This window comes from Robertkochia flava (assembly GCF_020166515.1).
In the GTDB taxonomy this organism is placed as follows: domain Bacteria; phylum Bacteroidota; class Bacteroidia; order Flavobacteriales; family Flavobacteriaceae; genus Robertkochia; species Robertkochia flava.
This window is the reverse complement of sequence record NZ_JAINZT010000002.1, coordinates 1-57,671: the sequence shown is the minus strand read 5'-3', so window position 1 is coordinate 57,671 and position 57,671 is coordinate 1. Positions and strand designations below refer to the sequence as shown.

The following is a 57,671-nucleotide window of genomic DNA, read 5'->3' as shown; positions in this document are numbered from 1 at the left end:
GCAAAAGCAGCTGCCAGGCCGCCTATCGTGGCCGTAACCAGGATAAGCAGGGTGGTGTTTCCATCCAGGGAAAATAAGTCGGCAATCTTACCGGCAAGGATAAAGTCATTGGCACTTCCCGCCATATAGGCCTGTATTCCCCAAAGTGAGAATATGGCCAGGTAGGGAACAAAAAAGGTGCTTCCTCCCTTTAGGGGTACCAGAAAAGAGACGATCAGTGCAGCCAGCATTACGCCCCACCATGGAGTGAAAAGTGTGATCACCCAGGCCAGGACAATGGTTAGTATAAGATTGAAAATGTTTTTCATGGTATTAGTTTGCTTTTAGGGTTTGGGTGGTAAAGGTATTTCCGGGCTCGTCACCGTAGGGCAGGAAATTCAGTTCAAGGTATTCTCCGGCCGCCCATTTGTCAATAAAATCATCGTAGTGTTTGCTTCCCGGGTTTCCGGACTGCCCGCCGGGATAAATGCCCAGAGCCTTCGGGTGTTCACCCATCTCCACGATCATCCGCCACGACGGGCCATGATCTTCAGAGGTGGCATTCACAATTCCGGAATTTCCTCCGATAGGAATATTAAACCTGGAGAAAGCCGGAAGGTCCTGCAGAAGGTGCCCTACGTACGTGGCCTTATAATCGCCCCAGTTATAATCTCCGTGTTCCTCCCTCCATTTTCCAAGCTTTTCTGCCGCCTTTTTAAAGGAGATCAGGAAGAGGTCTCCAGCAGATTCTTTCTCTTCGGTAGACAGGATATCCATAAAGGGATCTTCGGGATAATTCGTAACCATGTAAACCGTCTGGTAATTGAACGGTTTGTCTAATGCAAGGTCTTTCCTTTCGAACTCGTCCCAAAGCAGGTCGTAAAGTTCATCGTACCAGGCTTCAAAAACAGAGGGGCCTGCCTTGTCTATGTCATTGTAGAAATCCCAGGTACTCACCGCTTCAAAAAAGGATAATTCCTGCTGGCTGAGCGCCCCGGTTTCCATGTTTTTTGTCATTACAGGCAGTAATTCTGCAGCCATCAGGTTGTAATTGTTTCCGTGAAGGGCTTTAAAGTCTTCGATATCAAATTTCTCCTTGCTTCGGAAGAAGTTATTGATCACCCGGCTTCTGTAGGTGTCGTACCCATCGTTAAATACATAATAAGGGTAACTCTGGTCTACAGGATGCTGGTTGGCAGAACTGACGAAGCCGCGCTCCGGGTTTTTCACATGTGCATTGTGCTCCTGAGGAATAAATCCCTGCCATTCGTGCTCGGGTTTGCTTCCGTCCATAAGGAATTTGCCCTGCCCTTTCCATTTGTTGGGAAACCTGCCCTGTATCCAAAGGGCGATATCCCCCTCTCTGGAGGCAAAGATGAAATTCTGCGCCGGAGCCAGGAAGTGTTTCAGGGCAGCCTTGTAGTCGTCATAGTTCCTGGCGGCATTCAGCTCTAAGAGGGTGCGCTGGTTGTTTCCGCCTAAATGTCCTGTCCACTTCATGGCAAATCCTGCTTCTCCGCGGTTGCCCAGGAAGGTTTCATCATAGGTTACAGGGCCGTGGTGGGTGTAGTACACCGAATCGATAAAGGGTTCTTTATTTCTGATCCGGATCTCCTCCAGCCTTAGATCGGTCTTCTTCCAGGAGCCGTCATATTGATATTCCTGTTTGGTATGGTCCTTAAAGGTGATCTTATACCAGTCGCGAACGTCCCTGGTGGCATTAGTGACGCCCCAGGAAACATCTTCGTTAAACCCGATCACAATACCCAGCGCCCCGGGAAGGGTGGCGCCAAAAGTATTCTGTTCCGGCGTGGCCAGCTGCATCACATACCAGATGGAAGGCAGGTTGAGCCCTAAATGAGGGTCATTGGCAAGGATAGGGTTGCCGGAGTATGATTTTTCAGGACCCACGGCCCAGTTGTTACTTCCGTTATCGGGATGAGGCCTTTCCATGGTGTTGGCAAGTTGCTCAAGAACCAGGCTGTCTGCCGGAGCTTCCGGAATGGAAGCTGCCCAGGAACTCCAGTCTCTTTCCTTGGGAATTACGGGGTCTGTCTTGTCAAAATAATCAGGGAATAAAAGGTTAAACCGCGCACTCCCAAACAATTTCAGGGCATTCGAGTATTCAAAATCAGAATCCCTTCCGGCGAGCATATCGGTCATATACATGAGCAGAAGAGCGGTCTTTTTCTTTGTCCAGGGTTCTGGCTTATAGTCCAGCATTTTGTATTCTACTGGCAGTTCTGAAGCATCCAGTTGGGCGATATAGGCATTTACCCCATCCTTGTATGCCTCCAGGTACTCCTGGATCTCTGTATCTCCTGACATGGTTTCAAGGGCTTTTTCGGCTCCGTACACCATACCTTTTCTTCGTTGCCGTCGGTCATAGGTCAGTGCAGCTTCTCCAACGATCTCAGAAAGTCGCCCGGCAGAAGCCATGGTTTGAAATTCCATTTGCCAAAGTCGGTGTTGGGCAGTTACATACCCCTGGGCGAGGTACAGGTCTTTTTTGTTTTCCGCAAAAATATGCGGGATGAGATGCTCGTCATAGTGTACTTTCACGGGAGCCGAGAGGCCCTCCAGGGATAAGGTCTTTTGTGCTACCTCTGACCGTTCGTTTTGCCAGATACCCTGTGTTGGGCTCAGGAATTTTCCCAGTGGCGGGATCTGCCCGAATTTGGTGTTGAGGCCATAGAACACCCCGGCATTAATAGCCAGAAGCAGTAGTAATTTAAAGTATTTCATGAGTTAATGATATGATTCTGAAATTGATGTTCCATTCAATAGATTCGAAGGACAAATAATCTGCGCAAAAGATACTAATAAAGACCATGATCAGGAAAGGGAACCTGTGTATTTTGTTGGGGAGTCGGATATACAGGCAGTGCAGGAGGAAGTGTCTGAATGCCTGCTGTAGTCAGAGATATGATGGTACGGAGTAAAAAAAAAGAGGAATGCCCAGGCCAGGTGAAGCGTTCGCTCCTTCACATCTTTCAAAAGGTTTTCCGGGTTAACTGTTTAGGTGCAAGCCCGGGGTCAATGGTAATGTCAAATTTGGCAAAGCCAAGGATGTGGTCTTCGCTGGTGATCACCTCCACCTTCCAGTGGCCTTCCCAGACATTGGTTTTGAAGGTATATCCCCGGTAGCCGGCATCCCGTCCGCCGGTGATCTCAAAACTGATGTTCTCTACGATCTCCCATTTTTCCTTTTCCTCACTGTACCGGCTCCATTGGTGTATGATCGATTTCTTCAGGGCAGTTGGGGCGAAGACAGAGGAAAAAAAATACACCGGTTCTCCCGGCCTGATGATGATCTCTGACCGGTATTCCCTCCAGAAAATATTGGGAGCCGCTTGTTCATAGGTAACCACATAGGAGTTGTTTTCCTTGTGTACTTCATGTGCTACAATACCCTTTTCCAGGGCAAGTGGTACGGGGGGAATAAGTTTTAAAAAATAGAAAACGCAGATGGTGCCATAGATACACAGGATGAGGGGGATGAGTTTGCGCAGCTGCATTTCTGCCCTTGTACTGGGACTGATGTTGTATATGGAAATCGCGAGAATAAGGGTACACGTAAGGCTTACCCCACCGGAGATCAGAAATACTGTGGGATTCATTTCCTTTATAAAAACGGGGATCATAAAGGCGAAAAAGGTAAAACTGATAAAGGAGTAGATGGCAAATTGCAGGTATTTGTTGGAGATCCTTTTTTTCAGGAATTCATTGGCAAGGAAAAGTATAACCAGGATTATAAAGAAAGAAGCTGTTTTGCTCACGGAAACGCTTCGGGAAAAATAGATCACATAGGCGCTGGAAAGTCCTCCGAAGAAGAACTGTATAACCAGGGGGAGGTAATTTTCATATTTTTGAAAATGAGTGCCTTTCCACCGCCCGTCATCGACCAGGTTATACAGGTAGAGGGATAAGGTTAGCAGGGTCATATAGAGGCATAATACCACTACATCATATAACCGGTCTATCCTGCCCAGGGTGAGGGTGTCAAAAATAAATCCGCCGATAAAGAAGATGATGGGCGCGAATTTTTCATATCGCTTGTACCAACGGTGAAAACTGCTGCCTTTTAGCCCTGCCAGTAAATGATTCATTTCTGCACGTATTGCTTACAAGTTAGGATATTAATGGAAGGGAGCAGCTGAGAGGTCGGCTAATGGTTTAATTTTTCCCATGAATTTTTCATTTTCGGGAGTCGAAGTTGGCTCTACATCGCTTTTGCCTCCCGGAACCATGGCAAGTGGACGAAATGCAAAAACCCTCCCATGGGAAGCATAGGAGGGTTCTGGATAAATAAGGCAGCGGTTATGCTGCCTGTGTACTTCGCAGGAGCTTTTCCTTAAACCGATACGGCCTCTGTTGACACTGATCTTTTTGCCGGGGTCCTGACCTCGATGGGTTTTTCCTCAGGATGCCAGTTTAGGTTTCCTGTATACCTGAAGGCAGTGTATTCCCTGGTAGGGTCAGTTACCAGGAGATAGATCCATTCGTTATCCAGAAGGTTCTTCAGCTGTTCATTTCTCTGGAGGATGGAGGCCACCCGCTCTTTCGGAGCTTCGATGATAACCGAGAGTCTCAGCGGCTGATGGTACATTTCCTGATCAGACAGGCGCACCGATTGCAGGGGAAGTCCGCTTTTAAGGTCGCCCCCGTTACCTTGAACAACGCCAAACATTCCGGTGATGTTTTGTGTGATCTTGGATCCGCTTCCAAATTGTTCCGGGTCTACGGTAGAGAAGTAATAGTGGTTGTTGATCCATTGGGTAACCACCATTGGGCCCTGCATGATGCCCTCCAGGGCTTTCCCTTCCGTATCTGTCTCCCACTGGTAGGAGTGCAGGAAGCATCGTCCGTCCAGGTCGATATCTTTGGTTCGTGCCCGGGGTGCGATAATGAATCCTGCATTTTTTGCCAACCCCCATTCCGGACGGGTTTCTGCCCAGTTCCCGGCTTTGTCTTCTGCCGCCCTGGTACTTCTACTTTCCATTTCAAGTCGCTGAGCGGTGGCGGTATGCCTGGCTTTTTCCAGGTCTGTTCTAACCTGATCCAGTAAGTGCTTATGGGTGGCCGGCAGATCCTTGTCAAAAAGTTCAATGCGATCTGTGGTGGTATTGTGCTCGGCTCCCATGAACCAGGTGTTTTCCGGGATATGGATGCCGTGATTTTCCTCCAGGGCCTTTCTCACCTCTTTCATATTGGCAAGTTTGGCGAGCATCCGGGCATTATGCCTTCCCGGGCTGGCTGCACAAGCCCCACAGTCGAGACTCGATCCAAAAGGGTTGTTTGAGGTATGGCTGCCGTGTCCGGTGAAGATCACCAGGGGGGCAAACCTTTTCCATCCCATCAGGTCAAAGGCCGATTTAACGATGGCAACCCGTTCAGCCAGGGGAATGCCCTCCTTCAGGTTGTGTTCGTGACCTGTCTTGCTGATCTCAGGTTCGCAAAAGCGCTCATGCCCGTTCTCCTGTTTTTTCAGGGTGCGGTAGGAAGTTCCCGGGAAGAGGGTTCTGCCCAGTAAGGCCAGTCCGTAACTTACTCCTGATCCTTCTACGTAACCGAAGGTGGAAGGCAGCATATTTTTCATGCGCTTCTGGAAGTAGGTGAAGAAGCTGCTGATCTCATTCTGTTTCCGGAACCGCTCGTATTCATGCGCATGATCTTCAGCGTGGTTCTCTTTAACCTCGTATGCCGATCCTACGATAGGGGGGCAGGATTTTCGGCTTAACCCCGTTTTAGGATCGGCGTAATCCATAGCGATGCCAAAGAATCCGGCATACCCGAAGGTTTCATATTTCCCCGAAGCCTCGACATGTCTTCTTATCGCCTCAGATCGGGTGTCGATACAAAATACCAGCTGTGCATCAGGAATTTCCTGTGTGCTGTTTTTCCTGCCATCGGTATTCCCGGAAAGCGACCTCACCATTTCAGTCTGCCAGGTGCGTTCCCAGGCTTTCAGAAAGACATACCTTACTTTATCCAGGCCGGAAGGGGTGTCTTCCTCCGGATCGGCGGGAATTACCTGGGTTTTCAGGGCATGGGCGATGCAAAATCGCACTGCGAGGTAATCTTCCAGGGTAACCGGAGCATAGCGTTGCCATGAGGCGCCTGCTTCCATGCGGTACTTGATGTAACCTGTCCACCCTGGAAGTGCTGCCAGGTGTGCTATGATCAATTTCATCTGCGCTTCTTCCTCCAGGTCACCCAGGAATTGGATCAATGCCTCCGAAGCCGTTTTTGGCAATCCGTTTTTGCGAAGTTCCGAAAGTTCGTCGTCGTATATTGCCAGCGCGCGCCAGGCTTCATAAAACCCTTTTTCCTTTCCCGGCATGCTCCATTCGGCAAGTCCCTCATCCATAAAGGCAGAGAGCCATTTTACCGTGAGTCGGTCCAGTTGATGGGAGGTGTTTTCCACCACCCGGGCTTCCGATCTTTCCAGGAGCTCCAGGTAGTGCTTCGGCGTGGCGTCGAGAGCGTTTTCCAGAAGCATTTGTTGCAGTGTACTGCTGTTGATCTCTCCGTTTTGCAAAGCCTCCCTGTAGAAAGAAGCCTCGGGATATACCCGTGCATTCAGGATCTTTTTGGCTTGTCCGGCGGCCTTAAAGAAAGGCTGCTGTTCATACCCCGAAAGCGGATTGGAAGTAACAAAGCTATAAAGTGGCCATGTTTTTTGAACATAGGCCGAAGCCTTTTCGATGGTGGTCTTCAAACCCGGATGTATCATAAGGCAGTGTTTTTAAATTTTAGAACAGAATTTTTGAGCGGCTGGGTCAGGTTTAGGAGCTTTACGTACAGCCATGGATGATTTTGGTAGATCCCGAGTTTCATGATAAAGAAACCGATCAGGAATACCAGGCCGAAACCGATTTGTACAGGGGTGAGCTTTTGTGGAGCTACAGCCAAAGGCATGTCTGCCATAAATGCGGTGACTCCGTTATACACCAGGGCATACAAACCGATCCCACCAAAGAAAAGTACTACCGGAACGATCGTGCGGTATGCCAGAGGCAGGCTTTTCTGTTTTATAAAATTGTACGTTACCTGTCCCACCGCTATGGCTACGATCAGGGTAAGGAAGATCCCGCTGTTCACCTCCGAACCTTTTCCGGTAAAGAGAATAAAGAGCAGGGCTCCTGCGATACCGCTCAATAGGACGAATCCCGTTTGATGAGGCTTTATACGTATTTGTGGCGGCGTCTTCGGGTGGGTTTGCTCAATGCCCTCCCCGGCAGATAAGAACAGGTAGGCCTTGTAAAACCCATGCAGGATGAGGTGGGCCACCGCAGCGTTAAAGAAACCCAGCCCGCATTGCATGATCATAAATCCCATCTGGGCGATGGTAGAACAGGCCAGTCGCTGCTTTACAGTTACCTGAAGGAGTTTGGCAAATTGGGCAATAACAGCGGTAAGACCGCCCAGGATGAAGAGCAGGGTGAATACCTTGCCTTCCAGGACAAACGGTGCCAGAATCGCCAGTAATATACCCGCTCCGTTTACAAAACCTGCGTGCATGAGTCCGGAGGCCGGGGTGGGTGCGGTCATGCTGGAAAGTAGCCACCGGTGAAAAGGGAATATGGCCGATTGAATGATGGCTGCTGTTAGAATGAACAGGGCAGAGATCATCGCAATACCTGTGGGTAGGGCGGGCACGGCTTTCAGAAGGGTTTCCAGGGTGTATGCCTTCGCCTGAAATGCAGGGATGGCAAGACCAGCCGCTAAAAGGATGGAGCTGGCCATAAAATAACGTTGACTGGACCTTCCTGCAGCCCGGGCTTCTCCCCAGTGTGCATTGATGCCAATAAGTTTTGACATGTTAAGCCCCATTAGAAACCAGGATGCAACCAGTAACAGCAGGTGATTAGACACCAGTAGCAGCATTACCGTAGCTGTGAATCCAAGGGTTAGAACCATAAAACGTTTCTCGTAAAGAAATCCGTTGAGGTATCTCTTGGCATAGGTGCTTATCAGTGCTCCGAAAAAGGTAACGGTCATCCAGATCAACATGGTGAATCCGTTAACCCGGACCAGGTTATTCCAGGACCACTCCGGGAAATCAGGATAGAAATAGATAGAACATGCTGCAGTTAATGCGAACAGGCTCCATAATAGAATGGGAGTGAGGTTACTGATCAGCGGTGTCTGGCCCTGTGACCGTTTGGCGTGCATAGTACTCCGTGAATTCGCTTCGGAATTTTTAAACATGCTTTAAATTTTAGTGTTTTCGTATCGGTGTCAGCGTTTGTGGTGACTTTGCCGACTTTGGAAGGATAGGTGGCTGGGGATTATCGATTTATTTCGGTTACCGTGATCTCCAGAACCCCGTTGATCTTGATGGAATATTCAGCGTCTTCCAGGCCATTTATAAAGCTTTTCGCTTTTGCCTTTTCCGCCTTAAGTTCATCGATTCGGGTGTTCAGGTCTTCCGTTCCGCAGTCGTGGTTACTCTCCCAGCGTTGAAATTTCCTTACCTCGTGGAAGTTGATCTTCTGATCGATAAGAGCTCCGATGATCTCGCTGGCCTCCGAAGGGGTGAACTCTCCTTTGATAAGTTGAACCTCTTTCTGGGTTTCCATTACAGAACTTAAAACGTTTGTTTTCATAGCGCTTTGCTTTTAAGGGTTATTATTTACCGGTGCAAATATTGGAGATATTAATCATAAGTTTTTATTTAATTAAATTATAAAAAGCATAAAAAAAATTAATACAATGATTTTAGGTTTGCAATCTCACTTTTAACTGGTTGAAAATCAAAACCTCTAGAAACAGGGTGTTAATTCTGAGGGCAGTGCATTGTCTTTAAAAGTTTCATTGAGGTATTTTCAGGAAAATGGGAAAAATTGATCCATATCATGCATAGATGAAACAGGTAGAGGGGGAGGAATGTGTAAAAGGGGCTGGAAATCTCAGGAAGCCATGAATTTTCAGTGCCTGCTGCATGGAGATCCCGGAGAATAATGTGGCAGATGATGTTATCAGGGATGGAAATATAAGTCTGTTCAGGAAGATATGATGTGGTTTATTCATACGCCGGGATCTGGCGTAAATGGCGGGACGGCATGGTGTCGTAACTTCCTGATTATTTGAGGTTAGGGTGTATTTCGTCGAAAAATTGTTAGGAATTGGACTACAAAACATATATTTGTTCTTCATACTTAAACCCAAATACTCATGAAAACTCTAATAACCGTGCTAGGCTTGAGCCTGCTTTTATGTTCCTGCCAGGGCGATTCTGATCTTCAGGAGACGGAAGCGCTGACTTCAGCCGATGCCCGCTATATAGCAGAAGAAGATACTACTCCGGCCCAGACGGAGACTTCAGAAGAATCCGGAGATCAGGAAGGGGAAGAGGTAAGTTGTGAAACGCTTTTTGCAAGGGGAACCGACGAGGAATCCAGATGTTTTTCTCAGGATGGTTTTAGCCGATGGGGATGGACCCTTGGGCCCTTATCTGAAGGAGAATATACTTTTGAACTTTATGCCGGTGCAGGGCAATGTGACATTGAAAAGGGAACTCTTGTAGGGCATTTAACCCTGAATTACAGTGATGGAAGTGCTTCTGTTACCTATGAAATGCTGGAAGGCTTTACCCTGAGTGAAACCCACCTTTATATTGGTAGTGTCCCCTATCCGGAGGATAACAAAGGAGAGCCTACAGTGGCTCCGGGGGAGTATCCCGACCAGCACGAGCTTGATAATGCTTCCGGCGACAGTTTTCAAATAGACGGACTTTCCGGGGAGATCTATGTGATTGCACATGGGGTGTCCTGTTCCGGAGAGGGAAATGGCAGCGGAGATGGAAATACAACTGATGGAGAAGAAGAAACGAATCCGGTGGAATCAGATCCGAATTATACCCCGAGTTAATTTTAAAAAAAATAAGTTCTCATAGTTAAAAGCGACCGGATCTTTCCGGTCGCTTTTTTTATTGCAGTTACAGGTTGTTCCGATAGGGTGGTGATCTTCTGGTATTGTGAATGATACCTTGTCTTCGTTCAATCCTTTGAATTATGAAGTTCCGGTCTCTATTCAGGATGATCCGCAAAAAAAACCGGGCCAAAGAAGACCCGGTTTTCCTCGTTTGAATGCATTGACGATCTATGACACTGCGGTCTTTAGTTCTGTTGAAATGATCTCCTGCAGGGAATGTTTGGGCAATGCACCTGCATGCATCATAGGTGATTTGTCCATAGGAATGAACAACAGGCTGGGAATGCTTCGGATTCCAAAGGCGGCGGCAAGTTCCTGCTCTGCTTCGGTATCCAGCTTGTAGATTGTGATGTCCGGATTCTCGTTACTCAATTCCTCAAGTAGGGGAGCTACCATTTTACACGGCCCGCACCAATCGGCGTAAAAGTCGATGATGGCGGGTTTATCTCCCTTGTATTTCCATTCTTTTTCTATGGTGTAGTCAAAGATCTCCTCTTTGAATTTCTGAGTCGTAAGTTTAACTGTCGGCATAATATTTCAGTTTTATGCCACAAAAATACTTCAGACCCGGGACCCTGGCTGTAACACTTGTTACGGATCGGGAAAGCATCGTTGTGATAAGGAGCGCTTTCGACAAGAAAACAAGCTGTAGTTGCTTCCTTCTCTCTTTTTAGGATAAGCATGTGTTTGATCCCCGATCTATGGAAATATGTCTTTATTCCGGGGGGGTTAATTCTTCTTAAGTTCCCCGGCCACCTTATCGTAGTATTCCCGGGTAAGTTTCTCTGTCCAGACGGTGGGTTCGCTCCCGTAAACAGCGATATAGGATACCATGCTGTCGGCGCTTGAGGTATGCCAGTGCTCTGTGTTCTCCTCGCAACGGATCACATCTCCCTTTTTCATGATTATGGCTTCCTTACCTCTTTCCTGGTAATAGCCCTTACCCTCTACAACGATGATGATCTGCGGACTGCTGTGTTTATGCCAGTCCAGGGTTGCATTTGCAGCGAAGGTGGCCTGGGTGATGTTGTTCGGGAAAGCATTGTCGGCCTCAATCAGGAAGTTCAGCCAGGCATCTCCCTCATGATGGGTGTTGGGCGCCTTGACCCCTTCATCTGAATAGGATTTTATAGTATAGGCGGTATTTTGTGCAGTTAAAAATAAGGGTAGTATCAGGGACAGAAAACAGATCAGTCTTTTCATGTTACACGTTTTGTGATGCGTTGATAAACTTTGATATTAAATATAAGCAATCTACGGTCAACACCTATTTTCACTAACCACCTACCGTGCTGCGCACAGGCAGGTAAACTAACCACTAATTCCCTTTAACTCCTGGTTGGCGGATCTGGAAATCTTCTGTTTCCTTGGCTTTAGTTACCATTTCCTTTACATCTTCAAGTAGTTGTTTGGCGTCGTATACCACGCCATCCTTAATGGTGTATGTTACGCCGCCTACCCTAACGACCTCATTGTTCTCCGTGAGTTTGATCGCGCCCGTTCCGTAGAGCACTTTCAGGTTCACCAGCGGATTTTCCTCCACGATCACCAGGTCGGCTAATTTCCCGATGCTAACGGTCCCGATCTTATCGTCCATCTTCAGGGCTTCGGCTCCGCTCAGGGTAGCAGCCTTGATGATCTCCAGCGGATGAAATCCGGCCTCCCGCAGCAACTCCATTTCCCGGATATAGGCAAATCCGTAGAGTTGAAAAATAAATCCGGAATCGGAACCTACGGTCACCCTTCCGCCCCTATTCTTGTATTCATTGACGAAGGTCATCCACAGGTCGTAGTTCTTTTTCCAGGCCACCTCCTGCTCCGTGCCCCAGTAATGCCAGTAGGATCCGTGTGATACTTTGCTTGGCTGGTAGAATTTCCAGAGGGAAGGCAGGGTATAATCTTCATGCCACTCTGCCCTTCTCGCCCTTTGCAGGTCGCGACTGGCTTCGTAGATATTAAAGGTTGGGTCGAGGGTGAAATCGAGCGCGAGCAGTTCATTCATGACTTTATTCCAGTGGTCTGAATAGGGCGGAGCGGCCTGCTGCCAAAGTTTTCCCGCTTCTTCAAACCGGTGTTGCTCGTTCTGGTAGTTATAGTCTAAAGGGTAATCCTGTACCGTCCTGTCAGTAAACAAAGCTTCCGGCAGTCCATACCAGTGTTCCATACTGGTGAGGCCGGCACGGGCAGAGTGTAATACATTCCATCCGGCAACATTGAGCTGGGCATGATGGCAGGCTGATCCGAGTCCGAGGGCTTTGTTCTCCTCCAGGGCCGCTTGCATGATCTCAGGGGCAGCCCCGAAGAACTTTACTCCGTCGGCTCCCTTCTTTGCATTGTCGCGCACCCATGTCCTGGCCATCTCCGGCGTACTTATAGGGTCTTTACTGCCTTGTCCGAAAACCGTATAGGCGAATACCCTGGGGGCAATAATACTGTTCTTTTCGCTCTTCCTCTTCAGGTCCAGGGTCCAGTCGAGTCCCCTTCCTCCGGGTTCCCGTACCGTGGTAACCCCGTGGGCCATCCATAATTTAAAGACGTAGTCCCAATCGGCTCCCTGGGCTTCCCCACCGATATGCCCGTGCATATCCACAAAACCGGGTAACAGGTACATGCCTTCGCAGTCCAGCTCCTTGCCTCCCGGTTTAAGCTTCGGACGATTTTCAGGATCGATGGCGACCCCCGGATACCCCACATTGTGAATTCCGGTAATGGTGTTCTTTTCAATAACAATGTCGACAGGCCCCATGGGTGGAGCCCCATTGCCGTTGATCAGGGTGACACCACGGATGATGAGTTGGCTGAAGGGTCCCTGGTCGTGCAGGGATTCAGCAGATTGAGCATAAACGGCACAACAGAGCATAAGGCTCAGGAGAAAGGACAGGTATTTCTTCATATGAAAACTATTACATTCATCTTAAAATAGCACTCAATATACAGAAATATGAAGTAATAATTTTAACTGTCGAGGGTGAGATAAAAATGATCTTGATTTAAAGGGTTATTGAAGTCGTACCTCATCATGGAGTTGGCAGAAGGCATTCAGAAGATTGGCGGTCTTGAAGATTGGAAAAGACAGATCTCTTTCTCAAAAGTACCAAAACCAAAAAAGGCCAACTTTTTCAAGTCGGATTTTTGTTGAATAGCTGTGATAATATAATAGGCTAATTTGCCCGCGCGCCGTCTCGCCACCCTGTCTGCCGCAAGTCAGGTTCGCGAAAAACATCCACAGGATGTTTTTTTTTAACGCTCGGGGGTCCCTCTTGGGCTCTTCTCGCCCTTCTAGGGGTCGCAAATAAAAAAAGCCACACGATTGTGTGGCTTTTTCTTTGCTCCCCCTCTTGGGCTCGACTCCAGTCCCAGGAAGGTAATGTTTACAAGCTGTTTGACAACTTGCCAACTTTTAGGTGTCCGAATTGTATACCTTTTGATATAAAATTAAGAATTACTTTAAATGAAATTGTACAATTATATAATAATTTAAAAGAAATTTTAGTGTCATTGAATAGACTCTTACATTAGTTGTTTTTTAAATTTTCAGTTAATTCTACACGAGTAATCAACCAATCTAAACTTATAGTATCGATATTATAATCTCTATTAAGACTTAGGAAGATTGAATTGAATCTGTCCTGATTTAGCTTAAAACTTAAATTAACTACTTCTGAATTGGTTTCACTTTCAAAAGTGATCATACTCTTTGCACTTGACGGTTCTCTATAATTGCAATAGCTATAAACAAATCTGGCAACAGCAAATGTGATAGCATTTAACTCTTCGTCATCAATATTGTGCTTAAAAATTTGGTCAAATTTTTCTAACAATTCCTGCGCTGTAAAGACTTTACTAAGAATATCCTGATACAAGTGCTTTTGAAACGTTTTCAGGAAAAGGAGCAATATTAAAATCTCTGGAAAGGAATATTGATCTTCATGATAAGATTTAATTATGACTCTGAGTCTAGCAAATATTTTTTCATGAATTCTTAAAGAGCTTTTTAAACCAGAAAATAATGCTAAGTAAACGAGTTTAAAGTTCGTTATTTCATTTCTAAAGTTAGAATTACCAATTCTTTGATCATTGTAAAATTCATGAAAGGCATAGTAATCAAATAAGTAATCTGTGAAATCCTTTAGACTGGGTTTTGGTATTGAATATTCCAGATCAATAAAACGCCTTAGATATTCTTCAGAATTTATATTATTACTACCATATACACCACATATTGCATGTCCTAATTGGATTTTATCTAGAGATAAAACAAAAACAATCCCAGGAACGGAAAATAAATGCTTTATCTGTTCTAATACTTCAACTGAATAGGAAGGTCGACATCTATCCAATTCATCAATTATAAAGACTAATGGTTTTTCAGGGTCTACTTGGCAAATGAATTCTGCCAGATTATCCTTGAAATCTTGGATGCTTTTTTTTCTTGAGGTATATAGATCTATTTGATCCTTTAGTTCCTCAGTTCCGTATTCAGCCACTGCTTCTATTATTGCCTCTGCAGCTTCATCTCCAATAGCTCTTTTAGCAAGGTGTTTGGCAATTGCAGGAACAACTTTGGTTGAGAGAGTAACAGCCTTATTAAGGACTTTTTTGTAGGCTTCGACAGGTTTGTTTTTAATTTCTCCTAACTCAGATATTAAGGCAACTAAAACATCTTGTTCAAAATCGTTCTCCCAAGCGTTAAAATATAAAGTTTTAAAATCTTTATTTTTCAAATCTTGCTGCCACATTTTTACGAATGTAGTCTTTCCTTCTCCCCAAGGATTATTTATTGCAAAAACAAAGCCATCAGCAAAACTTGTAATGATTTCGGTTAAAACGTTTGCATATTGCTTTCTATTTAGTTTACAATTTGCGAATGGGTCAGCTCCTTCGGCCTGAGGTATTTCAATTTCATGATGTTTTAGCTTCATTCTAATATTCTTTGTTCTTTTTTACACATTTAAGTAAAAATAGAAAATGAGTTGAAAATTGTAGAGTTATCTATAATTAAAAAGGGCAACATTTCTGCTGCCCCTGTCCTCATTAAACGTACTGAAACTTATAACCATGTGTTTGCTTTCGCTCTCCTCTGCAACATCGTGCAATACAGGTTTTAGATATTCCTGTTAGATTACTGGCACTCGAAACAGAATCAAAAGTTGCCAATTTCTTACCATTAAGACTGAATTGAATAACCTCTTTCTTTCTCTTGTCTCCTTCTGGTATTCTGTATGTGTCATTCTTAATATAGCTCCAGTAATATCCTTTACAGGTTTTATTTTGCCCCCTACAGCAATTACTAATGCATTGCCTACTTGCGTTTAAGGCTTTTCCAGCCTTTTCCAGACTATCATACTCAGCCAGGAGCTTTCCATTTTTAATACTATACTGATATACCTCTTTCTGGATGCCTCCACCCGAATCTTGATTATAACCGACTAAAAAGCTGTCAAACTTGTCAACATATTTTTGCTCTTTTCGAGCCAGCTCATTCGAAGTATTTGCGGTGTCTATCAGCTCCCATGTGAAAGCCTCGGGACCATAGGTCCCGATGGCTTCCTGAAAGTAACTGCCAACTTTATTGTTGGCCTTTTGAATATGGTCAGCTTTTCTTTCCTCCAGTGACTTTGTTGTAGCCCCGATATAAGTTTTCCCGGACTCCTTGTGAGTCACCTTGTAAATAATCTTCTTAGGCTGCATTATTCACCTCCTTTCGCGTTTTGTCAGTTTTCAGAATGAAGGAATATTTTCCGCCAGATGATCTATCATCATATACATAACCTTTTGCCGTTGCATAAGCTTTAAGCCATTTGGTGAACTTATGTGAAGAAGTATCAGACATGTTAGGAAATTCCTCATGAAATAGCTTTTGACATTCTCTTTTATCCAACCACGTATCTGTTTCTTCTATTACTTCCATGAATGAATAGAATTCTGGAGATGTATTATTTACAATTGTATTATTTGTTAAGTTTATCGGCTCTGCAATGATCAATCCATGGGTTAAGTATTCCTTAACACAAGTCATCATGAAGTGGAAGAACTTGTTCCACTCCAGCTTATCCCAGCCAGTAAAAAAGATGCATCCAAACTCTGACTCAGGGGTGTTTTCGAGATTGTAATAATTATGAACTTCGAATTCACATCTTCTTCGGGCATCGGTGTTACCGCCTGTTCCTCTTACCACATAGTTGCTGGATATTGCAATTTTGGGTGCATCCTCTGGTTTAATGAATTCTTCCGCTTTTTGTTTCCTTTCAATTGGAATCCCAGTAGTGATCATTGAGTAAAGAGACTCCATATTAAATTCCGTAGTTACATCATCATAAAACACAACATCTGTGGTCCTAGTGATTCGTTGATTTTTAAACCAACTTTTGGTTTTGATATTCTTCCCATCCATGGTGACCACCTCTCTCATTTTCTCAACCCCTTTAAGCAATAAACTCTTTCCTGTTCCACCATTTGCAGTACCGTCAAAGTTGATAACTTCATCCATTAAAATTATGGCGCGTGGGTTAGCTGGGTCATGATAACGATGCATCAGGTATCCCAAATTCGTTTTTAAAGCTAGAAGTCTTTTACCATTATTATTTGCAATATTGGCACAGAAAACTTCAAACATTGACCCTCTAGACAGGTGATGGGGAGGGGTATACTCATGCTCGTTTATCCTTGACGCCCATATTTTTCCTTTGAATTTAGCGTATGGAATGTTTTTTATTTCGTCCTTATCCACCTTGCATAATTGATTTTGGAAAAAGAAGTAACTTGAAGTTCTCCCATCCCTGTCTTTGACGGGCTCCACACGTTTCAGGAATTGTAATTTAGCCTTAGAAAGATAAGAGGGACTCCCTTTTGTGAAAGTTTCTAACACCTCAAATTCCTTTAGCTTTTTAAGGTAATCTTCTACATATTCCGCGATAATGAAAATTGGGATTTCTATTACAACGTTGTTTTTTTCTTGCACAAGGATGTAATCAGAGTCATTGACCATAACCTTGGCAAATCCTGACTTCGATAAAAATTCAATGAATTTAGATTCAATAATTCGGCACCTAGTTGGTTTTTCACTCTCTTCAGTTTTAGTCCAGAATTGAATGGATTGGTTTTGATCTTTTACCTTCTTTCTGGATTCTTTTTTGGTGTTTTTAGTTACCATCGCTTTAAAGTTTAATAATTAATAAATTGTTCTTGAGAGTTGTTGGCGCCTTAACTTCTCATGGACAAATCTATTTGGTTAATCCAGCAAAAAGAAGAATTTCAAAGAGTTGCGTGGGGTATAAAAAAACCCCAACAATGTGGGGTAATGATTTTTTCAATTTAGGTTATTAAGTTATTTAAATAAGTTGTTCAGTTTTTCTGATTCGGTTTGATGCCTGGGATCTTGCCTGTTCTTTTGAATAGTTTTGTATGCCTGGGTGATGGGTCTGTAAGACTTTGATTTGGAATCATTGAATAAAAAGTGAGTTTCAATAAGAGCTCCGAGTTCTTTTTCCCCTGATTGTTCAATTGAGATAATACCATCATTAGCAAGTCTTGTAAAAAGCAGACAAACCTCCTTTTTACTTAGATTAAACTTGATCTTATTGTCTTCGGGATTAAGAAAACTTTTAGGTAGAAACTCATCGTGCAACTTTTGAATGCAATATTCTATAGTTTTTCTAATAAGAGGTTTGTAGCTATACAAATGATCGGAATAGTTGATTTTCGGCAATAAAGATTGAAAATACTCTATGTTTAATTCGATTAGACGAAATAGCGCTTCACTTTCCAGTATGTATTTAGTTCTTATTTGATGTTCTAAAATTTCAAAGTGAGATGTAGGTATTCCATTAATAACTTTCTTAAGGTTTTTGTCAAGTAAATGGAGAAAGTAATCTTCGTTCTCCAGATCTTGAGATTCTATACTAGAAAGACAAAATCTTTTTAAAAAGAAATCTTTATTGCGCTCTTGCTTGGATTTAATTTCCTCCAGGTCATTTTGATAATTCGCTGGTAGATCTCTATTCCCTAAATCCAGGTATGCAAAAAGCCACAATAAGTTTTTGAATTTATCGATCTCTAAAAAGTCTTCAAAAGTTGCTGTCGGGGCTCCATCTAATCCTTCTCTCATAGGTTTGCTATAGACTATTAAATTAACTTGTCAAGTTGGCGGACATTCATAAATTATATTGCCAACTTTTATACAATTATATCAAAGTGGTTGTAAAAATAAGCCTGATTATTAATTATAAAAACGGTTTTCAAATTAGTCGATAATTTTACTGCAGTCACCTGATAGGTGCGATTCCTTTTCAAACCTCCTACATCTTCCCTTGCCAAAACCTTAAAAGGGCAATATAAGGTAGCCAGTTTATTGAAATAGGTGCAAACCAGGATAGAATTAGGTGAGCAGTACTGCAATAATTCTGCAATTTCTTTCTTGTTCATAGTAAAGGAAAAGCCCAGATCTTTGCCTGGGCTTTTTAGCCATGTTTAATTAATTCAGGAACCAATTAGGTGTGTTAGATTCTATAGATTTTGCCAGCGATTTCGTTATCTCGTACGCATTGACACTTCGTTTTATAAAGGAGTCAATATAGCTGCTTTTATTTGCCCCCGTCATAAGGTTGTAAAATTGCCAAAGGTCTATTGTTCCGTCTTGATTCCTTTGGAAATTAGGATCTTCATAGTATGCTCTTGTCATGCTGTTGAGTTGGCTATCACTGTACTTGAATGACATAACATCTTCCTTTTCTTTACTGGAGAGGTGTCCAAACATTTTAGCCTTACCTAGAAAGTGTGCAAATTGAGGTTCTGTCAAATGGAAGTCTCTTAATTGGGTTAAGGTTAAGAGATGTTCTTTCATCTCATAGTTTCCAATGACATCCATGATACTCCGCTTTAGCTCTGATTTACTAGAGGCCCTAATAGTTTCTACACTACCATCACTGGAAACACACAGGTTGGTACACACTAAATTCTTAAAGCCTACGAAGAATTTAAATTTCTCAAAGGTCTTTCGACTGTATAAGTTCTCCTGGTTTAAGGCTCTTACTCCGCCTAGTGTCAACTTTAATTCATTCCCATTTACATTAGCCGTAATAGAAGGGATTTCAATGGTAAACATCATTCGTTCATAATAAATAGTTTTTTCGTGGTCTAATAATGACTTAACAGGTTTGCCTATTGCATCAGGAGTTCTGCCTTTTACGACATGGCTAACCCTGATATCAGGCACTCCAATTTGCTGTCCAGAAAAAATGGCTTGAGCACATTCATGTGCTGTTTCTACAAATTCCTGATGGGCAATGATACTCTCATTATCCTTAGAGAAAACGGGAATAATACAATCTTCTTTGAGGTGAGTAAGTTCAACCATTTTGGTATTCGCCTCAATGAAGTTTGGGTTTCTACTACGCACAATTTCCCTTTCAGGAACCATAAGGGTGTTTTCAGTTGTTGTCATGTGTTGGTCTTTTATTATTATCAATGATTTTATGATCAGAAACGATGATGCGCTCTGTTTTTTCTAGTGCCTCCTTTCTGGAAAGGATAAGCGGCATTAATTCATTTTTCAAGGATTGATATTTCTGATAAAGATGTCTGAGTCCCTCAATAGTCTCGCATGCTAGTATTTCCTTTTTGACAAGAGCAATATCCTCGCTTTGGGTGCACCATTTTTTGAGCTGTTTACCAATAGCCTCATTAATGATGAATTCAGGCTTGTTCATAAATAGTCCTGTTCTGTCCTTTGAAGCCTTGGCTAAATGATTCTCATTAATGAGCTCCAGGTTCACGGTTAATTCGTATTCAAATCCATCACGGGTGATTTCCTTTGTACCGTGCTTAACGACCCTGCTTTTCCCGTTCTGGGATACATCAAGAGAGTAATCAGTCTTTCTTCTGGTGGTGCAAATCACATGACAGGAAGAAGAGAGAATGGTGTCCAACAGGGCTTGATGCCTGGGAGTGACTTTTGCCCAATCTTGAAATCTCCCGCCCAGTTTCTCATGAATATCTAAACATCCGCCAGGTCCATTCCATTCATGACTTAGACTATCAATAATAATCACTTCGAGACCTGCATTTTCACAAAGATGTAGAGCTTCAATATACTTTTCAGGGGAATAAGGAGGAGCTAGATTTATGACGTTAAACTCACCCAATTGTGAGTACAGGCATGCTGAATTACTCTCGGAGTCAATAATGGCTATTTTACTATAGTCTTCCGTGAGCCCATGAGCCATTAGGAGGGATGAATAAGTCTTGCCGAATCCCGAGGCTCCTGAGATTCCAATTCTCAACTTGGTGTTGCCTCGTTTTGCTTTAATCAGTTTCATATGCATACAATTAATTATATATAGGTGTATAAAAAACAAAAGAGCCATTACTGGCTCTTCTGGTTTGTGGTTAATAAATCTCTGACTCCTCAACGACCTGGTTCTCTATGACCTCCTGAGTGTTGTCTTGATACTCCCATCGATGCTCCAGGGTAACTATTTCACCCGTTTCTGGAATAGCATACTGATAAGGTGCAGTTTCAACTTTGACAATCTTGCCTGGGAATTGCATTCCGATTAGGTCTTTACAGGTGTCTTCGTCAAATGTAGTACTCACAGTACAGGTCTTTGCGGTGAAATACAACTTGTCAGTGCTTTTGCTTCTAACGGGGGTTACGCTTCCTTGAAGGACCAATACGTAGAAGGCGTCCCCGGTTTTCGATTCCCTTTTTTTGTAATCTTTTACTGTTACCATTTTGAAGATATTTTAATTGGAAACAGCGGGGGACCCTCCCCCACTTAAGTTTTGGGAGGGGTGTCATGTTATTTATGAAGCATTCTTGATAAAAATCAAAAAAAAATTTCGGATGGAGAAGGTAGAAAGTTTTCTGAAAAACTTGGCATTTTGTTACTATGCCAACATGCCAAGTTATTTTATCATACTATTGATCTCGCATTTTATCTAAGAGATTCTTTATAGTTGTGTAAGATTCGTCTTTAGCATGAATCCACTTCTGAATAAATTCAGCTTGAAGGAATTTGAGACCTTCGTTCAAATCATATAAATAATTGGATAGATTATGAAGATGTTCTTTGGAATTACGGCCCTTTAACTCCTCAAGTTTTTGTTGAGCCTCTTCCCGATCTAATCCCTTGATAAATATGATTTTCTCGATGGCAATTTCATCATTCCAAATAATATCTTCTGGAATTGACTCAGGTAGATAATGAACTTTATCCAAATAATATTGTAAAAACTCCCTTTGCTTTTGTAGTTTTTGATTGATATTTCCACCACCTTCTGGAGCTCCGTCTATGGCGAATGAAATTTTACAACCGGTTTGTTCTTTGATTTTTTCGTCTAGAAAATCAGGATCGGAGTACTGAACTTGGGTAAGACCAAGAGGATTTATATGATCTTGTGAAGGTTTTTGATCGCCATCAAAAATGATGTATGGGCTTAAATTGAAATCTATACTTTGTGAGATGTTCTTTTTAATAGTTTGTGCACCTCCGGGGTGAATCTGGATATCAAAACTTTTTGCTATATCCTCGCCCATATCTTTAAGAACCGAATAGATTATTTCTTTTGCAAGATCATCCTCAACTATGATTTTAACCTTGTCATTATTTTCGAATTCCAACTCCAAAAAGGCCTCCTGAGGCCTTCTTTCATCTTCCACCTGAAACTTACCTTGTGCATTCGTTTTAAATACTTTGATGGAATTTTTAGGCATCTCATCCAGTAAAAAAGGAGAATGTGTAGAAACAACAATCTGTAATTTTTTCTTCTTAATCTCTGTTAACAGATAATCCCTTAATCTTTTTTGCGAGCCTGGATGTAATGAGGTTTCCGGCTCATCCAGTAATAATAAAGTGTTTTGATTGCATTTATGAATGCGATGGACCAATATTATTACTGCTGTTTCTCCACTGCCAGCATAAGCCTCACTGTAGTTTAACTCAGGACTTTTTAGCCTGATAGAGAATCCTTTGTTTTTATAAAATGAGTGATCTAGAATAGTGATTTCCTCGTACTTTTTTCCCAGAATATGAGAAATAATTTTCACTTCTTGCTCGCTAAGTTTTATGGCAGGTTCGTTTTTGTTTTTCCCATAATATTTGATGATTTTTCCGCTGTCGTATGCCTCTTTTAGCTTACCTGATTTAGCCCTAATGTAATCTTGCCTTGTTAATATAGTGGGAGTGGGAGTGAAAGGGATGCTGTACATAAAACAATCGAAAGCGCTAAGCTCTGCTCTGAAATCTAGGTATATTACCTCTTTATCAATTGGAGAGTTTCTTTGACTGGTATCCATCCCATACTTTTTTACTGGTCTTGAGGGTTCCCAATTATCAAAATTCTTTTGACGTAATATTCGTTGTTTCAACACTTCAAATATTGTGTCATTTTCCTCATAGGCATAAATAATAGCATTTCTGTTTTTCGATTCATCAATTGGATCTAATTTGGTGGAGAACCAGTAATCACCCAAGGAGTATCCTTTAGGACATCCATATAATGACTGTAAAACTGAGCTTTTACCACTACCATTTTTACCGACAAGGAAGGTGATTGGAAAATCGAAGCTAATTTTGGTTCCAGGTATTAAGTTTTTAAAAAAGGGATAGCGGATGTATTCAATGTAGTTGACGAAAATTTTGTTATCTCTTATTTGCTGAATTTCTTTAATCTCCTTGTCAACCATTATTTAATAAATCTAATTTGTAAATTAAGCTTGAGGAATGTTTTTGTGCCCTCGGTATATATATACCCAAAATCATGTCTGGAACTGCTTGCTGTTTCCAACCTGGTGTTATTAAAGAGGTAATTTTCGAATTGGTTTTTATCGTAGTTGTGATAACAAATCAGTTCCCCTTTTTCTTTTACAATTATATAACCTCCCGTAGCGTCATAGGTTCCAGTCCATGGTTTTGCGGGCATCATTCCCAGGGCAACCTCGAAAAGGAATTTTTTGATCTTATAATCATAGAAATTTTGTTGTGAACCGGTGGAGTATGCAAGTGGATTGTGATTGGATAATATTTTGGATAACTCATTTATGCTTGAAGATTTACCTTGATAGTATAAAAGGATCAATTCTCCTATAATTTTATTTAAATCACTGTCAATAAATTGAAGATTATCCGACAATGATTGTCTTTCCGGACCCAGAGGTTGAAATTGACCACCCTTTTTAAGAACCCAATTTAATCGGTCCATTATTTTTGATGATGAGGAGATATTATTAAGAAAGTTTAGTTCTTCTTGTATAAGTGCCAGGTTTCGTATCTCATAAACGAAATTGGTTGTTTTGCCCGCATTGAGTAAGGTGGATGGGTTTCCAAGTTGCGATTTTATGCTAAATCCCATTTCAGGATTGGTGCCCGATCTGGGGTCATGAATTCTCAAGTTTATATCGGTCTTTTTACTTGATTTGGCCTTTAATGTGTAGATGCCAGTTGAATGCATGAATCTTTCAACCGATGGGACAGAAAATGCTCCCTTGCCTGAATAAAGAATTTTTTCCAGTAATTGATAAGCATGGTGCCTAAACAAGTCTCTTTTTATGGATTGTGTTCCCAAGGGACCTTCGACTAGAACTTCCTCTTCTTTAATGGAAAAAAGAAGAGTATGATTTTGTTCTTTTCTAGTAATATTTATAAGGGGATGCTTTTGATTCGGTAATGGATTAGAGAGGTTGTCACCGGGAATAATGAATCCATCTCCTAACAATTTGAGAAAGACATAGATTTCGCTCCATTCACCCTTATTCCCCGTGATCATCAAATTATTTTTGATAATTCAACCTTGTTATCTGGTAGAACTTGGTATTTGATAAGGGATACAATATTTTCACTTTCAACCAATCTTCTATTTTCCAAATATTCAACAACTTGTTCATCAAAATCGTTGGAAATGTAGACTCCTTCAAAACTGTTGATAGGTAGTGATTTAGATGAAGCAAAGGATTTCAAATAATTCATTAATTGAGATAAATCCCTTATTCCTATTTTTTTATCTCGTTTGAGTTCAAAGAAGCTGTAAAAATCAATTCGATCTTTAGATCCGAAGGTTGCTAGAATATCACTTCGGTACTGCATGAGTTTGAAGATAGGAGCCTCAAGAATTAGTTCGTTGAAATTTGTTAAGTTCAATTTTTGAATCACATTGTTCTTATCATGTAATACGTTGTAGACAATATAGGCGTGCAATATATCCTCAAGGGATGTTATTCCATTATTACTCTGGTGATTAGGAATTTTGTTAAATAAAACTTTAGTTGGAGAAGTCAAGGAGTTAAAATTAGTGACAGGGAGGTTTAACGCCTCTATGGAATTGAATCTTTGCTTGACATGAGTTATTGGAGTAAAGTTGTTTGGATCAGTTTTTGGATTGTATTTATAAAATAGCTTTAATATTTCCTGATACTCTTTTTCGAAGAGTTGACGAATGCCTCTATAAGAGGCATTCACATCTCTTTCAACCGTTGCAGTAGAGTTAATTTTCCCTTGTTCTACAAGTGAATAAAATTCATGAGAAGGAATATTGTTTGGGAAAAAAAACTCTTGTACGAAATTAAATCGAAAGGGGTATTTCTGATAAGGATCTTGAAATAGATCGTCAAATAGTATATATGGGTTTTCTGTCACTCTAAAAACGCCCATGAATTCCTTAGCTTTTCTAATATATAGAATGATAAGGTCTCCTTCTTTGACGCCATATAAGTCTTTGATCTTACCCCAAATCACTCCTTCTGAATCTGAATATTTCAGTGTTTTTCCAGAAGAAGGTTTTGGTTGTCCATTAGCATCAGAAAACACATTGCCAAAGGAATTACCATAAACACCTTCAAGAATTGAGATTTCAGATGCCTCTGGGTTAGTTATGCAGATATGGAATCCCATACAGGTGCTGTAATTTGGTTAACTATCTTTTCAGCTGTAGCTTTGATTGCAGGAACAGCTACGGAATTTCCAAATTGTTTGTAGGCCTGTACATCGGAAACGATAATCTTGTAATTATCGGGGAACCCTTGCAGTCTGGCCCATTCTCTCGGGGTCATTTTTCTAATTCCCTCTCGATTCACTTCTCCTTTTATTTTTGTGACGGGTGTGAAATCCGTAAGTCTATCATCATGAATCAAGTTTCTTTCTCTGCCCATACCTCCACAAACGATGGCATTAGCGGTTTTGTCATGATCAATAACCTGATAACCGAATCCGTTACCTTTACTGGCATGTCGTGCTTTATGTTGGCGTAAAGTTTCAAGGTATACGGTTGACAAGTAATATTTGCTTGATACGATATTCTCCTCAAGAATATCCTCGATTACGGCATTGGTGTTTGTTGGTGTTGGGTATTGGAATTCCTCTATCCCCAGATCTCTTCTAAATCCGACAATGAATACGCGTTCACGGTTCTGCGGAACACCAAAGTTTTTGGCATTTACAATTTCCGGATTCGGCACATAATAGTTCAATTCATTCCTAAGTACATTGAGGATTGTGGCTAGAGTTTTTCCTCCTTTGTGATTGAACAAACCTTTAACATTTTCGAGAAATATGGCTTTGGGTCGTCTTTCTTTAATTATTTGTGCGACATCAAAGAAGAGGGTTCCCCTGGTGTCTTCAAATCCACCTCTTTTGCCTGCAATCGAAAAAGCTTGGCAGGGGAATCCAGCACATAATACGTCGAAGTTCTCAGGGATTGCATTTTTTGTTTCATCCAATGTAATATCTCCATGAGGCCTTTCTCCATAATTGGCCTCATAGGTTTTTTGAGCATATTTGTCCCATTCGCTGCTAAAAACGCATTCGCCTCCCAGTTCCTGCATTGCCATTCTGAATCCTCCGATTCCTGCAAATAAATCAATGAACTTGAATCTGGGGTTGGGAGGAGTTGGAAATGGTATATTATCGTTCATAGGTTTCTATTTTTTTTAGTAACAAATTCAGGGTGGACTTCTTGAAAAGATAGAAATTGGAGGCCAATTGAGCATCTTTTTCCCTGTCCAAATCTAACACAATTTCTTTTTTATCGGAATAGTCATGACGGTTATATTTCAAGGATTTATAAACATTACTTCTCTTGGATGCTAGCTTTAGACTTATTGAATATTCAACTTCATTTTGTGTGATAATCAGGTCTACTCCATTTTTATAATCTTGTCTAATGGAATAAGTGACTTTGTCGAATAATTTGGATTCCGTACACATTAAAAAAAAATGATAGTCTCTAATCAGAGAGGGATATGTTCGAAGTGCACGGCCTTTTACGGCCTCGATATTAATCGGTTTGGAATCTGGACTCTGTAGGTTATAGTATTTGCCATTTTCCAATTTAAAGCCTACCCCAAAGTAGTGGTTAAGGAATTCTTTTTCTGACGGTATCCTTTTTGAGTTAAATACCAAGAAATAAAAGGAATATATAAATGGGGGTAGCTTGGTGTTTTCGACATCCTTGGACTTTGTTTTACCTTCACCCGAATATGACATGTTATCAAGTTGCTCCTCGACCATTTTAGAAGTGAGGTTCACCTGATTTAGGATATAGGCTTTTTTGCCTTGGAATTTTATGTCCAATACGGATTCGGGAAACATTAAGTGCTTTTACTTCAAGTTATCAATGATCTTCTGACAACAACTGTCGGGGTTTTTAATAATATCTTTTCCCCAAAAACGGAGTACCGTCCAACCCATTTCTTCTAGAGTTTCATTCACCTCACGGTCTCTTTCAATGTTTCTCTCGATTTTCGGCCACCAGAATTCTCTTTTACTTTTTATGTTATGTTTGGACTCTTTCCAATTCTTACCATGCCAGAATTCACTGTCACAAAATACAACAACCTTCTTACTTTTAAAAACAATGTCCGGTTTGCCGGGGAGAGAATTTACATTTTTGCGATACCGGTAACCTTTTGACCATAGGGTCTTACGCAACACCGTTTCAATCTTGGAATCCTTGTTTTTGATGGATTTCATGATTTCACTGCGTTTGTCTTTATCGAACCGATCCATAACAATTAATTCAATTTCAATGCTTCTTTTTCCAGTGTATCGGTATAAGATATGAATGAGGCAACCAACGCGCTAATGTCTTCGTTGTCCAATATAACTATTCTATAAGATTCAATATTTCTATTTTTTATCTGTTCAATCTTTTGTTCAATAACCCTCAATTCATCATTAATCGTTGTTCTTTTTTTTAATTCCTCCTGGATGTCTATTTCTGCTCTTTTGTGCTTTATGTCGACGTCCCTTAAATTCAAGTGTGATCGAGTATCAATCCAGCTAAGAAATTCCTTGTTCACTTTTTTACTTTGGATGTAACCATCATTATGAATGATATGATTTCTGAGTATAAAGAAATATTTCAAATCATTCCATATGAGATCATTCCCTATATCGAATGACATTTCTCTGATTAAAAATTGCTTGATTAGTTCAATTGTGCCCGGAGTTTCTTCGCGATTCTTTCTTTTGTCTTCGAGATACTTTTTTTTAAATAATTTGAAAGGAGAATTGCCCTTTGAGGCATAGTTTCTTTCAAAACTATTAACGAACTCCAAAAGGCAATATTCAATTTTCCCAATTACATACAATAGATCAGAATACCGCCGGAGATTAGGGTACTGCCCGCTAATAAAATCTTCCATTTCTTCTAGATTTATTTCAGAACCCTCATCGATATATATTTCTTTGTATTTATGGGTGGTTTCGTGAAATCCATATTCATATTCCTTTGTTTTGGATTGGATTTCATCCTTTCTGAATTGATCTTCGGAGTATTTGCTTAATCTTTCATTTTCCTTTAAGAAATATAATAATGGTTTAAAGCCGCGATCAATATCCGGATTAAACCAACCTTGATACCTGTGAAATTTCATATCATAGAGATTTAGAATTTGAGCAACAAACCTAGCAAGTTGACGCCTGCCAGGTTGCCAAGTTTTTAAATTAGAATGTTGAATTGAGTAAATCAAGGAAGTTTTCCCTTTAATTCCATGCGGTTTTCCTTAAATACCAAACAGTTATTCAATTATTATTGAGTTTATTTCAAGCGAGATGCGATGAATTTTTTTTAATATATCATTAGAGGTTTCATTATAATTTTTGTCTTTATAAAATTGAAACATTAACTCGATATATTGAATTTTTAAGAACTTATAACGTGATTGAGCCTTATTATTTAGGTTGACTCTTTTTTCCTTTTTAAGCCAGATCGAATATAGGTGGATTAAATCTTCAAAGTTCAGCATAGTAGAATATTTTCTACAAAGTAAATTTTTATTCTGAAGAATCAAAGAAGATTCTATTGATTTCCTGGCTAATCTTTCTTCTGACAACCTTACCGTAATACCCTTCCGTGATGTTAATACTAGAATGTCCCAATAATTCACTAACTATTTCCATTGTTACATTGTTGTAGAGTAAAACAGTCGAAGCGAAGGTCTTTCTGGCAGTATGGTGTGTCAGTCGCTTTTCTATTCCCAATATCGAGGCTATTTCTTTCAGATATGAGTTGAGCTTTTGGTTGCTTATTCGTGGAAATATGTATTCCTCCCTACTGGCATAACTCTGCAAAATTTCAAGGGAGGTTGGCAATAGTGGTATCGCAAGGTCCTTTTGTGTTTTCTCCCGATTAATCTCAATCCATAGATTATTGTCAAATCCTTTAAGAATATTACCCTTTCTAAGGTTCATTAATTCTCTGTAGGGAAGTCCGGTGTAGCAGCTAAAAATGAATAGGTCTTTCACGAAGTTTAATCGGGGTTGTTTGAAGTTGTGCTCTTCGAGCTTTTTCAGTTCCTCCCTATCCAGGAATACAACTGTTTTAAGGACTGTTTTGGGCTTGTGCTTCACGAAGGGATCTTTGTCCAATAATCCTTCATTACAGGCCTCCTTAATGGGTTTTCTGAGTCGTTGTATTTCCTTGTTGATGGTGACTTGCTTTTGATGCAGTACTATCTTTAAGTAGTATTCAAAATCCACCAAGAATTGATGTTTGAGTTTACTGAGAGGGAGGTCCTTTTGGTTGATTTTCCAATTGATGAATTGAGCAGTATGCTCTTTCACATAATGGTATTTGTTCCATGTTGCCTGCTTTAGGTCTATACCTATAAGTTTCTTTTGCTTGATCAGGTATTTTTCGAAATAGGCGATTAGTGTCTCTTCATGTTTGGTTTCTTTATAAAAATATCTGTCGATGATATCCTGGACAGTGAAACTTTCTTCTCTAACCGACAAACTTAAAAAGTGTCTATCCAGTTGTTGTCTTATTATGGCGAGGTTGCTATTGATAGCCTTGGAGGCCGTCAACTGCTTTTTAGCGTTCCATGATAAGGATTCAATGAATTTTCCCGTAGAGAATTGTTTTCTGCTTCCCTGGTAGGTGATTCTGCAGTAGATAGGAGATTGCCCTTTCTTGTTGATTCTGGAGGGTTGAATAAAGAATAAAATGTTTAGTGCGTCTTGTTGCATGACCAATGGATTTAAGGTGAAACAATGGGCATACAATTCGAATCAAAACATGTGGACCTTTTCCTTTTACAGTGGACCGAATAGTGGACCTTTTCTTTAAGAAAAGTTGTCAACCTGGCATTTCAGGGATTTTCATATAAATCTCCCAAAGTGCTATAAATACCAGTATAGATAGGCTATAAAATCAAAAAAGTCCAACTAATTAAAGTCGGACTTTCTGCTTGTTTGCTCCCCCTCTTGGGCTCGAACCAAGGACCCTCTGATTAACAGTCAGATGCTCTAACCAACTGAGCTAAGGAGGAGTGTTATTTTCTGAACTTTCGTTACATTTTTTCCTCTGGTGAGGCCCGCTGTAACTGGGGTTATCCCTTTTTTGCGGTTGCAAATATATATGTTTTTTTATTTACGCCAAACAAAAAATTAATTTTTTCTGTTATTCGAAAATGGCGCGGTAGATGTCATTCCCGTTGGCATACAAAAGTAAGCCAATTAAAATAAAGAAACCAACCATTTGCGCATATTCCATGAATTTGTCACTGGGCTTTCGTCCACTGATCATCTCGTACAGGAGGAACATCACATGCCCGCCGTCCAAAGCCGGGATGGGTAAGATGTTCATAAAAGCCAGAATGATCGAGATCAAAGCGGTGCTCATCCAGAATCCCTGCCAGTCCCAGGTCTCGGGGAACAGTTTGGCGATGGTTCCGAATCCGCCGATCTCCGTGGCTCCCTTTTTAGTGAACAAAAATTTAAGCGAAGCTACATAGTCGTGTAGGGTCCAGTATCCGTATTTGATTCCCGCAGGAATGGCCTCTGCAAAACTGTAATCCAGTTGTTGTATGCCTTCCGTATTCAATTTCGGGTATACCCACACCCCGATTACCTTGTCGTCGGTGATGGCCACATCCACCGTGTCCCGGTTTCCGTTTCGCTCATAGACCAGCTCTAAGGGCCCTTCGTTATTGCGTACTTCGTTCTTGAATTGGTCCCACCAGATGGCTTCATTGCCATTTATACTAAGGATCTTATCTCCCGTGCGCAGGCCGGCTGTTGCTGCAGGGAGGCCGGGTGAAACGCTGTCTATTACAGAGGGAGCTCTTGGGTCCAGCGGATTCGTGGCTCCGGATTTGTATAAATAAGTTCCCAGGCTATCCGGTAGTTGCAGTACTTCCGTCGTATTATCGGCATGCGTTACTTCCACCGATTCCAGTCCTCTGATGAGAAGGAGTCGGTTCACCTCAAGAATATTAACAGGAGTTTCTCCGTCGACCTTCAGGATATGGTCTCCATCCCTGAATCCGTATTGCTTAAGTTCCTGGGCAACGGCAAACCCGTTGGGGAACGTGTCCGATTTCACTTCCTCCCTTCCCCAAACGAAAAGGATCATGATATAGATAAAGAATCCCAGCAGGAGATTTACGGTAACCCCACCGATCATAATGATAAGGCGCTGCCAGGCGGGTTTCGATCGAAATTCCCATGGCTGGGCCGGTTGCGACATTTGCTCCTTGTCCATGCTCTCATCGATCATCCCCGAGATCTTTACATAGCCTCCAAGGGGCAACCACCCGATTCCGTAAACGGTTTCCCCGATCTTCTTCTTGAAGAGGGCGTATTTTACATCGAAGAACAGGAAGAACTTCTCTACCCGGGTCTTAAAGAGCTTTGCCGGGATAAAGTGACCTAATTCGTGTAAAACAATGAGTATGGATAAGCTTAAAAAAAGCTGAATGGTCTTTACTATAATAGGGCTCATAGGTGCTATTAGAATTCTTAGGGCACAAAAGTAAGCTTTTCCACCTTTTTGGCACAATCTAAAGCTTTGCTCTTCCGGTTTTTTAGCATGGTTTTATGAATATTACTCCAGTTCGCGTTCTATGGCTTAAATTTGCAATCGCTAATTTGCCGCTAGATCATGCTACAGTTTTTCAGTAAATACAAACCTTTCTTTTGGGTGATGCTCGCTTTAAGCGCAGTGATCGTATACCTTTTCTACACTGCCCTTAAGCCTGAGCCGGTACTTCCGGTATATCAGCCCTCCATGGTTAATGCAGAACTGGTAGATGAAGACCTTCAGTTTATACGAAAGTACCATACCATAGCGCCCTTTAATCTGGTCAACCAGAATGGAGATACCATTACAGAGAAGGATTATGAGGGAAAGATCTACATTGCGGATTTCTTCTTTACCACCTGTCCGACCATTTGCCCGGTAATGACCGATCATATGGTGGAGATCCAGGAACAGATTCTGGATGATCCTGAGGTAATGCTGCTTTCCCATACGGTAACTCCCGAGATCGATTCCGTGCCTCAGTTAAAGGCCTATGCCCGAAAGAAGGGCGTTGTTGATCAAAAATGGAACCTGGTGACCGGAGACAAGAAACAGATCTATGAACTCGCCCGGAAGAGTTACCTGGCAGCCAAGTCTACTGGTGACGGAGGTGCTTATGACATGATCCATACCGAGAATTTTGTGTTGGTGGACAAGGAAAAGCGAATCCGCGGATTTTACGACGGCACAAAACAAGAAGACATCGAAAAACTACTGGAAGATCTGGCCGTCCTGAAGGCCGAATACAGAAAGTAATCAGCATTGGGATAAGGTGTTGAAAATAGCGAGTAGAAAGACCTGTAAATTGGAGCCTTTTGAGTGCCAAAGGTCTTTATTATCTGTTTCTGACTCTTGACTCCTGATTCTTTGTTCCTGACTCTTTGTTCCTGACTCTTTGTTCCTGACTCATTATTCCCGGCGGAAATCGGACGCTGGCAGCGGTAGATCTCACTTTATCCTTCCTTCCCTTCATCACCTGCGCTCTTTTTACTATTTTTGCTTCTTTAAAATCAATCTAAATAAGGTTTTGAGGTATACCATTGCTGATTTGAAACGAGGGCAAAAGGCTGTGATCAAGCATGTAGACACGGATGAGCTGCCCATAAAACTCCTGGAGATGGGGTGTTTGCCCGGAAATGAAGTGGAATTGATACAGTTTGCTCCGTTCCAGGACCCCATGTACCTCAATATTAACGGTTCTTACCTGGCGATCAGACGCGAAACTGCCCTTCAGGTTGAAATACAACCCATAGAGCAAAATCCCGGCTTATGAGTAAACAGATCAATGTAGCCCTCATTGGAAATCCGAATACTGGAAAGACCTCTGTTTTTAATGCGCTGACCGGACTCAACCAAAAAGTTGGAAATTACCCCGGAATTACTGTGGAAAAAAAGGAAGGTATTTGCAAACTCCCCAGGGGGGTGAAGGCTCATATCCTCGATCTCCCCGGTACCTATAGCCTCAATGCGACCTCCCTTGATGAAAATGTGGTGATTGAGCTTTTGCTCAACAAGAACGATAAGGACTTTCCGGATGTGGCTGTTGTTGTGGCCGATGTGGAGAACCTCAAACGTAACCTGCTTCTGTTTACCCAGATAAAGGACCTGGGAATACCTACCATATTGGTGATCAACATGGCCGACAGGATGCGTCGTAAGGGAATCACCCTGGATGTTACTTTAATGGAAGAGCGCCTGAAGACCAGGATCGCTCTGGTAAGTACCCGGAAGGGAGAAGGCATTGACACGATCAAGGATCTGATCTGCGATTACAAGCATCTTTCTACCGAACCCTGTTTGAACGCCTCCCTGATTGATCCGGAATATTTCAACGGGTTAAGGCGGGCATTTCCAAATCATGATTTGTATAAATTATGGCTGGTCATCACCCAGGATGTGAATTTTGTCAATCTCGACAGGCAGTTGGTTGCCGATACGTCTTCCTTCAGTACCCACTCTAAATCGGCTCTTAAGCGTTTGCAGCAAAAGGAGACCATCATGCGGTATCAGTTTATCAACGGGGTGCTAAAGGAAGGATATGCCGTGGATATCAATGTGGCCAAAGGTTTTCGCGCCACCCTCGACCGGCTGCTCACCCATAAGGTATGGGGATACCTGATCTTTTTTATGATTCTGATGGTGATCTTCCAGGCGATCTATGACTGGAGCAGTTACCCCATGGATTTTATCGATGAAATGTTTGCCTCCCTTAGTGAATGGGTAAAAGCAACCCTGCCAGCAGGAGCCTTTACCAATCTGGTTGCCGAGGGTATAGTGCCCGGCCTGGGTGGGATCGTGATCTTTATTCCGCAGATCGCATTCCTTTTCCTCTTCATTGCCATCCTTGAAGAAACCGGCTATATGAGTCGTGTGGTTTTCTTGATGGACCGGGTGATGCGACGATTCGGTTTAAGCGGTAAGAGTGTAGTGCCGCTGATCTCGGGAACGGCCTGTGCCATACCGGCGGTCATGGCCACCAGGAATATTGAGAACTGGAAAGAGCGGCTGATCACCATTCTTGTTACTCCGTTTACCACCTGTTCTGCGCGATTGCCCGTATACCTGATTATTATTGCCCTGGTTATTCCCAATACCCGGGTATTGGGCATGAACCTGCAGGGGCTTACCCTGATGCTGCTCTACCTGCTCGGATTTGGCATGGCGGTGTTCTCGGCCTGGGTACTCAATAAGATCCTGAAGATAAAAAGTCGTTCATTCTTTGTTGTGGAGATGCCTAATTATAAGCTTCCCCTGTTTAAGAATGTGGCGATTACTGTAGTGGAAAAAACGAAAAGTTTTGTTTTTGGCGCAGGAAAGATCATCCTCGCTATATCTATCATCCTTTGGTTCCTGGCTTCCAACGGACCCTCTGATACCTTTGACGTGGCAGAAGAACGCGTAGCCGAACAGGTGGATGTGCAGGGCATGACCCCTGCTGAATTTTCCAATAAGGTCTCGGCCTATAAACTGCAGGAATCCTATATTGGAATCATGGGGAAGGCCATAGAACCCGTGATCCTGCCCCTGGGTTATGATTGGAAGATCGGGATCGCTGTGATCAGTTCTTTTGCCGCCCGGGAAGTCTTTGTAGGTACCCTGGCAACTATTTACAGCGTGGGAAGCGATGAGGAGGAGACCATCAAGAAAAGGATGCAGGCAGAGGTGAATCCCGTAACCGGGGAAGCGCTGTTTAACCTGGCCTCGGGTATTTCCCTGTTGCTGTTCTATGCCTTCGCCATGCAGTGTATGAGTACCCTCGCAGTGGTGAAAAAGGAAACGAATTCCTGGAAATGGCCGGTGATCCAGCTCGTCTTCATGTCGGTTTTCGCATATGTGGTAGCCTTGATCGCGTATCAGTTACTTAAATAGGTAAGGGCGCATATTTCAGGATTTTTGTAAATTCCACGTACAATAAATCTGTCTTTATGCCTGCTCCTACGAAGAAAAGTGTTGCCATGATCGTATTGGTAATGCTTACCTTTTTTCTGATTTCCTTTGCTACCAATATTCTTAATGCCATAATCACGGAGGTTAAAACGGCATATAGCCTTAGCCTTACCGCCACCGGGTTGTTACCCTTTTCCTTCTTTGTGGCCTATGGAATCATGTCGATACCCGCTGGTTACCTTGCTGATAGCTGGAGTTCCAAAAAGATCATTTCCCTTGCGCTGTTGGCCATTGGAATAGCTTCTGCCGGATTTGTGTTCTTGCCGGAATACAAATGGTTTTTGCTTACCCTGTTTCTCCTGGGGAGCAGTATGGCCGTGTTGCAGGTGGTTATCAATCCGCTGCTGCGTATTTCCGGGGGGAGTGAGCATTTTGCGTTTTATTCCCTTTTGGCGCAATTGGTTTTTGGGGGTGCCTCATTTTTAAGTCCCCTGGTGTACCAGAAGGTGGTTCATACCGAAACCACGGGAATTTGGGAGCTGCTCCGGTCTTTTGCTTCCCCCCAGGGCAGCTGGACGGCCATGTATCTGATCTTCTCTTTTATGGCCTTCGCCCTGTTTCTTTGGGTAAGAATACTGCGGTTTCCCGCCGTGGAATGCACGGGAGAGGAGAAGCAGGAAGGATGGGACAGCTTCAAAAAATTATTTCGCAATAAGTATACCTACCTGTTTTTCCTGGGCATTTTTGCCTATGTCGGGGTAGAGCAGGGTATTGGAAACTGGATCTCTCCGTTTTTACAGGAGTACCATGGTATAGACCCGCAGGGGTTGGGAGCAGAGACCGTTTCCATGTTCTGGGGTATGCTTACCCTTGGGTGTGTCCTGGGATTATTATTGGTTAAGATCATGGACAGCAGGGTGGTGCTCGCCATCTTTACCATGCTAAGCCTTTTAAGCCTGGTAACCGCCCTTCTGGGGAAACGCGACATGGCCCTGTACGCGTTTCCGGCATGTGGATTTTTTATTTCGGTGATGTGGTCTGTGATCTTTTCCCTGGGCCTTAACTCGGTAAAGGAATCGCATGGTTCCCTCTCCGGAATTCTGTGCACCGGGATCGCCGGCGGAGCTTTTGTGCCGCTTATCGTTGGAGTGCTGGGAGAAGGATTCGGCCTTCGGAACGGAATGTTCTTTTTGATCCTTCCCCTGCTGTATATCCTTTCTATCGGCTTCTGGGCCAATCCTCTTATCCGCAATAAGACCCTCGGCAGTTCGCGAAAATCAGGGGAGGCTCATGTGAGTCGGGAGGTGATTTCCGAATAAGGACTTCTGTTCGGTTTTCCTTATCTTTGCAGGTATGAATACCCTGATACAGGACATATTGGTATACCTCATTACCTTCAGTGCGCTGGCCTACCTGGCCTATAAATTCCTTGTGCCTTCGCGATTTAAAAGATCGCGGAATAAGAATGCCGGAGTTTGCGGCAAGGACGATTGTGGGTGTCATTAATTTCTTTCCCGGCCCTGGTATTTCTGAATAGGGCGTTAATTGCCTTTGAGCGTTGCAGTCATTTTCGTACTTTCATTTGCGATTAATCAATATGCAACACACTTTCATGAAAGTATTTCTATCCCTCAGCCTGATCATGATCAGCCTTTCAGGCTTTGGTCAGGGCACACAGCTTTTGCGTCAGCCTGCGATTTCTTCAGAATATATTGTTTTCGTTTATGCCAATGACCTATGGAGGGTAGGTATTAACGGGGGGGACGCCGTGCGACTTACTTCCGGGGAGGGGTACGAATCCCTTCCTCATTTTTCTCCCGACGGCAGCCAGATCGCATTCACTGCAGAATATGGCGGCAATATCGATGTTTACGTGATCCCTGCATCGGGTGGTAGTCCGAAGCGACTAACCTGGCACCCTGATGGCGATTATGTACAGGGATGGACACCCGACGGGAAAGTAATGTTTCGCTCGTCCCGGGAAGCATATCCAACACGATTAAACCGATTTTATACCGTAGCCGTAAATGGCGGCATGCCCGAGGTCCTGGATATTCCCAGGGCTGCCTTTGGGGAATTATCTCCCGACGGATCGATGGCCGCTTATATCCCGATAACCTTCTGGGATCCGGAATGGCGTAATTACCGAGGGGGGCAGGCCATGCCGGTTTGGATTCAGGATATGAAAACCGGGGCCCTCACAAGAGCGCCACAAACGACAGGGGAAAGACACCTGGATCCGGTGTGGTACGATGGAAAGGTATTTTATATATCAGAGCGTGATTATGCGGCCAATATCTGGTCTTTTGACCCGCAGTCTAAAACCGAAAAGCAACATACCTTCCATTCGCAATTTGATGTAAAGAGCCTGGATGCCGGGCCGGATGGTATTGTCTACGAACAGGGCGGGTATCTGCATCGGCTACATCCTGAAGACGACCGAACTGAGCCTCTGGAGATCCATGTTAACGGAGATATGAATTTCTCACGGGTACGCTGGGAGCAGGTCAGGCCTGCCTCGGTACGCAACGCCAACATCTCTCCTACCGGAAAAAGAGCGGTGTTTGAATATCGCGGGGAGATCATCACCGTGCCAAAAGAGAATGGCAGCGCACGCAATCTAACCAATTCTCCCGGAGCTGCAGACCGCGCTCCCGTGTGGTCTCCGGAGGGCGACCGGGTCGCCTGGTTCTCGGATAAAAGCGGGGAGTATCAGCTGGTGATCGCCGACCAGTTTGGGGAGGTACAACAAACAATTTCCTTTGATAAACCTACCTTTTACTTTGAGCCGGTTTGGGCTCCGGGCGGAGGGCATATCGCATTTACCGATACCGATTACAGGATCTGGATCGCCAATGTTGCCACCGGGAAGGTAAGCGCTGTAGATGCCGATCGTTATGCCCACCCGAACAGGAGTATGAACCCGGTCTGGTCGCCGGATGGGAAGTACATTGCTTATGCAAAACAGCTGGAAAGTCATTTCAAGGCGATCTTTGCCTATAGTTTGGATGCCGGGAAGGCCATGCAGCTTACCGACGGGATGGCCGATTGTATCTCCCCTGTCTGGGATGCCAATGGGAAGTATCTGTACTTTCTGGGGAGTACCGATTACGGTCTGAACACCGGTTGGCTCGATATGAGTTCCTAAGATCCCGATGTGAACAGAAACCTCTATTGTATTGTCCTCTCGGATAAGGATGGTTCCCCGGTGCCTTTGAAATCTGACGAAGAAGTTGCAGAAGAATCCGTCCCGGAAGAAAAACAGGGTAAGAAGCAGAAAGGGAAAAAGGACGCGGATAAAAAGGAGGAAGAGAATAAGGTGGTTGTAGATCTTAAGGAAGAAGGCCTGTGGAAACGCATCATTGCACTAAAACCGGAAAGTGGGGCCTATACTCAGCTGGAAGCCGGAGAATCCTTGAAATTACTTGTCGCGAAGGCATTGGATGAAGATGGCGGAGTAAAGGTCTTTGAGTATAAGGTCGATGAGGAAACTCTTGAAGATTTTGCGGATGGGGTGAATTATATGAGGGTATCTGCCGACAGAAAGAATGTCCTGATCAGACAAGGCGGGGTCTGGGGTATTTACAGTTCCTCAGGCAAGATTAATGGCGATAAGGAGGCTGCTCTTAATCTGAACACCAGTATTAAAGTAGATCCCCGGGCTGAGTATCATCAGATCTTCAGGGAAGGGTGGCGCTATATGCGGGATTTCCTTTATGTGGATAATGTACATGGGGCGCCATGGGATACTATTTATGAGTGGTATTCGCCTTGGATCGATCATGTTCGTCACCGCACCGATCTCAATTATGTGGTTGATATCATGAGCGGGGAGGTGTCGGTAGGGCATTCCTATGTCTCCGGTGGAGATTTGCCGGATATCGAACGCATTCCCGTCGGACTTTTAGGGTGTGACCTGGAAGTGACAGAGGGGAAATACCGGATCGGGAAAATATATAACGGCGAGTCCTGGAATCCCGGACTGGAAGCTCCGCTTTCGTCCCCGGGTCTCCAGGTGAAGGAGGGTGATTTTATTCTAAGTGTAAATGGCAGACCCCTGGAAGCTTCCATGAATCCATACCTGTTATTCGAGCAAACTGCCGGAGAGCTGGTAAGGCTGGAGGTGGCCGGGAGTTCAGATGGTAAGGGCAAAAGAGAGGTGCTGGTAAAGCCTGTGCGAAGCGATCGCGGACTCCGGACTGCCGACTGGATCGAGGCTAACCGAAGAAAGGTTGACGAGATGTCGGAGGGTAAGCTGGCGTATGTATATGTACCTAATACCGGAGGAGGCGGGTTTACCAGTTTTAACCGGTATTACTTTTCCCAGCAGGATAAGAAAGGGGTGATCATTGATGAACGCAATAACGGGGGAGGTTCTGCAGCCGACTATATGATCGATATTATGTCGCGTAAACTCTTTGGTTACTTTAACAGTAAAACCGGGGATCACCGTCCGTGGACCACCCCTATGGCCGGTATCTGGGGCCCTAAGGTGATGCTGATCAACGAGCGGGCCGGATCCGGAGGAGACCTGTTGCCGTATATGTTTAAAGCAGCAGACCTGGGACCTCTGGTAGGTACCCGAACCTGGGGTGGACTCGTAGGAACATGGGATACCCCACCCTTTATTGATGGTGGCCGGATGGTGGCGCCCCGCGGTGGATTTTACGATACAGATGGCAACTGGGCTGTAGAAGGAGAAGGCGTGGCTCCGGATATTGAAGTGATCCAGGAACCGGCAGCAGTCCTGGAAGGCCGGGACCCACAGCTGGAACGGGGCGTGGAGGAAGCGATGAAACTGCTTGAGAACAATGAATTTGAACTACAGCCTGAACCTGCGGCCCCGGTGCGTTGGAAGAGGCCGGCAAAGGATAAATAAGGATGTCAAAAAGATCTTTGAGTAAATACCTGAAAACCCTTGATGAAGACCAGCTAAGGGAACAGATCATGCATCTCTACGGGACCTTTAAGGATGTGAAGGTGTATTATGATTTCGTATTTAATCCGAAAGAAGATAAAATCGTACATGAGTGTAAGGAAAAGATCGCTAACGAATATTTCCCGGTAAAACGAAGGAAACCCAGAGCGAGACGATCGGTAGCGCAGAAATATATCAAGCATTTTATGACCCTGGGGGTTAACCCGGTGCAGGTAGCCGATGTGATGTGGTATAATCTTGAGATCGCTGCGACTTTCAATGCCGATAAGAACGTAAAACAGCAGGCCTTTTACACATCTATGGCCAAATCCTTTGACGAGGCCATTAAGTATACCCTTGTTCACGGTCTGTATGATCAGTTCGCCACAAGAATCAAAAAGTTGGTGGCAGAGATCAGCGAACAGGATTGGCCCAGCATGTATGCCATAGAACAGAGCATGGGGTTGTTAGAATAAGAATGAATCATTACAACAGATAAACATGAAATTTAAAGTTTTGATCCTCTGGCTTTTTTTGGGGCCCTTAACCCTGGTCAATGCCCAGGAATCCCTTAAGGAAAGCGATAAGAATGCCATTGAGGCTGTTTTGAAAATGCAGGAAGAGGCCTGGAACACGGCCGATATCGATGCCTTTATGGAAGGATACTGGAAATCGGAAGACCTCGCTTTTGTAGGTTCCGGGGGTGGGGTCTTTGGGTGGGAGGCCACCAAAGCGCGTTACCAAAAGAATTACCCTGATGCAGCAGCCATGGGGGAACTCAGGTTTGAGATCATTAAGATGCAACAGGTCAATGAAGGCGTAGCCCAGGTAATCGGGAAGTTTATCCTGGATCGGGAAAATGAAACCCTTAGTGGTTTTTTTACCCTGGTGTGGCGTAAGTTCGGAGATCAATGGCGTATCGTGAGCGATCACACCTCTTCTTCGGAGTAATCAAAAAAATAGTATAAGGACAAAGCCGGACCACTAAATTGGGTCCGGCTTTTTTAGTTTCCGGGATCATGTGTGGGTTTTCTCATAAAATTCATAAATATCTGAACATCAGTAAAATAAAACATGTAATTTATGTATCTTTGAAAGACGAGCCCTGTGCGTTTTTCCTTTCTTTTCCTTCTTGTGTTGGGTATATTTTTATTAATTCTTGTTTTTTAACCAATACAATAAACAATGGAACAGCAATCAACCAATCCCCGAAGAAACTTTCTCGGGTTACTGGCCATGGGGGCCACAGCCTCGGGCCTGTCTATGTTCGCTAATACTGCCATGGCTGTTGAAGCCCTTAATTTTGATGTGAAAGCCCTTCAGGATTCTGATGAATGGTTTAAAAAGATCAAAGGCAGTCACAGAGTGGTCTATGATGGTACAACGCCTCATGATGGTTTACCTGTGTTATGGACCTATGCTTTTTACGAGACCAATAACGCCACCGGAACTCCCGACGATGATATGACAGCCGTTTGTGTATTGCGCCATAACGCCATCCCTTTTGCCATGAAAGATTCCCTCTGGTATCAGTATAAACTTGGTGAATTTTTTGGCATCAATGATAACCAAACCGGAAAACCTTCCCTGAGAAACACCGTCTATGAACCCATTAATGGGGATTTCCCGATACCAGGAGTGCCCGGAATTAAGAAGATGCAGGAAAGAGGGGTCATGTTCTGCGTATGCGATCTCGCTCTGAAGGTCTATTCCGGGTTCATAGCCGAAAGCATGGATATCACAGATAAAGATCGGGTTTATGAAGAGTTCAAGGTGGGAATACTGCCCGATATTCAGATCGTTCCCTCCGGAGTCTGGGCCCTGGAACGCGCTCATCAAAACAATTGTGCCTACATTTTTGCAGGGAATTAATCTTTAATTGCAGCTGTCATGAAAAATATATGGAATTCTATAGTTGTCGCAATTCTGGTGGCCTCCTGTGCCATGGCACAGGAGCAGCCGGTAAAGATTCTCTTTGATGTAACCAGCAGCGATACCAAAGTCCAGGAAGCTGCAGTGCGCCATGTGGATATGATGTCTAAAACCTATACCGATTCGGAATTTGAAGTGGTCATGTACGGCGGGTCTTCACAGATGGCCCTCCAGGGAAAGTCTACTGTAGAAGACAAGGTAAGGGAACTGGTAGCCAGGGAGAATGTAAAGTTCGTAATGTGTGAAGGAACGCTGAGAAGGAAAGAAATAAAAAAATCAGAACTGATCCCCGGAGTAGGTACCGTGCCGGACGGGATCCTGGAGTTGGTAAACAAACAACAACAGGGTTGGGGCTATATCAAGGAAGGCGGATAGTGCTAAATAGTAAGGGTCAGAAATTGTTACCCGATTAATAATTGTTGCAGAAAAATCTCTTTAGCATGGTTTATAAGGTTAGCCTGAAGAGTTTTCATACTTGAATTAATTTGATTTAGCGATCATCAATTGTTGCAACGGTTGCCAAAGGGTAACAATTTCTTTTTTATCCCAGGGCCACATCCAGGGTCATCATGACCATAAATCCACCCATAAAGCCCATGGTGGCAATATCAGTGTACTTGTCCTGCTGTGTTTCCGGGATCACTTCCTCCACTACCACAAAGATCATGGCTCCGGCTGCAAAAGCCAGTGCATAGGGTAAAAGCGGAGTAAAAAAGGTCACAGCCAGGGCGCCGACCACTCCTGCTACCGGCTCTACGATTGCAGATAATTGTCCGTACCAAAAACTCTTTTTTCGACTCACTCCTTGCCTTCGTAAAGGCATGGATACCGCTATTCCTTCCGGAAAGTTCTGAATACCGATCCCTATGGCAAGGATCACCGCCCCGGCAATGGAAGCTTCCGGGATACCGGCGGCAACACCACCAAATAAAACCCCTACAGCCAGACCTTCGGGGATGTTGTGAAGGGTAATCGCCAATACCAGAAGGGCCGTTTTGTGAAGATTAGTCTCTACCCCTTCCTTTTCACTGGGCTTAAAGTTAATGTGAAGGTGAGGCAGAAATTTGTCGAGTACAAAAAGAAAAATGGCTCCAAATCCAAAACCTACAACCGCAGGGATGGTTTTGACAAAACCTTCTCCTTCGCTCATCTCAATGGCCGGTGCCAACAGACTCCAGAAACTGGCCGCTACCATTACGCCCCCTGTAAATCCAAGCATGCCATCCAGGACACTTCGTTTCATGGTCTTGAAAAAGAAAACCACAGATGCTCCCAAGGCAGTTACTATCCACGTAAAACTCGTTGCGATAAGTGCCCCGATCACCGGATCCAGTCCTTCAAAGAATTTTATAATGCTGTCAAACATAGATTTTAAATAATTTTTAAATAGATATTGTTAGCGGTCATCGCAGAAATATTGAATTTCCTGCCTTGTGTTTGTATCTCTACAGAGTTGTCGAAGGGTTCCCTTCGCACTATTCTGATTTCCTGCCCAAGTGCGATCTTCATCTTGTCGAGGTATTGAAGAAATTCGGAGGAGGAATTCTTCACCCCTACAACCAATCCGGTGTCTCCTTCCATGGCAGAGGCTATAGGAACCTTTTCCATGCTTTTGATTACTCCGTCCTTGTCTGGTATAGGGTCGCCGTGAGGATCAAAACGCGGATGATCCAGATAATCGTCCAGCTTTTCTATGAGTTTTTCGCTTTTGATGTGCTCGAGCTCCTCTGCAATATCATGTACTTCATCCCAAGGGAATTGCAGTTTTTCAACAAGAAATACCTCCCAAAGCCGGTGGCGTCTTACGATCCTGGCAGCCAGAAGCCTTCCCTTGGCGGTAAGTGCAGCACCCTGGTATTTCTTATAGGTTACAAGCCCCTTTTCTGAAAGTTTTTTTAGCATGTCGGTTACCGAGGAGGCCTTGGTTTCCATTCGGCCGGCAATGGCATTAGTGGCAACCTGCTCTTCCTTGTCGCGACTGAGATGAAATATGGCTTTCAGGTAATCTTCCTCTGATAAGGTCATTCAAAATTTAATTTAAAGCAAAAATACATTTTTAATCCTAAAAACAAATTTTTAGATTTGCCTAAAAATAAGTTTACTTGAGTATAATAAAGAGAGTCTTAACGGGAATTTTTACCATTGCTTTGGCAATGACGGCAGGTGCGCAGCAGGTTAACGTTTTGGTTAAGGATGCGGTGGGTGCTTTGCCCTATGCTAATGTATGGCTGGAAGAGCCGGGAAAGGGAGCGCCTTCAGGTAATGATGGGACGGCCATGATAGAAAATGTTCCGGAGGGAGAATATACCCTTGTCGTATCGTTTACAGGGTATATTCCTTATAAAGGAAAGATCGTGGTTGGGGCAGGTAGAAATGATTTCGAGGTAGTGCTCAAACCCGCTACCAGTCTGGATGAGGTTGTGGTTTCGGGAACGTTAAAACCCGTAAACAGGATGGAGACCCCGGTTCCGGTAGAGGTATATAACCCTGCCTATTTTAAAAAGAATCCCACTCCAAATATCTTTGAGGCCCTGCAGATCGTAAATGGGGTACGTCCACAGGTTAATTGTAACGTATGCAATACCGGGGATATTCATATCAACGGACTGGAAGGGCCGTATACCATGGTGCTTATTGATGGAATGCCACTGGTAAGCGGACTTTCAACTGTTTACGGGCTTTCCGGAATTCCCAATGCCCTTGTGGAGCGCATAGAAGTGGTTAAGGGGCCGGCTTCCTCCATATACGGCAGCCAGGCGGTGGGTGGTTTGATCAATGTAATTACCAAAGATGCTGAATTTGCGGATACCTTCAGTTTTGACAGCTTTTATACCGATTGGGGCGAATTAAATGTAGATCTGGGATACAGGGGGCAGATCAAAAATGTGGCCGATGTACTTACCGGGGTGAATTATTTCAATTACGATGAGCCTGTAGATAACAACGGGGATAATTTTACCGACCTGACGTTACAACACCGGGTTTCAGTATTTCAGAAATGGGATTTTAAAAGGCCTTCCGAAAGGATATTCTCCCTTGCAGGCCGGTTTTTTTATGAAGACCGGTGGGGCGGAGAAATGCAATGGACTCCCGAATACAGGGGCGGTGATGAGATCTATGGAGAGAGCATATACACCCGTCGTCTGGAAGTACTGGGTAAATACGAGCTTCCCTTTTCCAAAGGGTTGATGCTGAGTTTCTCTTATACCGACCACGATCAGAATTCGGTTTACGGAGACGTCCCTTTTCTGGGGCAACAACGCATAGGGTTTTCACAGCTTATCTGGGATACCACGGCGGGAGATCACAGTTTGCTTTTTGGAGCTGCGGTAAGGTATAATTATTACAACGATAATACTACGGCTACCGGCTCCGGTGTTCAGGATGAGCCGGATGAAGTGGTTATTCCCGGAATATTTATACAGGACGAGATTAGCCTGGGCGAAAAGGTTAAATGGCTGGTGGGCGGAAGGTATGATTACGACCGCAGGCATGGCTCGATTCTTACTCCTAGAACAGCCTTGAAGTGGTCGGTTTCAGACTTTGATATCCTGCGCCTTAATGCCGGTACTGGATTCAGGGTGGTCAATATATTTACCGAAGAACACGCCTCTCTTACCGGGGCAAGGGATGTGATCATAGCAGAATCGCTTAAGCCGGAACAGTCATGGAATGTCAACCTGAATTACCTCAAAAAGATCTATACGGCTAAGGGGCATTTTTTCGGACTGGAGCTGTCTGCCTGGTATACGCGTTTCAGTAACCTGATCCTGCCCGACTACGACACCGATCCAAACCAGATTATTTACCGAAACCTGGACGGCTATGCCATTACCACAGGGGTAAGTCTTAACGCAGATGTGGTCTTGAGAAACGGTTTAAAAATCCTTGCAGGGACCAGTATTATGGATGTGGCCAGGGTAGAGAATGGCCAGCGCAGCAGGCCGGTGCTTACCGAGCGATTTACGGCTACCTGGGGAATGAGCTACAGGATAGCGCCCTGGCATCTTAATATGGACTATACGGGTAATCTCTATGGACCTATGCGATTGCCTTTATTGGGAGAACTGGACCCGAGATCCCCGGAGTCGCCTTTGTACAGCATTCAGAACATTCAGTTCACCTATGACGGGTTTAAGAATTTTGAACTCTATGGAGGGGTAAAGAATCTCCTTAACTGGACGCCAGACCAGGGCAATCCTTTTCTTATTGCCCGGGCCGATGATCCTTTTGATCAGGGGGTGGAATACGATGCCCAGGGGAGTGTGATCCCAACCCCGGAGAATCCCTATGCCTTAACCTTTGATCCCTCATATGTTTACGGACCTAACCAGGGTATCCGGGCCTTCTTCGGTTTGCGGTATACCCTGGACTAGCTAAAGCGGAGTCCCTTTTTTTGAGGTAAACGTAAGAGTTTTATTGCTTATCTTCAGGGCATGAATACCCCAACTGCTGATTTTGATCTCGTAATTCTCGGAGCAGGTGCTTCCGGGCTTTTACTGGCAGATGCTTTACTTGCCGATGGGTGCTTTGATGATCACCGGATCTTACTGGTAGATCAGGCAAATAAGAATACCAACGACAGGACCTGGTGCTATTGGGAAGCAGGGCAGGGAGCGTATGACCATCTGCTGCTCAAAGAATGGGATAAGGCGGTTTTTAAATCCGCTTCGGGGGAACGAGAGTTTGCTCTGAATCCCTATACCTATAAGATGCTGCGCAGTGCGCCCTTTTATGAGGATGTACATCGGCGATTGTCCGAAAAGAAGGGTTTCGAGCTGCTGCAGGAGAAGGTGGTAGCTGTGGAGGACACCGGCGAGCTGGTTAAGATCACCCTGTCTCAGAGAGAGATCACCGCGGCCAAATGCTGCAGCAGTGTCAGGGACCTTGACTTTTTACATGACCGAAGAAAATATCCTTTGATCCAGCAGCATTTCGTAGGTTGGTTTGTCGAGACGGAAAGGCCGGTTTTTGATGAGAACAGGGTAACCCTCATGGATTTTTCCGTTCCCCAGGATGGAAATACCCGTTTTATGTACATACTTCCGGAGCGTCCGAACAGGGCGCTTTTGGAATATACCTTATTTTCTGCCGACCTGCTCCCCGAAGCGGAATACGAACAAGCCATTGCAGCCTACCTCTCTAAAATGGGCGTCAGCAAGTACCGTATCGTAGAAAAGGAAGCGGGAAACATCCCAATGAGTGCCTTTCCCCTACATTTAAAGAACACGAAGAACCTGATCTATATCGGTACTGCAGGAGGGTGGACCAAGGCCAGTACAGGGTATACCTTCCACAATTCCATGGTGAAGGTAAAGGAGTTGGTTCATTTTATGAAGACAAAAAGTGACTTCAGGATGTTTAAGACCCAGGATCGTTTTGACTTCTATGACCGGGTATTCCTTGAAGTGCTATATCATCATAACGAAATGGGAGCTGAAATATTCAGCAGAATGTTTCTGAAAAGTGACCCGGTAAATAACTTCCGGTTTTTGGATAATCAAACGAGGTTTACCCAGGAACTGTCGATCCTTCAGGTGATGCCAAAGGCTTTATTCCTTAAATACGCCATAAAGATTCTGGTCTGATCAGGTTGTTCTTTTCATCAGGCTGTGAGCGAACCCTTTCAGGATCGCCTTTTTCTCCTCGTCCTGCCCTAAGGTTGAAAGGATCTCCAGGGCTTTGTTGGTGTACGATGCTATGGCCTGCTGTGTGAGTTCAGCTGCACCACTGGATACCATCAGTTCTTTAACAGAATGTACCTTGTCGGTAGGGTCTTCCGGGTTTATCGAGTACAGGTGTTCCAGCTGGGTGGCGTCGTCCTTGCTTAGATTTTCAAGGGTTTTAAGATAGAGGTAGGTCTTTTTGTTCTCAATAATATCGCCCCCAACCTGTTTTCCGAAGGTCTCCTGGTCGCCAAAGGCATCCAGGTAATCGTCCATGATCTGAAAGGCAATCCCCAGGTGGATCCCGAAATCGTAAATGGACCGGGCCTCTTCTTCTTTGGCCCCGGCAATAATGGCACCCATCTTAAGGCTTGCTCCCAGAAGTACAGCCGTTTTATAGGTGATCATCTTCAGGTACTCCTCTATAGAGACATCATCCCTGTTTTCGAAGTCTACATCGTATTGCTGGCCTTCGCAAACCTCGATGGCGGTTTTACTGAAGAGACGGGCAAGGGCGCTGAAGGTTTCCGGTTCGTAATTCTCAAATAACTGGTAAGCAAGGATCAGCATGGCGTCTCCGGAAAGAATACCGGTGTTGATATCCCATTTCTCGTGCACCGTTTGCTTGCCCCTTCGCAGTGGTGCATCATCCATGATATCGTCATGCACCAAAGAAAAATTGTGAAATATCTCAACGGCAAGGGCAGCGTCCAGGGCTTCCTGGTGGTTACCCCCAAAGAGATCTGCCGTGACCAGGGTCAGGGTAGGTCGCAGACGTTTCCCGCCAAGCCCAAGGATGTATCGCATGGGTTCGTAAAGATTTACGGGTTCTTTCAGGTCTATTCGTGATTCAAGGTGGCGTAGAAAAATCTCGCGGTAGGCCTCGATACTTAGCATGCTCACAATTTTTCAGCTAAAATACCACAATTCATTATTTCAGCCTTAAACAATGCAATGTTAAATAATTGTAAAACGTTGGAAACTTTTTAAGTTTTTAAAGTTTCCTGAGTTAACTTTGCGTTCAATATGAGGGAAATTATTTTAAACAAAAGTGCTGAAATGTTCTTGCATTACGGATTCAAGAGCGTGACCATGGACGAGATTGCTGCCCAACTGGGCATTTCAAAAAAGACCATATATCAGCATTACAGAAACAAGACCGAGCTGGTGGAGGCATCGGTGTTCTATGTTTTCGAAACCATCTGTTCAGAAATTGACCGCGTTTGCGGTCAGGATAAGAGTCCGATCCGGGAATTGTACGAGATTAAAAAGGTGGTGCGTGAACATCTGAAGAATGAGAGTTCTTCGCCCTATAACCAGTTAAAGAAGTTTTACCCTAAACTTTTTACCCAATTGATACAGAAGCAGTATAACGTCATGATCGAAAGCGTGACCGAAAATCTGCATCGGGGTATCGCCATGGGGCTGTTCAGGGATGATATTGATGTTTTCTTTATTTCCAGGATTTACATTTCCGGGATGAACAGTATTAAGGATGAAGAGCTGTTTCCGAATGAAAATCACTCCATTCAGTATCTCACAACCCTGTTTCTGGAATATCACCTCAGGGCCATTGTAACCCCCAAGGGACTCCTCGAACTCAATCAATTTATAAACGAAGAAAAAACAATTCAGCAATGAAAAAATGCCTGATCATAGGTTTATTCATTTCGTTGTTCCAGGTGCAGGCACAACAAAAACAATACAGTTTCACCATGGAAGAGGCTATAAACTTTGCTTTAGACAGCAGTTATACGGCGTTGAATTCCCGAAGGGATGTCGCCAGGGCCTTAAAACAAAAATGGGAGACCACTGCTGCAGGTCTGCCTCAGATCGATGGTACAGTGGATTACCAAAATCAGTTAAAGCAACCTGTTTCACCTATTCCCGCAGAATTTTTTGGGGGAGAGCCCGGCGAGTTTATTCCGGTGGTTTTCGGGGTACGCCAGCAAATGAATGCCACAGCTACGTTAAGGCAATTGATATTCGACGGGTCATACCTTGTTGGTTTGGAAGCTGCATCCACCTTTCTGGATTACAACGAAAATGCAAATGAAAAGACACGGCTCGAGGTAAGAAAGGCGGTGATCAATGCCTATGGTAGTGTTTTGGTGACCCGGGAGCGGGTAGATATCCTGGAAAAGGACCGCGCAACCCTGGAAGAAAACCTGAGAGAAGCCACGGTAACCTTTGAAAATGGTTTGGCAGAAGAAGAAACGGTGGAGCAATTGCAGATCACCTTTTTACAGATCCAGACCGAATTAAGCAATTCTATCCGGATGCAGGGCATTGCAGAGGAGATGCTCAATATTACCCTAGGGATCCCCGTAGAGGCTGAGGTAGTCCTGGAAGACGACCTGGGTGTCCTGGCCATGCGAAATATGACGGCAGCGATTCTACAGGAAGATTTTAATCCGGAGTCTAATGTAGATTTCAAGATCGCAAAAAACCTGACCGAACAAAGGGAATTGGAGTTAAAACTGGAAAAAAGCAGGGCGCTGCCCAGTTTGAATGCCTTTGTGAATTATGGAACCACCGCCTTTGATCAGGATTTTATATTCCTGAATCGGGAAACACCATGGTATCAGAGTTCGGTCCTTGGGGTAAGCCTGAACATTCCCATATTCAGCTCCCTGATGCGAAGTGCCAGAACCCAGCAGGCAAAGATCGCCCTTGAACAGTCTAAAACCAGCTTTACCCAGGCTACCCAGCAGATTGAGCTGGAATATAACCGGGCCAGGAGTAATTTCAGATATGCGGTGGAGAAGTTTGATACCTCCAGGCAAAACCTGGACCTGGCCGAGCGCATCGAAGGAAAGAATCAGGTTAAGTTGAGGGAAGGTATAGGAAGTAGTTTTGAGCTTCGTCAGGCCCAAACCCAGTTATACCGTGCCCAGGAAGAATACATTATGTCCATGCTGGATGTGATCAATGCCAGGGCAGAGCTTGAAACTATTATCAATACTCCCGACTTAAGAATCGACAACTAAAAATTGCTTAAAAAACAGAAAAAGAAAAATGAAAAAACTAATAATACTCAGCGCTTTGATGGTACTGCTAACCGCCTGCGGCGGTGGTGGAAATTCGGTTGATGAGGTGATTTCTACCGGCGATCTCGATAAACTCAGGGCTAAAAAAGAGACGCTCCTGGCCGAACGGGATTCTTTAAATGGTCGGATAGCACGACTGGAACGTGCCATAGCTTCTGTGGATACGGTTCAGAAACTGGCCCTGGTCTCTGCCCTGGATGTTCAGGATACCGTATTTAGCCATTATGTGGAATTACAGGGTAATGTGGCTACCAGAAAGAATCTCGTGCTGAATGCTGAGTTTTCCGGTATTCTGAAGCAACTCCTTGTAAAAGAGGGGGAGCGCGTTGCCAAAGGTCAGGTACTTGCAGTTCTTGACGATGGAGGACTGGAGGCTCAGTTAGCACAATTAGAGGCCCAGGCCGATCTCGCAGAGACCACTTACCAACGCCAGAAAAGACTTTGGGATCAGAAGATCGGATCAGAGATTCAGTACCTCCAGGCAAAAACACAGTATGAAAGTGCAGCCAACGCTGTAACACAATTGCAGAACCAACTGGCCAAGACAAGGATTACCGCTCCATTTTCGGGTACGGTAGATGAGATCATCGCCGATCCGGGTACCAATCTTGCTCCGGGTATGCCGGTTATTCGCCTGGTGAGCCTGGAGGATATGTATGTAGAGGTGGAAGTACCAGAGATTTACCTCCCGCATATTAAAAGCGGAACCACAGTTAAGGTCTTTTTTCCGGTGTTGGGGAAAGAGGTGGAAACCAGTGTAAGGCAGGTAAGTGATTTTATAAAACCAACGAACCGAACCTTTAGAGTGGAGGTAGGAGTGCCTGCGCTTAACGGACTGGTGAAGCCAAACCTGACAGCCAGGGTGTATATTAACGACTACACCAATCCCGATGCTATTTTGATTCCGCAAAGCGTGATCACTGAGAATGCCGAAGGAGAGCAGTATGTGTATCTGGCTATCAACAGGGATCAACAAAACAGGGCTGTAGTTAAGCAGACCGTGGTGAAAGTGGGAAGAACGCAGGGTGATATGGTAGAGATCCTGGAAGGAATCGATGCCGGAGATGCTGTGATAGGCGAGGGAGCCAGGAGTTTGCTTCCTGATCAGAAAGTAAGGATTTTAAATTAAGGAAAACATGAGCAGGATAGAGAAGAATGCTGAGAAGGAGTTTGCACTCTCCTCCTGGGCGATTGAAAATAAAACCACTATTTATGTATTGATCGCACTGTTCCTGGTGCTGGGCCTTTCTGCATATTTTGGAATGCCAAGGGAGAACTTTCCGGAGGTTAAGGAAACAAAGATCTATATCAGTACGCTATATCCGGGGAATACCTCTGAAGATATCGAGAGGCTTATAACCGACCCGGTAGAAGAGGAACTCAAGAACGTGAGCAATGTGGTGGAGATTGTATCCACTTCCCAGGAAGACTATTCCATCATAACGGTGGAATTCGATGAGCACATCTCTGTAGAGACTGCCAAACAAAAGGTGAAGGATGAGGTCGATTCAAAAACGGCTAGTGAAGACTGGCCTGTTTTTAACGGGGCTAAAGTGGAGCCTAATGTTTTTGACCTGAACCTTTCGGAGGAAATCCCCATCCTCAATATCAACCTTAGCGGGAATTACCCGGTAGGGAAGCTGAAGGAATTTGCAGAATACCTGCAAGATAAGGTAGAGGAGCTTCCTGAGATCAAACAGGCCGATATACGTGGGGCACAGGATAAGGAGGTAGAGGTTGCTGTAGATATCTATAAGATGATGGCAGCCAAGGTGAGCTTTGATGATGTGCTTGCTGCCATTCGAAATGGAAATGTGACCATGTCTGCAGGGAATATGGTGAAGAGCGATCAACGCCGAACCATAAGGATCCTGGGAGAGATCGAAGATCCCTCAGAACTGGAAAACTTTGTGGTGAAATCTCAAAACGGGGCTGTGTATTTGCGCGATATCGCCTCGGTTCGGTTTAAGGAGGAAGATAAAACCACCTATGCCCGGGAATTCGGAGCGAGTGTTGTCATGCTCGATGTGAAAAAGCGGGCAGGAAAGAATATGATCGAAGCCGCAAATAAGATTGATGATCTTATTCGAAAGGCAGAATCAGAATATTTTCCGCGGGACCTCAAGGTGTCTATTGCGAATAACCAGTCTCAGAAAACATTAAACCAGGTAAACGACCTGGTAAATAACATTATTTTCGGGGTTATTCTTGTGGTCGGGGTACTGATGTTCTTCCTGGGGTTCCGGAATGCATTGTTCGTAGGGTTTGCCATCCCGATGTCTATGTTTATGAGTTTTATGATCCTCCAGGGATTGGGTTATACCCTGAACACCATGATCCTCTTCGGACTCATCATGGGGCTTGGAATGCTGGTGGATAACGGGATAGTGGTCGTTGAAAATGTATACCGGCTTATGGATGAAGAGGGCATGTCCAGAATGGAGGCTGCCAAAAAAGGAATCGGTGAGATCGCTGTTCCCATTATCATTTCTACTGCAACAACCGTAGCTGCTTTCGTACCTCTTGCCTTATGGCCCGGAGTAATGGGAGAATTCATGAAATTCTTCCCCATCACGCTTTCTGTCGTATTAGGGTCTTCTCTGTTTGTAGCGATCTTTATGAATTCTGCCCTGGTTTCTCAATTCATGCAAACCGGGGAAAAGGTGCTCACCAGAAAGCAATTGATCCTGTTAAGTATCATCCTGGGTGTACCGGGAATCTTTATTATGGTTTTTGGAGGTCCCGTTCGCGGTTTAGGCTCCCTGATGATCCTGACGGCTGTATTGTTCTGGTTGTACAGGTACTTTATTAAGGGTGCTGCAGATTGGTTCAGGAGGAAAGTGCTTTCTGCCATGGAATCATTTTACCAGCGCAGCCTTGCCTTTGCTCTCGACGGCTGGAAGCCCACAGCATTTGTTGGCGGTATCTTCGGGTTGCTTATCCTGGTCTTTGTTTTGTTTGGCTCGTCGCTTCAAAGTGGAAGAACCAAGGTGGAGTTTTTCCCGGATAACAGGCCAAACCAGATTATTGTATATATAGAATATCCCCAGGGTACGGATATTGAAAAGACCAACAAGCTCACCAAGGAGATCGAAGAACGCGTTTATGCCATCATTAATGATGAGGAGTACCTTGATAAGGGGTACAACTTCATGACCGAAAGTGCGGTTTCCCAGGTCGGAGAAGGGGCCGGCAACCCGATGACTGACGGAGGTTCTGTTGCAGAAATGCCGCATCGGGCCAAGATCAAGGCCACTATGCGTGAATTCAAGTTCAGACGCGGAAAGGATAGCGAAGGCCTGCGTGCAAAAATACAAGAAGACCTCAAAGGGATTTATCCCGGGGTGGCGATCTCTGTGGAAAAGGATGCGGTAGGTCCTCCGGCAGGATATCCGATCAACATAGAGCTCTCCGGAGATAATTATAACGAGCTCATTCAAACCGCAGAAGGTATGGTGAGCTTTCTCAATACCCGCAATATTGCCGGTGTGGAAGAGCTGAAGGTAGACGTGAATAAAGGGAAACCTTCCATGCAGGTAGAGGTCGACCGTCAGAAGGCCGGCGAACTTGGAGTGTCTGTGGGGCAGGTGGGTAATCAGCTCCGAAGATCCCTTTTCGGAGAAAAGGCCGGGATCTACAAGGAAGATGGAGAAGATTACGATATCTACATCCGCTTTAATCAGGACCTGCGGTACGACAAAAGTGCACTGTTCAACCAGAACATTATCTTCAGGGATCCGGCATCCGGACAAATCAAGGAGATCCCGGTTTCTGCAGTGGCATCACAGAAAAACACCTCTTCTTTTAGTGCGATCAAACACAACGACCTGAAAAGAGTGGTAACCGTATATTCCGGATTGCAACCCGGATTTACCGATGCACAGTCAGTAGTGAACAGGATCCGAAAAGAAATGCAGGGGTATGATGTTCCCGATAACGTTACTGTAGACTATACGGGGCAAATCGAAGAACAGAACAAGCAAATGCAGTTCCTGATGAGTGCTTTCTTTGCCGGGTTGGGACTTATTATGTTTCTGCTGGTCTTCCAGTTCAGCTCCATTTCAAAACCCACCATAATAATGCTCGCGATCTTCCTGAGCTTTATAGGAGTTTTTGGAGGATTGATGATCACCGGATGGCCCTTTGTTATAATGATGACCATGATGGGTATTATTTCCCTTGCCGGGATCGTGGTGAACAATGGGGTGGTGCTACTGGATTATACCCAGATCCTGATCGATCGTAAAAAAATACAACTTGGGATGGCGGAGGAAGCCTATCTTTCAACAGATGATCTGAAAGCGGTGATCCTGGAAGGGGGAAGAGCGAGATTACGTCCCGTGATCCTTACAGCGATAACCACCATCTTAGGGCTTATCCCGCTGGCCATTGGTTTGAACATTGATTTCTTTTCGCTGTTCACAACCCTTGATCCGCAGATATACATCGGAGGAGATAATGTGATTTTCTGGGGGCCTTTGGCCTGGACGGTGATTTTCGGATTGATCGTTGCTACCTTCCTTACCCTGATCATTGTTCCTGTGCTGTTCTATCTTTCATACAGGTTGAAAACGTGGATCTATGATTTGCGTAACGGAAAGCCTCAGGAAGAGGTAGAAGTGGAAAAGGAAGAAGCGGTATTGGTTTAAATATTTGTTTTTTAATTTAATTGTGGAAGGCTGCCGGATGTTTCCGGCAGCTTTTTTTTTAGAACAGACTTAACTGATCGCCCTCATTTCGTAAAAGGTGGGCTCTGCGCTCCTGAAAATCATCCTTATTCAGAACTACGGCCTTTTGATCTTTGAAGTACTTGTGCTGTGCCAGTTTAATAAGATGCTGTATCTGTGTGGCAATGACTCCTTCTCCTTTGTTTCTTGTCCCGAAGCGGGAATCGTTAAGCTGGCCGCCATGACATTCCTTGATCTGGGACAGGATCTTGGAAGCACGGTCTGGCATAGCCTTTTTTGCCCAGTCGGTAAACAGGGTTCCAAGAGCACCATTTAAGCGCACCACGGTATAGGCAATGCCGGTGGCACCTGCTTCTTTTGCTGCCCTGGCAAGCGGGAGGATCTCATGACTGTTTAATCCGGGTATTATCGGAGCGATCATAACCGTTACGGGAATCCCGGCATTGCGAAGCCTGGTAACCGTTTCCAGCCGCTTTTTAATGGTTGTGGTTCGCGGTTCCAGCAATCTTCTCGTTTTCTCTTCCAGGGTGGTTTTCGAAATATTTACGGTTATCAGATGGTTAGCGTTCAATTCCTCAAGCAGGTCCATGTCCCTTGTGATCAGGGAATTCTTCGTGATAATGCCTACGGGGTGTTGGTACTTCAGAAATACCTCCAGGCATTTACGGGTGAGCTGAAACTTCTTTTCGGCCGGCTGGTAACAGTCGGTATTTCCTGAGAGCACAATGGTTTCTGCTTTCCAGTTCCTTGCCCGTAGCTGATCCTCCAGAAGTTGAGGTGCCCTTCGCTTTACCAGGATGGTCCTTTCAAAGTCCAATCCTGCGTTCAGCCCCCAGTATTCATGAGAATTTCGCGCATAACAGTATATGCATCCGTGTTCACAACCCTGGTAAGGATTCAGGGAGTAAGACATGCCTACATCGGGACTGCTTACCTTATTGACAATTTTTTTCGGGTCCGTAAATAAATACCGTGTTTTATTATCGTCTGCAGAAACCCCTTCCTTCCGGCAATGTTCGAGATATTCGCCCTCCCATTCCTGGTGATGTTTTTCAAAACGGTTCGGATGATGTATCCGTGCACCCCTGCCTTGTGTATCAATTGTTTTGGACATAATCCAAAAATACGGAAATATTCCATAAAAAATAATTTTATTGGAGACGAGGTAATTTTCTTGTACCTTTTTTCTGTATTAAACTTGCTGTAAATCAATTATGAAAAGAAGAACCTTTGTAAAACGTGTGGCGGCTGGATCTGCCGGCTTGTATATTGTGCCCTCCCATGTATTGGGGGGCAAACATGTTCCACCGAGTGATACCGTGTATGTCGCTGCTTTTGGAGTGGGAGGGCGTGGAGCCCAGGTGATAGACGAGCTCGATAAAACCCGTAAAGTCAAATTTGTAGCCCTTTGCGATGTGGATGAAAAAAGGGCAGCAGCCACTTTTGAGAAGTTTGGAAAAGCAGCCCGCTACAAGGATTTCAGAAAAGTATATGACGAACGTCTGGGGGAGATCGATGCTGTAATGGTGGCTACACCCGATCATACCCATGCCACTATTGCCCTGCCCTATATGAATGCGGGAAAACATGCCTATGTAGAGAAGCCCCTTACTCATAATATAAGTGAAGCCCGCCTCATGCGTAAAGTGGCGGAAGAAAAGAACCTGGTTACCCAGATGGGAAATCAGGGAAGTTCAGGGGATGGTATCCGCACCCTTACCGAGTGGCTGGAATCCGGAGTATTGGGAAAGATATCCCGGGTAGATTGCTGGACGAATCGGCCGGTGTGGCCGCAGGGGTTTAAGGAGGTTACAACCGCGGAGCCTGTGCCCCAAACCCTGGATTGGGATCTGTGGTTGGGACCTGCCAAAAAGCGTCCCTATAACAGTGCCTATCTGCCGTTTCGCTGGAGAGGTTGGTGGGATTTTGGAACCGGAGCGCTTGGTGATATGGGGTGTCATATTCTGGAATCTCCCTTTAAAGGATTGGGTCTGGGCTATCCGCTGGAAGCTGAGGCGAGTTGTACCACCGTTTGGAGCGGCGATTTCGTGGAGTCGCCCCGAATGGATGCCTGTCCGCCTTCATCGGTGGTCCGGTTAAAGTTCAGAAATGAACGGGATGGTGATATTAAGGTGAATTGGTATGACGGGGGTATCATGCCCGAGATCCCGGCAGGATTGCAGGAGGGCGAAACCATTGGAACCAGTGGAGGCGGAAGCATATTTTACGGCGAAAAAGGCGTAATGGTAGTAGATACCTATTCGGCAAACCCAAGAATACTTAATATCTATAAAAACAATGTTGGGGAGCTGCCTAAGCCCTACCTGAAGCGCCAACGTGATAACCATGGTGAGAATTGGGTGAATGCTATTCTTAAGGGAGGTGAAACCTCTTCCCCGTTCTCCTATGGCGGGAAGCTTACCGAAGCTGTCTTGATGGGGAATCTGGCTATAAAAGCCTTCCAGTATAAGGTGATGGACGAAGATACTTCTCAATGGTTGCCCTATACCTATCCTGGCCGAAAAAAATTAATCTGGAACGGCGAAGATATGCGGGTGATGAATTTTGAAAAGGCGAATGAATGGATTAAGGGTGATTACAGACCTGGATGGGAGCTCAGTATCTGATAAGGTAGATCGGGATGGAACCCTGAACCATAGTTGAAAATAAAAAAGGCAGATCAATGATCTGCCTTTTTTGCCCCAAATCTTACCATGAACTTAACCTACTTATGCTATGGTGATATAAAAGTATGCGGTAGGAATATGCTTCAGAAATGAATCGGTTGAAATGTTGTTAAATTAGGTGAATGGAAGTT

Annotated in this window: 48 protein-coding genes and 1 tRNA gene (1 of these 49 running past the window's edge); 19 read left to right on the top strand and 30 right to left on the bottom strand. The window is 44.2% G+C overall.

Features of this window, described 5'->3' with window-relative positions; all coding sequences use genetic code 11:
- The 6 genes from K7R11_RS00780 to K7R11_RS00755 all read right to left on the bottom strand — a co-directional run.
- A protein-coding gene (locus tag K7R11_RS00780) for a hypothetical protein (RefSeq protein WP_224487889.1) crosses the window boundary here: on the bottom strand, positions 1-308 show its 5' portion. The gene continues 43 nt to the left of window position 1, outside the view; 308 of the gene's 351 nt are visible here — the first part of the coding sequence; the start codon lies at positions 306-308; its stop codon lies beyond the left edge, outside the window.
- 4 nt (positions 309-312) lie between these two features.
- The gene (locus K7R11_RS00775; RefSeq protein WP_224487887.1) at positions 313-2,724 is read right to left on the bottom strand and encodes a penicillin acylase family protein; all 2,412 of its coding nucleotides are present in this window, start codon (positions 2,722-2,724) and stop codon (positions 313-315) included.
- Positions 2,725-2,972: 248 nt separating this feature from the next.
- Positions 2,973-4,088, bottom strand: coding sequence for a DUF2914 domain-containing protein (locus K7R11_RS00770; RefSeq protein ID WP_224487884.1), 1,116 nt, complete (start codon positions 4,086-4,088; stop codon positions 2,973-2,975).
- A 245-nt stretch (positions 4,089-4,333) separates the two neighbouring features.
- A complete protein-coding gene (locus tag K7R11_RS00765; RefSeq protein WP_224487883.1) occupies positions 4,334-6,715 on the bottom strand; it encodes a DUF2309 domain-containing protein in 2,382 nt (793 codons plus the stop codon).
- The gene (locus K7R11_RS00760) at positions 6,712-8,193 is read right to left on the bottom strand and encodes a proton-conducting transporter transmembrane domain-containing protein (protein ID WP_224487881.1); all 1,482 of its coding nucleotides are present in this window, start codon (positions 8,191-8,193) and stop codon (positions 6,712-6,714) included. The genes K7R11_RS00765 and K7R11_RS00760 overlap by 4 nt, the downstream gene beginning before the upstream one ends.
- Before the next feature lie 80 nt (positions 8,194-8,273).
- Complete coding sequence (locus K7R11_RS00755; RefSeq protein ID WP_224487879.1) at positions 8,274-8,591, bottom strand: hypothetical protein; 318 nt, start codon at positions 8,589-8,591, stop codon at positions 8,274-8,276.
- Between the two features lie 568 nt (positions 8,592-9,159).
- Here K7R11_RS00755 and K7R11_RS00750 point away from each other — a divergent pair.
- Complete coding sequence (locus K7R11_RS00750) at positions 9,160-9,855, top strand: hypothetical protein (protein WP_224487878.1); 696 nt, start codon at positions 9,160-9,162, stop codon at positions 9,853-9,855.
- A 231-nt stretch (positions 9,856-10,086) separates the two neighbouring features.
- Here K7R11_RS00750 and trxA read toward each other — a convergent pair whose 3' ends face one another.
- The 20 genes from trxA to rseP form a co-directional block, all read right to left on the bottom strand.
- Complete coding sequence (gene trxA / locus K7R11_RS00745; RefSeq protein ID WP_224487877.1) at positions 10,087-10,449, bottom strand: thioredoxin; 363 nt, start codon at positions 10,447-10,449, stop codon at positions 10,087-10,089.
- A 198-nt stretch (positions 10,450-10,647) separates the two neighbouring features.
- Complete coding sequence (locus tag K7R11_RS00740) at positions 10,648-11,121, bottom strand: cupin domain-containing protein (RefSeq protein ID WP_224487876.1); 474 nt, start codon at positions 11,119-11,121, stop codon at positions 10,648-10,650.
- A gap of 115 nt (positions 11,122-11,236) precedes the next feature.
- On the bottom strand, positions 11,237-12,778 hold the full coding sequence (locus K7R11_RS00735) for an amidohydrolase family protein (protein ID WP_410528190.1): 1,542 nt from the start codon (positions 12,776-12,778) through the stop codon (positions 11,237-11,239).
- A 655-nt stretch (positions 12,779-13,433) separates the two neighbouring features.
- A complete protein-coding gene (locus K7R11_RS00730) occupies positions 13,434-14,840 on the bottom strand; it encodes a KAP family P-loop NTPase fold protein (RefSeq protein ID WP_224487874.1) in 1,407 nt (468 codons plus the stop codon).
- Positions 14,841-14,952: 112 nt separating this feature from the next.
- Entirely contained in the window at positions 14,953-15,609 is a 657-nt protein-coding gene (locus K7R11_RS00725; protein WP_224487873.1) for an NUMOD1 domain-containing DNA-binding protein, read from the bottom strand.
- The gene (locus K7R11_RS00720) at positions 15,599-17,071 is read right to left on the bottom strand and encodes a hypothetical protein (protein ID WP_224487871.1); all 1,473 of its coding nucleotides are present in this window, start codon (positions 17,069-17,071) and stop codon (positions 15,599-15,601) included. Before K7R11_RS00720 ends, K7R11_RS00725 begins: the two co-directional genes overlap by 11 nt.
- A 174-nt stretch (positions 17,072-17,245) precedes the next feature.
- Positions 17,246-18,025, bottom strand: coding sequence for a hypothetical protein (locus K7R11_RS00715; protein WP_224487869.1), 780 nt, complete (start codon positions 18,023-18,025; stop codon positions 17,246-17,248).
- A 366-nt stretch (positions 18,026-18,391) separates the two neighbouring features.
- Positions 18,392-19,360, bottom strand: a complete 969-nt coding sequence (locus tag K7R11_RS00710) for a DUF3871 family protein (RefSeq protein ID WP_224487867.1) — start codon at positions 19,358-19,360, stop codon at positions 18,392-18,394.
- On the bottom strand, positions 19,347-20,234 hold the full coding sequence (locus K7R11_RS00705; protein ID WP_224487865.1) for an AAA family ATPase: 888 nt from the start codon (positions 20,232-20,234) through the stop codon (positions 19,347-19,349). Before K7R11_RS00705 ends, K7R11_RS00710 begins: the two co-directional genes overlap by 14 nt.
- A gap of 70 nt (positions 20,235-20,304) precedes the next feature.
- Positions 20,305-20,649, bottom strand: coding sequence for a hypothetical protein (locus K7R11_RS00700; protein ID WP_224487863.1), 345 nt, complete (start codon positions 20,647-20,649; stop codon positions 20,305-20,307).
- Positions 20,650-20,836: 187 nt separating this feature from the next.
- A complete protein-coding gene (locus K7R11_RS00695; RefSeq protein WP_224487861.1) occupies positions 20,837-22,603 on the bottom strand; it encodes an AAA family ATPase in 1,767 nt (588 codons plus the stop codon).
- Positions 22,603-23,682, bottom strand: coding sequence for an HpaII family restriction endonuclease (locus K7R11_RS00690; RefSeq protein WP_224487859.1), 1,080 nt, complete (start codon positions 23,680-23,682; stop codon positions 22,603-22,605). Before K7R11_RS00690 ends, K7R11_RS00695 begins: the two co-directional genes overlap by 1 nt.
- Complete coding sequence (locus tag K7R11_RS00685; RefSeq protein WP_224487856.1) at positions 23,682-24,803, bottom strand: EVE domain-containing protein; 1,122 nt, start codon at positions 24,801-24,803, stop codon at positions 23,682-23,684. The genes K7R11_RS00690 and K7R11_RS00685 overlap by 1 nt, the downstream gene beginning before the upstream one ends.
- Positions 24,782-25,822, bottom strand: a complete 1,041-nt coding sequence (locus tag K7R11_RS00680) for a DNA cytosine methyltransferase (protein ID WP_224487854.1) — start codon at positions 25,820-25,822, stop codon at positions 24,782-24,784. The genes K7R11_RS00685 and K7R11_RS00680 overlap by 22 nt, the downstream gene beginning before the upstream one ends.
- A complete protein-coding gene (locus K7R11_RS00675) occupies positions 25,812-26,498 on the bottom strand; it encodes a hypothetical protein (RefSeq protein ID WP_224487852.1) in 687 nt (228 codons plus the stop codon). Before K7R11_RS00675 ends, K7R11_RS00680 begins: the two co-directional genes overlap by 11 nt.
- Positions 26,499-26,507: 9 nt before the next feature.
- Positions 26,508-26,915, bottom strand: coding sequence for a very short patch repair endonuclease (locus K7R11_RS00670; protein ID WP_224487851.1), 408 nt, complete (start codon positions 26,913-26,915; stop codon positions 26,508-26,510).
- 5 nt (positions 26,916-26,920) lie between these two features.
- Entirely contained in the window at positions 26,921-27,784 is an 864-nt protein-coding gene (locus K7R11_RS00665) for a hypothetical protein (protein ID WP_224487849.1), read from the bottom strand.
- A 400-nt stretch (positions 27,785-28,184) separates the two neighbouring features.
- Positions 28,185-29,378: a site-specific integrase gene (locus K7R11_RS00660; protein ID WP_224487848.1), complete on the bottom strand. Its 1,194-nt coding sequence runs from the start codon at positions 29,376-29,378 to the stop codon at positions 28,185-28,187.
- A gap of 228 nt (positions 29,379-29,606) precedes the next feature.
- Positions 29,607-29,680, bottom strand: a tRNA-Asn gene (locus K7R11_RS00655).
- A 131-nt stretch (positions 29,681-29,811) separates the two neighbouring features.
- Entirely contained in the window at positions 29,812-31,134 is a 1,323-nt protein-coding gene (gene rseP, locus K7R11_RS00650) for an RIP metalloprotease RseP (RefSeq protein WP_224487847.1), read from the bottom strand.
- A 159-nt stretch (positions 31,135-31,293) separates the two neighbouring features.
- Here rseP and K7R11_RS00645 point away from each other — a divergent pair, with 159 nt between their 5' ends.
- The 11 genes from K7R11_RS00645 to K7R11_RS00600 all read left to right on the top strand — a co-directional run bounded on the left by K7R11_RS00645 (position 31,294) and on the right by K7R11_RS00600 (position 41,824).
- Positions 31,294-31,968, top strand: a complete 675-nt coding sequence (locus tag K7R11_RS00645) for an SCO family protein (RefSeq protein ID WP_224487846.1) — start codon at positions 31,294-31,296, stop codon at positions 31,966-31,968.
- A gap of 271 nt (positions 31,969-32,239) precedes the next feature.
- On the top strand, positions 32,240-32,485 hold the full coding sequence (locus K7R11_RS00640) for a FeoA family protein (RefSeq protein ID WP_224487845.1): 246 nt from the start codon (positions 32,240-32,242) through the stop codon (positions 32,483-32,485).
- Complete coding sequence (feoB, locus tag K7R11_RS00635; protein WP_224487844.1) at positions 32,482-34,581, top strand: ferrous iron transport protein B; 2,100 nt, start codon at positions 32,482-32,484, stop codon at positions 34,579-34,581. The genes K7R11_RS00640 and feoB overlap by 4 nt, the downstream gene beginning before the upstream one ends.
- A 56-nt stretch (positions 34,582-34,637) precedes the next feature.
- On the top strand, positions 34,638-35,918 hold the full coding sequence (locus K7R11_RS00630) for an MFS transporter (protein WP_224487843.1): 1,281 nt from the start codon (positions 34,638-34,640) through the stop codon (positions 35,916-35,918).
- 34 nt (positions 35,919-35,952) lie between these two features.
- Entirely contained in the window at positions 35,953-36,105 is a 153-nt protein-coding gene (locus K7R11_RS00625; protein WP_224487842.1) for a hypothetical protein, read from the top strand.
- 106 nt (positions 36,106-36,211) lie between these two features.
- The gene (locus K7R11_RS15060; protein ID WP_317196457.1) at positions 36,212-37,747 is read left to right on the top strand and encodes a S41 family peptidase; all 1,536 of its coding nucleotides are present in this window, start codon (positions 36,212-36,214) and stop codon (positions 37,745-37,747) included.
- 9 nt (positions 37,748-37,756) lie between these two features.
- Positions 37,757-39,478, top strand: a complete 1,722-nt coding sequence (locus K7R11_RS15055; protein WP_317196456.1) for a PDZ domain-containing protein — start codon at positions 37,757-37,759, stop codon at positions 39,476-39,478.
- Positions 39,479-39,480: 2 nt separating this feature from the next.
- Positions 39,481-39,993: a DUF6155 family protein gene (locus K7R11_RS00615; protein WP_224487840.1), complete on the top strand. Its 513-nt coding sequence runs from the start codon at positions 39,481-39,483 to the stop codon at positions 39,991-39,993.
- Positions 39,994-40,018: 25 nt separating this feature from the next.
- Positions 40,019-40,468: a YybH family protein gene (locus K7R11_RS00610; protein ID WP_224487838.1), complete on the top strand. Its 450-nt coding sequence runs from the start codon at positions 40,019-40,021 to the stop codon at positions 40,466-40,468.
- A gap of 234 nt (positions 40,469-40,702) precedes the next feature.
- The gene (locus K7R11_RS00605) at positions 40,703-41,389 is read left to right on the top strand and encodes a Tat (twin-arginine translocation) pathway signal sequence containing protein (protein WP_224487836.1); all 687 of its coding nucleotides are present in this window, start codon (positions 40,703-40,705) and stop codon (positions 41,387-41,389) included.
- 18 nt (positions 41,390-41,407) lie between these two features.
- A complete protein-coding gene (locus K7R11_RS00600) occupies positions 41,408-41,824 on the top strand; it encodes a DsrE family protein (protein ID WP_224487834.1) in 417 nt (138 codons plus the stop codon).
- A 166-nt stretch (positions 41,825-41,990) separates the two neighbouring features.
- Here K7R11_RS00600 and K7R11_RS00595 read toward each other — a convergent pair whose 3' ends face one another.
- Together K7R11_RS00595 and K7R11_RS00590 are read right to left on the bottom strand one after the other, a co-directional pair.
- On the bottom strand, positions 41,991-42,815 hold the full coding sequence (locus K7R11_RS00595; RefSeq protein ID WP_224487833.1) for a ZIP family metal transporter: 825 nt from the start codon (positions 42,813-42,815) through the stop codon (positions 41,991-41,993).
- A gap of 5 nt (positions 42,816-42,820) precedes the next feature.
- Positions 42,821-43,474 carry a metal-dependent transcriptional regulator gene (locus tag K7R11_RS00590; protein ID WP_224487832.1) on the bottom strand — a complete coding sequence of 218 codons (654 nt, stop codon included), beginning with the start codon at positions 43,472-43,474 and terminating at the stop codon, positions 42,821-42,823.
- A 128-nt stretch (positions 43,475-43,602) separates the two neighbouring features.
- On the opposite strand from K7R11_RS00590, the gene K7R11_RS00585 reads away from it, so the two are divergent.
- Positions 43,603-45,825, top strand: coding sequence for a TonB-dependent receptor (locus K7R11_RS00585; RefSeq protein WP_224489124.1), 2,223 nt, complete (start codon positions 43,603-43,605; stop codon positions 45,823-45,825).
- Between the two features lie 60 nt (positions 45,826-45,885).
- A complete protein-coding gene (locus K7R11_RS00580) occupies positions 45,886-47,037 on the top strand; it encodes a lycopene cyclase family protein (RefSeq protein WP_224487831.1) in 1,152 nt (383 codons plus the stop codon).
- On the opposite strand, the gene K7R11_RS00575 is transcribed toward K7R11_RS00580, so the two are convergent.
- The gene (locus K7R11_RS00575; RefSeq protein ID WP_224487830.1) at positions 47,038-48,012 is read right to left on the bottom strand and encodes a polyprenyl synthetase family protein; all 975 of its coding nucleotides are present in this window, start codon (positions 48,010-48,012) and stop codon (positions 47,038-47,040) included.
- Between the two features lie 129 nt (positions 48,013-48,141).
- Here K7R11_RS00575 and K7R11_RS00570 point away from each other — a divergent pair, with 129 nt between their 5' ends.
- Genes K7R11_RS00570 through K7R11_RS00555 form a run of 4 tightly spaced genes read left to right on the top strand, consistent with a single transcriptional unit; the run spans position 48,142 to position 54,814 of the window.
- On the top strand, positions 48,142-48,756 hold the full coding sequence (locus K7R11_RS00570; protein WP_224487829.1) for a TetR/AcrR family transcriptional regulator: 615 nt from the start codon (positions 48,142-48,144) through the stop codon (positions 48,754-48,756).
- Entirely contained in the window at positions 48,753-50,105 is a 1,353-nt protein-coding gene (locus K7R11_RS00565) for a TolC family protein (RefSeq protein ID WP_224487828.1), read from the top strand. The genes K7R11_RS00570 and K7R11_RS00565 overlap by 4 nt, the downstream gene beginning before the upstream one ends.
- Positions 50,106-50,133: 28 nt before the next feature.
- On the top strand, positions 50,134-51,294 hold the full coding sequence (locus K7R11_RS00560; RefSeq protein WP_224487827.1) for an efflux RND transporter periplasmic adaptor subunit: 1,161 nt from the start codon (positions 50,134-50,136) through the stop codon (positions 51,292-51,294).
- 7 nt (positions 51,295-51,301) lie between these two features.
- Complete coding sequence (locus K7R11_RS00555; RefSeq protein WP_224487826.1) at positions 51,302-54,814, top strand: efflux RND transporter permease subunit; 3,513 nt, start codon at positions 51,302-51,304, stop codon at positions 54,812-54,814.
- 58 nt (positions 54,815-54,872) lie between these two features.
- Here K7R11_RS00555 and K7R11_RS00550 read toward each other — a convergent pair whose 3' ends face one another.
- A complete protein-coding gene (locus K7R11_RS00550; protein WP_224487824.1) occupies positions 54,873-55,967 on the bottom strand; it encodes a PA0069 family radical SAM protein in 1,095 nt (364 codons plus the stop codon).
- Positions 55,968-56,067: 100 nt separating this feature from the next.
- Between K7R11_RS00550 and K7R11_RS00545 the strand changes: the two genes are divergently transcribed.
- Complete coding sequence (locus K7R11_RS00545) at positions 56,068-57,480, top strand: Gfo/Idh/MocA family protein (RefSeq protein WP_224487822.1); 1,413 nt, start codon at positions 56,068-56,070, stop codon at positions 57,478-57,480.
- Positions 57,481-57,671: the final 191 nt, after the last annotated feature.

Excerpts from the sequence above, each read along its gene's own strand:
- K7R11_RS00775 (WP_224487887.1), bottom strand. The coding sequence starts at position 2,724 with ATGAAATACTTTAAATTACTACTGCTTCTGGCTATTAATGCCGGGGTG.
- K7R11_RS00770 (WP_224487884.1), bottom strand. The coding sequence starts at position 4,088 with ATGAATCATTTACTGGCAGGGCTAAAAGGCAGCAGTTTTCACCGTTGG.
- K7R11_RS00765 (WP_224487883.1), bottom strand. The coding sequence starts at position 6,715 with ATGATACATCCGGGTTTGAAGACCACCATCGAAAAGGCTTCGGCCTAT.
- K7R11_RS00760 (WP_224487881.1), bottom strand. The coding sequence starts at position 8,193 with ATGTTTAAAAATTCCGAAGCGAATTCACGGAGTACTATGCACGCCAAA.
- K7R11_RS00755 (WP_224487879.1), bottom strand. The coding sequence starts at position 8,591 with ATGAAAACAAACGTTTTAAGTTCTGTAATGGAAACCCAGAAAGAGGTT.
- K7R11_RS00750 (WP_224487878.1), top strand. The coding sequence starts at position 9,160 with ATGAAAACTCTAATAACCGTGCTAGGCTTGAGCCTGCTTTTATGTTCC.
- trxA (WP_224487877.1), bottom strand. The coding sequence starts at position 10,449 with ATGCCGACAGTTAAACTTACGACTCAGAAATTCAAAGAGGAGATCTTT.
- K7R11_RS00740 (WP_224487876.1), bottom strand. The coding sequence starts at position 11,121 with ATGAAAAGACTGATCTGTTTTCTGTCCCTGATACTACCCTTATTTTTA.
- K7R11_RS00735 (WP_410528190.1), bottom strand. The coding sequence starts at position 12,778 with ATGCTCTGTTGTGCCGTTTATGCTCAATCTGCTGAATCCCTGCACGAC.
- K7R11_RS00730 (WP_224487874.1), bottom strand. The coding sequence starts at position 14,840 with ATGAAGCTAAAACATCATGAAATTGAAATACCTCAGGCCGAAGGAGCT.
- K7R11_RS00725 (WP_224487873.1), bottom strand. The coding sequence starts at position 15,609 with ATGCAGCCTAAGAAGATTATTTACAAGGTGACTCACAAGGAGTCCGGG.
- K7R11_RS00720 (WP_224487871.1), bottom strand. The coding sequence starts at position 17,071 with ATGGTAACTAAAAACACCAAAAAAGAATCCAGAAAGAAGGTAAAAGAT.
- K7R11_RS00715 (WP_224487869.1), bottom strand. The coding sequence starts at position 18,025 with ATGAGAGAAGGATTAGATGGAGCCCCGACAGCAACTTTTGAAGACTTT.
- K7R11_RS00710 (WP_224487867.1), bottom strand. The coding sequence starts at position 19,360 with ATGACAACAACTGAAAACACCCTTATGGTTCCTGAAAGGGAAATTGTG.
- K7R11_RS00705 (WP_224487865.1), bottom strand. The coding sequence starts at position 20,234 with ATGAAACTGATTAAAGCAAAACGAGGCAACACCAAGTTGAGAATTGGA.
- K7R11_RS00700 (WP_224487863.1), bottom strand. The coding sequence starts at position 20,649 with ATGGTAACAGTAAAAGATTACAAAAAAAGGGAATCGAAAACCGGGGAC.
- K7R11_RS00695 (WP_224487861.1), bottom strand. The coding sequence starts at position 22,603 with ATGGTTGACAAGGAGATTAAAGAAATTCAGCAAATAAGAGATAACAAA.
- K7R11_RS00690 (WP_224487859.1), bottom strand. The coding sequence starts at position 23,682 with ATGATCACGGGGAATAAGGGTGAATGGAGCGAAATCTATGTCTTTCTC.
- K7R11_RS00685 (WP_224487856.1), bottom strand. The coding sequence starts at position 24,803 with ATGGGATTCCATATCTGCATAACTAACCCAGAGGCATCTGAAATCTCA.
- K7R11_RS00680 (WP_224487854.1), bottom strand. The coding sequence starts at position 25,822 with ATGAACGATAATATACCATTTCCAACTCCTCCCAACCCCAGATTCAAG.
- K7R11_RS00675 (WP_224487852.1), bottom strand. The coding sequence starts at position 26,498 with ATGTTTCCCGAATCCGTATTGGACATAAAATTCCAAGGCAAAAAAGCC.
- K7R11_RS00670 (WP_224487851.1), bottom strand. The coding sequence starts at position 26,915 with ATGGATCGGTTCGATAAAGACAAACGCAGTGAAATCATGAAATCCATC.
- K7R11_RS00665 (WP_224487849.1), bottom strand. The coding sequence starts at position 27,784 with ATGAAATTTCACAGGTATCAAGGTTGGTTTAATCCGGATATTGATCGC.
- K7R11_RS00660 (WP_224487848.1), bottom strand. The coding sequence starts at position 29,378 with ATGCAACAAGACGCACTAAACATTTTATTCTTTATTCAACCCTCCAGA.
- rseP (WP_224487847.1), bottom strand. The coding sequence starts at position 31,134 with ATGAGCCCTATTATAGTAAAGACCATTCAGCTTTTTTTAAGCTTATCC.
- K7R11_RS00645 (WP_224487846.1), top strand. The coding sequence starts at position 31,294 with ATGCTACAGTTTTTCAGTAAATACAAACCTTTCTTTTGGGTGATGCTC.
- feoB (WP_224487844.1), top strand. The coding sequence starts at position 32,482 with ATGAGTAAACAGATCAATGTAGCCCTCATTGGAAATCCGAATACTGGA.
- K7R11_RS00630 (WP_224487843.1), top strand. The coding sequence starts at position 34,638 with ATGCCTGCTCCTACGAAGAAAAGTGTTGCCATGATCGTATTGGTAATG.
- K7R11_RS00625 (WP_224487842.1), top strand. The coding sequence starts at position 35,953 with ATGAATACCCTGATACAGGACATATTGGTATACCTCATTACCTTCAGT.
- K7R11_RS15060 (WP_317196457.1), top strand. The coding sequence starts at position 36,212 with ATGAAAGTATTTCTATCCCTCAGCCTGATCATGATCAGCCTTTCAGGC.
- K7R11_RS00615 (WP_224487840.1), top strand. The coding sequence starts at position 39,481 with ATGTCAAAAAGATCTTTGAGTAAATACCTGAAAACCCTTGATGAAGAC.
- K7R11_RS00610 (WP_224487838.1), top strand. The coding sequence starts at position 40,019 with ATGAAATTTAAAGTTTTGATCCTCTGGCTTTTTTTGGGGCCCTTAACC.
- K7R11_RS00605 (WP_224487836.1), top strand. The coding sequence starts at position 40,703 with ATGGAACAGCAATCAACCAATCCCCGAAGAAACTTTCTCGGGTTACTG.
- K7R11_RS00600 (WP_224487834.1), top strand. The coding sequence starts at position 41,408 with ATGAAAAATATATGGAATTCTATAGTTGTCGCAATTCTGGTGGCCTCC.
- K7R11_RS00595 (WP_224487833.1), bottom strand. The coding sequence starts at position 42,815 with ATGTTTGACAGCATTATAAAATTCTTTGAAGGACTGGATCCGGTGATC.
- K7R11_RS00590 (WP_224487832.1), bottom strand. The coding sequence starts at position 43,474 with ATGACCTTATCAGAGGAAGATTACCTGAAAGCCATATTTCATCTCAGT.
- K7R11_RS00585 (WP_224489124.1), top strand. The coding sequence starts at position 43,603 with ATGACGGCAGGTGCGCAGCAGGTTAACGTTTTGGTTAAGGATGCGGTG.
- K7R11_RS00580 (WP_224487831.1), top strand. The coding sequence starts at position 45,886 with ATGAATACCCCAACTGCTGATTTTGATCTCGTAATTCTCGGAGCAGGT.
- K7R11_RS00575 (WP_224487830.1), bottom strand. The coding sequence starts at position 48,012 with ATGCTAAGTATCGAGGCCTACCGCGAGATTTTTCTACGCCACCTTGAA.
- K7R11_RS00570 (WP_224487829.1), top strand. The coding sequence starts at position 48,142 with ATGAGGGAAATTATTTTAAACAAAAGTGCTGAAATGTTCTTGCATTAC.
- K7R11_RS00565 (WP_224487828.1), top strand. The coding sequence starts at position 48,753 with ATGAAAAAATGCCTGATCATAGGTTTATTCATTTCGTTGTTCCAGGTG.
- K7R11_RS00560 (WP_224487827.1), top strand. The coding sequence starts at position 50,134 with ATGAAAAAACTAATAATACTCAGCGCTTTGATGGTACTGCTAACCGCC.
- K7R11_RS00555 (WP_224487826.1), top strand. The coding sequence starts at position 51,302 with ATGAGCAGGATAGAGAAGAATGCTGAGAAGGAGTTTGCACTCTCCTCC.
- K7R11_RS00550 (WP_224487824.1), bottom strand. The coding sequence starts at position 55,967 with ATGTCCAAAACAATTGATACACAAGGCAGGGGTGCACGGATACATCAT.
- K7R11_RS00545 (WP_224487822.1), top strand. The coding sequence starts at position 56,068 with ATGAAAAGAAGAACCTTTGTAAAACGTGTGGCGGCTGGATCTGCCGGC.